At 65.4% G+C, this 56975-nt stretch carries 54 protein-coding genes and 1 pseudogene (2 of these 55 running past the window's edge); 29 read left to right on the top strand and 26 right to left on the bottom strand.

All coding sequences use genetic code 11. From position 1 onward, the window contains the following. The 12 genes from HDG37_RS24765 to HDG37_RS24710 all read left to right on the top strand — a co-directional run. Positions 1–150: the 3' end of an efflux RND transporter periplasmic adaptor subunit gene (locus HDG37_RS24765; protein ID WP_184052119.1), read on the top strand. 1098 nt of this gene lie to the left of the window's left edge; the window shows 150 of its 1248 coding nt (coding positions 1099–1248); its start codon lies off the left edge, out of view; it ends in the stop codon at positions 148–150. A gap of 13 nt (positions 151–163) precedes the next feature. Beyond that, positions 164–3397, top strand: a complete 3234-nt coding sequence (locus HDG37_RS24760; RefSeq protein WP_184052117.1) for an efflux RND transporter permease subunit — start codon at positions 164–166, stop codon at positions 3395–3397. Position 3398: 1 nt separating this feature from the next. Beyond that, entirely contained in the window at positions 3399–4913 is a 1515-nt protein-coding gene (locus HDG37_RS24755; protein WP_184052115.1) for an efflux transporter outer membrane subunit, read from the top strand. Then, complete coding sequence (locus HDG37_RS24750) at positions 4910–6190, top strand: paraquat-inducible protein A (RefSeq protein WP_184052113.1); 1281 nt, start codon at positions 4910–4912, stop codon at positions 6188–6190. Before HDG37_RS24755 ends, HDG37_RS24750 begins: the two co-directional genes overlap by 4 nt. Then, on the top strand, positions 6174–7787 hold the full coding sequence (locus HDG37_RS24745; protein ID WP_184052111.1) for an MlaD family protein: 1614 nt from the start codon (positions 6174–6176) through the stop codon (positions 7785–7787). Before HDG37_RS24750 ends, HDG37_RS24745 begins: the two co-directional genes overlap by 17 nt. Next, complete coding sequence (locus HDG37_RS24740) at positions 7784–8383, top strand: membrane integrity-associated transporter subunit PqiC (protein ID WP_184052109.1); 600 nt, start codon at positions 7784–7786, stop codon at positions 8381–8383. Before HDG37_RS24745 ends, HDG37_RS24740 begins: the two co-directional genes overlap by 4 nt. Positions 8384–8561: 178 nt before the next feature. Beyond that, positions 8562–10898: a DUF3141 domain-containing protein gene (locus HDG37_RS24735; RefSeq protein WP_184052107.1), complete on the top strand. Its 2337-nt coding sequence runs from the start codon at positions 8562–8564 to the stop codon at positions 10896–10898. A gap of 79 nt (positions 10899–10977) precedes the next feature. Continuing rightward, positions 10978–11967 carry a phosphate acetyltransferase gene (locus tag HDG37_RS24730; protein ID WP_184052104.1) on the top strand — a complete coding sequence of 330 codons (990 nt, stop codon included), beginning with the start codon at positions 10978–10980 and terminating at the stop codon, positions 11965–11967. A 4-nt stretch (positions 11968–11971) separates the two neighbouring features. Next, positions 11972–13147: an acetate/propionate family kinase gene (locus HDG37_RS24725; RefSeq protein WP_184052102.1), complete on the top strand. Its 1176-nt coding sequence runs from the start codon at positions 11972–11974 to the stop codon at positions 13145–13147. A gap of 12 nt (positions 13148–13159) precedes the next feature. Then, the gene (fabI, locus tag HDG37_RS24720; RefSeq protein ID WP_184052100.1) at positions 13160–13942 is read left to right on the top strand and encodes an enoyl-ACP reductase FabI; all 783 of its coding nucleotides are present in this window, start codon (positions 13160–13162) and stop codon (positions 13940–13942) included. A 20-nt stretch (positions 13943–13962) separates the two neighbouring features. Further along, complete coding sequence (locus HDG37_RS24715) at positions 13963–14220, top strand: RNA-binding protein (RefSeq protein WP_184052098.1); 258 nt, start codon at positions 13963–13965, stop codon at positions 14218–14220. Between the two features lie 19 nt (positions 14221–14239). Next, entirely contained in the window at positions 14240–15259 is a 1020-nt protein-coding gene (locus HDG37_RS24710; RefSeq protein ID WP_184052096.1) for a hypothetical protein, read from the top strand. 15 nt (positions 15260–15274) lie between these two features. Here the strand turns inward: HDG37_RS24710 and HDG37_RS24705 are convergent, their stop codons facing one another. Further along, complete coding sequence (locus HDG37_RS24705; protein WP_184052094.1) at positions 15275–15862, bottom strand: hypothetical protein; 588 nt, start codon at positions 15860–15862, stop codon at positions 15275–15277. Positions 15863–15880: 18 nt separating this feature from the next. After that, a complete protein-coding gene (locus tag HDG37_RS24700; protein WP_184052092.1) occupies positions 15881–16354 on the bottom strand; it encodes a glycine zipper family protein in 474 nt (157 codons plus the stop codon). 330 nt (positions 16355–16684) lie between these two features. On the opposite strand from HDG37_RS24700, the gene HDG37_RS24695 reads away from it, so the two are divergent. The 8 genes from HDG37_RS24695 to HDG37_RS24660 all read left to right on the top strand — a co-directional run bounded on the left by HDG37_RS24695 (position 16685) and on the right by HDG37_RS24660 (position 25811). Next, positions 16685–18163 (top strand): DUF3300 domain-containing protein, encoded by a 1479-nt coding sequence (locus HDG37_RS24695; RefSeq protein ID WP_260334979.1) that lies wholly within the window; start codon positions 16685–16687, stop codon positions 18161–18163. 9 nt (positions 18164–18172) lie between these two features. After that, the gene (locus HDG37_RS24690) at positions 18173–19132 is read left to right on the top strand and encodes a DUF2950 domain-containing protein (RefSeq protein WP_184052088.1); all 960 of its coding nucleotides are present in this window, start codon (positions 18173–18175) and stop codon (positions 19130–19132) included. Between the two features lie 82 nt (positions 19133–19214). Further along, positions 19215–20966 (top strand): SulP family inorganic anion transporter, encoded by a 1752-nt coding sequence (locus HDG37_RS24685; protein ID WP_184052087.1) that lies wholly within the window; start codon positions 19215–19217, stop codon positions 20964–20966. Between the two features lie 16 nt (positions 20967–20982). After that, positions 20983–21411: an RT0821/Lpp0805 family surface protein gene (locus tag HDG37_RS24680; RefSeq protein ID WP_184052085.1), complete on the top strand. Its 429-nt coding sequence runs from the start codon at positions 20983–20985 to the stop codon at positions 21409–21411. A gap of 135 nt (positions 21412–21546) precedes the next feature. Beyond that, the gene (locus HDG37_RS24675) at positions 21547–22419 is read left to right on the top strand and encodes a VOC family protein (RefSeq protein WP_184052083.1); all 873 of its coding nucleotides are present in this window, start codon (positions 21547–21549) and stop codon (positions 22417–22419) included. A 360-nt stretch (positions 22420–22779) separates the two neighbouring features. Beyond that, positions 22780–24516, top strand: a complete 1737-nt coding sequence (locus HDG37_RS24670) for a PQQ-dependent dehydrogenase, methanol/ethanol family (RefSeq protein WP_184052081.1) — start codon at positions 22780–22782, stop codon at positions 24514–24516. Beyond that, a complete protein-coding gene (locus HDG37_RS24665; RefSeq protein WP_184052079.1) occupies positions 24513–25133 on the top strand; it encodes a cytochrome c in 621 nt (206 codons plus the stop codon). The genes HDG37_RS24670 and HDG37_RS24665 overlap by 4 nt, the downstream gene beginning before the upstream one ends. Positions 25134–25148: 15 nt before the next feature. Beyond that, entirely contained in the window at positions 25149–25811 is a 663-nt protein-coding gene (locus tag HDG37_RS24660) for an ankyrin repeat domain-containing protein (RefSeq protein WP_184052077.1), read from the top strand. Positions 25812–25820: 9 nt separating this feature from the next. On the opposite strand, the gene gph is transcribed toward HDG37_RS24660, so the two are convergent. The 5 genes from gph to HDG37_RS24635 form a co-directional block, all read right to left on the bottom strand. After that, on the bottom strand, positions 25821–26513 hold the full coding sequence (gph, locus tag HDG37_RS24655) for a phosphoglycolate phosphatase (protein ID WP_184052075.1): 693 nt from the start codon (positions 26511–26513) through the stop codon (positions 25821–25823). Further along, positions 26504–27325 carry an HAD family hydrolase gene (locus HDG37_RS24650; RefSeq protein ID WP_184052073.1) on the bottom strand — a complete coding sequence of 274 codons (822 nt, stop codon included), beginning with the start codon at positions 27323–27325 and terminating at the stop codon, positions 26504–26506. Before HDG37_RS24650 ends, gph begins: the two co-directional genes overlap by 10 nt. Before the next feature lie 146 nt (positions 27326–27471). After that, the gene (locus HDG37_RS24645; protein WP_184052071.1) at positions 27472–27894 is read right to left on the bottom strand and encodes a biopolymer transporter ExbD; all 423 of its coding nucleotides are present in this window, start codon (positions 27892–27894) and stop codon (positions 27472–27474) included. Next, entirely contained in the window at positions 27885–28652 is a 768-nt protein-coding gene (locus HDG37_RS24640; protein ID WP_090809011.1) for a MotA/TolQ/ExbB proton channel family protein, read from the bottom strand. Before HDG37_RS24640 ends, HDG37_RS24645 begins: the two co-directional genes overlap by 10 nt. Before the next feature lie 57 nt (positions 28653–28709). Next, positions 28710–29492, bottom strand: a complete 783-nt coding sequence (locus tag HDG37_RS24635) for a TonB family protein (protein ID WP_260334976.1) — start codon at positions 29490–29492, stop codon at positions 28710–28712. Between the two features lie 179 nt (positions 29493–29671). Here HDG37_RS24635 and HDG37_RS24630 point away from each other — a divergent pair, with 179 nt between their 5' ends. Next, the gene (locus tag HDG37_RS24630; RefSeq protein WP_184052067.1) at positions 29672–30784 is read left to right on the top strand and encodes a beta-propeller fold lactonase family protein; all 1113 of its coding nucleotides are present in this window, start codon (positions 29672–29674) and stop codon (positions 30782–30784) included. Positions 30785–31138: 354 nt separating this feature from the next. On the opposite strand, the gene HDG37_RS24625 is transcribed toward HDG37_RS24630, so the two are convergent. The 3 genes and pseudogenes from HDG37_RS24625 to HDG37_RS24615 all read right to left on the bottom strand — a co-directional run. Next, on the bottom strand, positions 31139–32158 hold the full coding sequence (locus HDG37_RS24625) for a phytanoyl-CoA dioxygenase family protein (RefSeq protein WP_184052065.1): 1020 nt from the start codon (positions 32156–32158) through the stop codon (positions 31139–31141). Positions 32159–32461: 303 nt separating this feature from the next. After that, positions 32462–32662 (bottom strand): hypothetical protein, encoded by a 201-nt coding sequence (locus HDG37_RS24620; RefSeq protein ID WP_184052063.1) that lies wholly within the window; start codon positions 32660–32662, stop codon positions 32462–32464. A 258-nt stretch (positions 32663–32920) separates the two neighbouring features. Next, positions 32921–33658: pseudogene (locus HDG37_RS24615) on the bottom strand (filamentous hemagglutinin N-terminal domain-containing protein); the annotation flags it as partial. 400 nt (positions 33659–34058) lie between these two features. Here HDG37_RS24615 and HDG37_RS40065 point away from each other — a divergent pair. The 3 genes from HDG37_RS40065 to HDG37_RS24595 are packed head-to-tail and all read left to right on the top strand — an operon-like array spanning position 34059 to position 35597. After that, a complete protein-coding gene (locus HDG37_RS40065) occupies positions 34059–34598 on the top strand; it encodes a hypothetical protein (RefSeq protein WP_311541563.1) in 540 nt (179 codons plus the stop codon). Then, the gene (locus HDG37_RS24600; RefSeq protein ID WP_090809023.1) at positions 34595–35080 is read left to right on the top strand and encodes a hypothetical protein; all 486 of its coding nucleotides are present in this window, start codon (positions 34595–34597) and stop codon (positions 35078–35080) included. The genes HDG37_RS40065 and HDG37_RS24600 overlap by 4 nt, the downstream gene beginning before the upstream one ends. A 55-nt stretch (positions 35081–35135) precedes the next feature. Beyond that, the gene (locus HDG37_RS24595; protein ID WP_184052059.1) at positions 35136–35597 is read left to right on the top strand and encodes a hypothetical protein; all 462 of its coding nucleotides are present in this window, start codon (positions 35136–35138) and stop codon (positions 35595–35597) included. A gap of 259 nt (positions 35598–35856) precedes the next feature. Here HDG37_RS24595 and HDG37_RS24590 read toward each other — a convergent pair whose 3' ends face one another. After that, on the bottom strand, positions 35857–38232 hold the full coding sequence (locus tag HDG37_RS24590; protein ID WP_184052057.1) for a TonB-dependent receptor: 2376 nt from the start codon (positions 38230–38232) through the stop codon (positions 35857–35859). A gap of 179 nt (positions 38233–38411) precedes the next feature. Here HDG37_RS24590 and HDG37_RS24585 point away from each other — a divergent pair, with 179 nt between their 5' ends. Beyond that, the gene (locus HDG37_RS24585) at positions 38412–39410 is read left to right on the top strand and encodes a histidine kinase (RefSeq protein ID WP_184052055.1); all 999 of its coding nucleotides are present in this window, start codon (positions 38412–38414) and stop codon (positions 39408–39410) included. Here HDG37_RS24585 and HDG37_RS24580 read toward each other — a convergent pair. From HDG37_RS24580 to HDG37_RS24525, 12 genes are all read right to left on the bottom strand, one after another. Continuing rightward, a complete protein-coding gene (locus HDG37_RS24580) occupies positions 39380–40042 on the bottom strand; it encodes a response regulator transcription factor (RefSeq protein ID WP_184052053.1) in 663 nt (220 codons plus the stop codon). The genes HDG37_RS24585 and HDG37_RS24580 overlap by 31 nt on opposite strands. Then, positions 40039–41289 (bottom strand): pyrroloquinoline quinone biosynthesis protein PqqE, encoded by a 1251-nt coding sequence (pqqE, locus tag HDG37_RS24575; protein WP_184052051.1) that lies wholly within the window; start codon positions 41287–41289, stop codon positions 40039–40041. The genes HDG37_RS24580 and pqqE overlap by 4 nt, the downstream gene beginning before the upstream one ends. Before the next feature lie 4 nt (positions 41290–41293). Next, the gene (gene pqqD, locus HDG37_RS24570; protein ID WP_090809033.1) at positions 41294–41572 is read right to left on the bottom strand and encodes a pyrroloquinoline quinone biosynthesis peptide chaperone PqqD; all 279 of its coding nucleotides are present in this window, start codon (positions 41570–41572) and stop codon (positions 41294–41296) included. Further along, on the bottom strand, positions 41569–42327 hold the full coding sequence (pqqC, locus tag HDG37_RS24565; protein WP_184052049.1) for a pyrroloquinoline-quinone synthase PqqC: 759 nt from the start codon (positions 42325–42327) through the stop codon (positions 41569–41571). The genes pqqD and pqqC overlap by 4 nt, the downstream gene beginning before the upstream one ends. A 72-nt stretch (positions 42328–42399) precedes the next feature. Then, positions 42400–43314, bottom strand: a complete 915-nt coding sequence (pqqB, locus tag HDG37_RS24560) for a pyrroloquinoline quinone biosynthesis protein PqqB (protein WP_184052047.1) — start codon at positions 43312–43314, stop codon at positions 42400–42402. Further along, a complete protein-coding gene (locus HDG37_RS24555) occupies positions 43311–44345 on the bottom strand; it encodes an alpha/beta fold hydrolase (protein ID WP_184052045.1) in 1035 nt (344 codons plus the stop codon). Before HDG37_RS24555 ends, pqqB begins: the two co-directional genes overlap by 4 nt. Continuing rightward, complete coding sequence (locus HDG37_RS24550) at positions 44342–44926, bottom strand: cytochrome b (RefSeq protein ID WP_409260242.1); 585 nt, start codon at positions 44924–44926, stop codon at positions 44342–44344. Before HDG37_RS24550 ends, HDG37_RS24555 begins: the two co-directional genes overlap by 4 nt. A 79-nt stretch (positions 44927–45005) precedes the next feature. Then, positions 45006–45842: a formylmethanofuran dehydrogenase subunit C gene (locus HDG37_RS24545; protein WP_184052043.1), complete on the bottom strand. Its 837-nt coding sequence runs from the start codon at positions 45840–45842 to the stop codon at positions 45006–45008. Further along, a complete protein-coding gene (gene fhcD / locus HDG37_RS24540) occupies positions 45839–46810 on the bottom strand; it encodes a formylmethanofuran--tetrahydromethanopterin N-formyltransferase (RefSeq protein WP_184052040.1) in 972 nt (323 codons plus the stop codon). The genes HDG37_RS24545 and fhcD overlap by 4 nt, the downstream gene beginning before the upstream one ends. A 10-nt stretch (positions 46811–46820) precedes the next feature. Further along, positions 46821–48530 (bottom strand): formylmethanofuran dehydrogenase subunit A, encoded by a 1710-nt coding sequence (locus tag HDG37_RS24535; RefSeq protein WP_184052038.1) that lies wholly within the window; start codon positions 48528–48530, stop codon positions 46821–46823. Beyond that, entirely contained in the window at positions 48527–49918 is a 1392-nt protein-coding gene (locus HDG37_RS24530; protein WP_184052036.1) for a formylmethanofuran dehydrogenase, read from the bottom strand. Before HDG37_RS24530 ends, HDG37_RS24535 begins: the two co-directional genes overlap by 4 nt. Positions 49919–50225: 307 nt before the next feature. Further along, complete coding sequence (locus HDG37_RS24525; protein ID WP_184052034.1) at positions 50226–50975, bottom strand: HisA/HisF-related TIM barrel protein; 750 nt, start codon at positions 50973–50975, stop codon at positions 50226–50228. A gap of 14 nt (positions 50976–50989) precedes the next feature. On the opposite strand from HDG37_RS24525, the gene HDG37_RS24520 reads away from it, so the two are divergent. The 3 genes from HDG37_RS24520 (at position 50990) to HDG37_RS24510 (ending at position 53896) form a co-directional block, all read left to right on the top strand. After that, on the top strand, positions 50990–52033 hold the full coding sequence (locus tag HDG37_RS24520; protein WP_184052032.1) for an ATP-grasp domain-containing protein: 1044 nt from the start codon (positions 50990–50992) through the stop codon (positions 52031–52033). Beyond that, complete coding sequence (locus tag HDG37_RS24515) at positions 52030–53139, top strand: hydantoinase/oxoprolinase family protein (RefSeq protein ID WP_184052029.1); 1110 nt, start codon at positions 52030–52032, stop codon at positions 53137–53139. Before HDG37_RS24520 ends, HDG37_RS24515 begins: the two co-directional genes overlap by 4 nt. 166 nt (positions 53140–53305) lie before the next feature. Beyond that, positions 53306–53896 (top strand): aspartate kinase, encoded by a 591-nt coding sequence (locus HDG37_RS24510; protein ID WP_184052028.1) that lies wholly within the window; start codon positions 53306–53308, stop codon positions 53894–53896. A gap of 7 nt (positions 53897–53903) precedes the next feature. On the opposite strand, the gene HDG37_RS24505 is transcribed toward HDG37_RS24510, so the two are convergent. The 3 genes from HDG37_RS24505 to pqqA all read right to left on the bottom strand — a co-directional run bounded on the left by HDG37_RS24505 (position 53904) and on the right by pqqA (position 55454). Further along, entirely contained in the window at positions 53904–54647 is a 744-nt protein-coding gene (locus tag HDG37_RS24505; RefSeq protein WP_184052026.1) for a (5-formylfuran-3-yl)methyl phosphate synthase, read from the bottom strand. A gap of 27 nt (positions 54648–54674) precedes the next feature. Beyond that, positions 54675–55274: a DUF447 domain-containing protein gene (locus tag HDG37_RS24500; protein ID WP_184052024.1), complete on the bottom strand. Its 600-nt coding sequence runs from the start codon at positions 55272–55274 to the stop codon at positions 54675–54677. A 105-nt stretch (positions 55275–55379) separates the two neighbouring features. Beyond that, positions 55380–55454, bottom strand: a complete 75-nt coding sequence (gene pqqA, locus HDG37_RS24495; RefSeq protein ID WP_113062024.1) for a pyrroloquinoline quinone precursor peptide PqqA — start codon at positions 55452–55454, stop codon at positions 55380–55382. 484 nt (positions 55455–55938) lie between these two features. Here pqqA and HDG37_RS24490 point away from each other — a divergent pair, with 484 nt between their 5' ends. Then, positions 55939–56975, top strand: the 5' portion of a protein-coding gene (locus HDG37_RS24490) for a form I ribulose bisphosphate carboxylase large subunit (RefSeq protein ID WP_184052022.1). Its footprint extends 463 nt past the window's final position; 1037 of the gene's 1500 nt are visible here — the first part of the coding sequence; the start codon lies at positions 55939–55941; its stop codon lies beyond the right edge, outside the window.

The following is a 56975-nucleotide window of genomic DNA, read 5'->3' as shown; positions in this document are numbered from 1 at the left end:
GGCGAGCGCATCGTCGTGGACGGCGCACAGCGCGTCACCGCCGATTCGCAGTTGAAGATCATCAAAACCCTGGCGGCCGGCGGGAAAGGCACGGCGGCGGTGGCGACCGCTGCATCGCAAGGCGCCGCGGCAGCGCCCGCCGCCGAGTGACGGGGCGCCCGCGATGAACATCTCGCGCTACTGCATCGATCGGCCGATTTTCGCGTCAGTCATTTCGATCGTCATCACGCTCGGCGGCGCATTGGCGATGTTCTCGCTGCCGATCGCGCAATACCCCGACATCACGCCGCCGCAGATCACGGTGTCCGCCACCTATCCGGGCGCCAGCGCCGAGGTCGTCGCGAACAACGTCGCCGCACCGATCGAGCAGCAGGTGAATGGCGCGGACAACATGATCTACATGAACTCGTCGAGTTCGTCGACCGGCAATATGACGCTCAACGTGTACTTCCAGATCGGCACGAACCCCGAGCTGGCCCAGGTCGACGTGCAGAACCGTGTGAATCTCGCGCTGCCGCAACTGCCGCAATCGGTCCAGTCGCAGGGCATTCAGGTACAGAAAAAGTCGCAGGCGTTCATGATGGTGATCGCGATCTATTCGCCCACCAACCGCTACGATTCGACGTATATCGCGAACTTTACGAACATCTACGTGCTTGACGCGATCAAGCGGATTCCGGGCGCGAACCAGTCGAGTATTTTCGGCAATCCAGACTACGCGATGCGCATCTGGCTGAAGCCCGACCGGATGGCCCAGTTGGGCGTGACGGCCGCCGACGTGCAACGGGTCGTCGCGAACCAGAACCAGCAGTTCGCGGTGGGCAGTATCGGACAGTCGCCGACCAGCGGAGCGGTCCAGCAATCGTTCGCGGTCACGACCACGGGGCGCCTCGCCGAGCCTTCGCAGTTCGACAACATCATCGTGCGCGCCGCGAGCGGCGGCGCGGCGATCGTGCGGCTCAAGGACATCGGCCGCGCCGAGCTCGGCCAGAAAGACTACTCGATTCGCAGCCGCTTCCAGGGCAAGCCGGCCACCGTGCTCGCCGTGTATCAGCAGCCGGGCGCCAATGCGCTCGAGGTGGCGAAGCAGGTGCGCGCGACACTCGCGGAACTGAAGAAGTCGTTTCCGGAAGGCATGACCTACGAAATCGCGATGGACACGACGGAGTTCACGCGAGCGTCGATCTCGGACGTGATCCATACGTTCTTCGAAGCGCTGGTGCTCGTCGTGATCGTCGTGTTCGTATTCCTGCAAAGCCTTCGCGCGACGCTGATTCCGATCATCGCGGTGCCGGTGTCGATCGTCGGCACCTGCATGTTCATGCTGCTGCTGGGCTTTTCGATCAACATGCTGACCTTGTTCGGCATGGTGCTCGCGATCGGTATCGTCGTCGACGATGCGATCGTCGTGATCGAGAACGTCGAGCGCAACATGATGGTGTACAAGCTGTCAGCGAAAGAGGCCTCAAAGAAGGCGATGGACGAAGTCGCCGGCCCGGTCGTGGCGATCGTGCTGGTGTTGTGCGCGGTGTTCGTACCGGTCGCGTTTCTCGGCGGCATCACCGGCCAGATGTACAAGCAGTTCGCGATCACGATTGCGATTTCGGTGGTGCTGTCCGGCATCGTCGCACTGACCTTGTCACCGGCGCTCGCCGCGTTGCTGCTGAAAAGCACGCACCACGAGAAGAAGGGCTTTTTCCGCTGGTTCGACAATCAGTTCGCCCGCATGACGTCGGGCTATACACGCGCGGTCAAGCTCATCATCAAGCGCTTCGTCATGGGGCTCGTGTTCTTCGCGGCGATGATCGTGCTGGCGGTGCTGATGATGCGCTCGATTCCGTCGGCGTTCCTGCCGCCTGAAGACCAGGGTTATCTGCTCGGCGCGGTCATCATGCCGGATGCGGCTAGCCTCGACCGCACCGGCCAGGTGTCGCAAGTCATCACTGACTATTTCATGAAACAGGAGGCGGTCGGCAGCATCACCACGATCGATGGTTTCAGCCTGCTCGACAGCCAGAACAAGAACAATGCCGGCACCTTCTTCGTCGGTCTGAAGAGCTTCGACGAACGCTATACGCGCGCCAACATCAGGACGCAGAACGCGCGCGCGGTGCTGCTCGACGCGTATCGCTACTTCGCGAACGTCCAGGAGGGCATTATTCTGCCGGTCAACCCGCCGTCGATTCCGGGGCTCGGCACGACAGGCGGCACGGAGGTGTGGATTCAGAGCAAGGGGGATGCTTCGATCGCACAGCTCGCGGGCGTGGCCGACCAGTTCGTGCAGAAAGCGCGGGCGCGCAAGGAGCTGACCGGCGTCACGATGACCTTCAATGCGGCGTCGCGGCAACTGTTGGTCGACGTGGATCGCGACAAGTCGGAGACGCTCGGCGTGCCGGTCGAAGACGTCTATAGCTCGATGCAGACGATGTTCGGCTCGCTGTACGTATCGCAGTTCAACCGCTCGAGCCGGCTGTGGCAGGTGATCCTGCAGGCGGACCCGCGCTATCGCCTGAAGCCCACCGACCTCGATCAGATCTTCGTGCGCAGCACGAACGGCACGATGGTGCCGATCAAGTCGGTGGCAAGCTACCGCTTTACGACGGGCCCGGACCTCGTCACGCGATTCAATAATTTCCCGGCCATCAAGGTCACGGCGAATGCCGCGCCGGGCTACAGCTCCGGACAGGTGATCTCGACGCTGGAACAGATCGCCGCGCAGATGCCGGAAGGCTACGACGTGGCATGGAGCGGCGAGGCATTCGAAGAACGGCAGTCGGGCGGCACCTCCGGGCTCGTCTTCGTGTTCGGTCTCGTGATGGTGTTCCTGATCCTCGCCGCGCAGTACGAGAAGTGGTCGCTGCCGGTCGGCGTGCTGATGGCGGTGCCGTTCGCGCTGTTCGGCGCGCTGCTCGCGATCATGCTGCGCGGCCTGTCCAACGACGTCTACTTCCAGATCGGGCTGACGATGCTGGTCGCGCTCGCCGCGAAGAACGCGATCCTGATCTTCGAATTCGCGGTGCTCAATCGCGAGACGGGCGCATCGGTGTTCGACGCGACGATGACCGCGGCGGAAGAACGGCTGCGCCCGATCGTGATGACCTCGCTCGCGTTCATTCTCGGCTGCGTGCCGCTCGCGATCGCGACGGGCGCGTCGGCCAACAGCCGTCATTCGATCGGCACCGGTGTGATCGGCGGCATGTTGGGCGCGACGGCGATCGCCGTATTCTTCATCCCGATGTTCTATTACCTGCTCGAAACCATGTCGTCGCGCTCGAAGGGAGGCAAAAAGCCGACGCCGGGGGTGGAGCCCGGCGGCGGCGCAGGACGCGAACCCTCGGCGGTGCCAGGGCCCGGTGCGTCGAGCGAGGCGCCGTCCGCGCCGCAGGAAGGTGAATGACATGCGCGGCACGGCACCGGCGCGTTTGCTCGCATCCGTCATGCTGCTCGCGCTGAGCGGATGCCTGCTAGGCCCCAACTACCAGCGCCCGGCGGTCGACGTGCCGGCCACTTATCGTTTCGCCCAGGGCGAGGCCGCGGGCATCGCCAACGCCGTGTGGTGGGAGCAGTTTCAGGACCCGGTGCTCGATCAGCTGATCGCCGCCGCGCTGCAGAACAATCGCGACGTGAAGGTCGCGGCCGCGCGGGTCGACGAGTTTCGCGGGCAGTTCGTGACCACGCGCTCCGGGCTGTTCCCGCAGCTTTCGGCAGGCGCCGACGCGTCGCGTCAACGGGTCTCGCAGGACCAAGGCGTGCCGGTGCCGAAGGGCGTGAGCCCCGTCTACAACCAGTTCGACGCGACGCTGGCGGTGTCCTGGGAACTCGATCTGTTCGGCAAGGTGCGCCGGGAAACCGAGGCGGCACGCGCGAATCTGCTCGCAAGCGAAGAGGGCCGCCGCGCCACGATTCTGACGCTGGTGAGCTCGGTCGCGTCGGCCTACATCAATCTGCGCAGTCTGGACCGGCAGCTAGTGATCGCGAAGGAGACCGTGCAAAGCCGCGCGGAATCGGTGCGCGTGTTCGAGGCGCGCTTCCGCTACGGCGAGGTCTCGCAGATGGAACTCGCGCAAAGCCAGTCGGAGTATCAAGCCGCGCAAGTCACGATTCCGCAGCTCGAAGCGCAGATCGCCCAGCAGGAAGACGCGTTGTCGGTGTTGATCGGCAGGAATCCCGGCGCGATACTGCGCGGCCGTGAGCTGTCGCAGATGGGCACGCCGCCGATTCCCGAGGGGCTGCCGTCCGATCTGCTCGAACGTCGTCCCGACCTGCTGGAGGCCGAGCAGACGCTGGTCGCGCAAAACGCGCTGATCGGGGCGGCGCGCGCGCTGTACTTCCCGTCGATTTCGCTGACCGGGCTGTTCGGTTCGGTCAGCGCGCAGTTCTCGAATCTGTTCACCGGCCCGGCGCGCGTGTGGTCGTTTGCCGGTAGCGTCACGCAGCCGATCTTCACGGCGGGCAACATCACCGGCCAGGTGCACCAGGCCGAAGCGCGCCAGCAGGAATCGCTGTACTCGTACGAAAAGGCGATCCAGGTAGCGTTCCAGGAGGTCGAGGACGCGCTCATCTCCGTGCAGAAGACGCATCAGGCACTCGATGCGCAAAACCTCCAGGTCGAGGCGCTGCACACCTATGCGCACCTCGCGCGGCAGCGCTACGAAGGCGGCTATACGAGCTACATCGAAGTGCTCGATGCGGAGCGCAGCCTGTTCAACGCGCAACTGAGCTATGCGCAAACTCAAGGCGCGGTGCTGACCTCGTACGTCACGCTCTACAAGGCGACGGGCGGCGGCTGGGTGGCCGAGGCGGAAAAACTGACGGCGCCGCCGCCCGCGCAGCAAAACTCGCCGGCGATGGCGCCGGTCTCGCAGAACGCGCCCGCGCCGGCTGGAACGTCGGGTGCAGAGGAGGCGAGATGACGGGCAACGAACTGATTGCGTGCGAAGAATGCGACCTGCTTCAGCTCGGCGCGCCGCCGGCCGCCGGCAATGCGTTGCGCTGCCAGCGTTGCCGCGCGGAGCTCAGGCGCGGACGCTCGAACGGGCCGGAGTATGCGCTCGCATTCTCGTGCGCGTCCGCGGTGCTGCTCGTGATCTCGAACGTGTTTCCGATCGTCGGTCTGTCGCTGAACGGCCATGTCGTGCAGACGACGCTCGCGGGTTCGGTGCGCATGCTGTACAGCCACGGCTCGTGGCCGCTCGCCTTGCTGGTCGGCCTGACGACGATCGTCACGCCGGTGCTGCAAACCGCGGCGATGCTGTGGCTGCTGCTGCCGCTGCGCTTCGGGCGCGTGCCGTGGCGGCCGGCCGAGTGCTTTCGTCTGTTTCAGTTCGCGCGGCCGTGGGGCATGACCGAGGTGCTGATCCTCGGCTTGCTGGTCGCGCTGGTCAAGCTCGCGCATATCGCCAAGGTGGTGCCGGGCACTGCGCTGTGGTCGTTCATCGCGCTGATGCTGCTGCTCGCGGCCGCGGCGGCGACCTTCGATCCGCATGAGGTGTGGGCGCGCATCACGGCAGCGCGTGGCGCGCAGGCGTGGCAGTTGCCGCCGATCCGCGTGCGCCGCAACGCCATCACGGCGTCTGCCTACGGGCTCGTGCTGTGCGAAGAATGCGGCCTGCTGCTCAAGCAGCCCAGCGGCGCGGTCAAGCACGTCTGTCCGCGCTGCAAGGCGCCGTTGCACCAGCGCAAGCCCGCGAGCCTGTCGCGCACGTGGGCGTATCTGGTGGCCGCGATGGTGCTCTACATTCCGGCCAACGTGCTGCCCGTGATGGACACGAGTTCGCTGTTCGGCACGCAGAAGGACACGATCCTGAGCGGCGTGGTGTATCTGTGGGTATCGGGCTCGTGGCCGCTCGCAGTGCTCGTATTCATCGCGAGCATCGTCGTGCCGATGCTGAAGATTCTCGGCATCGGGTATCTCGCGCTGTCGACCCAGCTTCGTTGGCAATGGCTGCCCGGGCAGCGCACGCGGATCTATCGCCTGATCGAGCTGATCGGTCGCTGGTCGATGCTCGACATCTACGTGATCACGATGCTGGTCGCGCTGGTGCAGTTCCAGGCGCTGGCGACGATCAAGGCGGGGCCGGCGGCGATCGCGTTCGGCGCGGTCGTCGTGCTGACCTTGCTCGCCGCGATGGCGTTCGATCCGCGCCTGATGTGGGACGCTTTGGAGACCGAACGTGTCCACTCCGACTGAAGAGCCCGAACTGCCCGCCGCGGAGCCGGTGCCGCGCTCGCGCTGGCGGATGCAACTGGTCTGGCTCGTGCCGATCGTGGCGATACTGATCGGCGGTTGGCTCGCGGTGAAGGCGGTGATGGAGCGTGGCGAGCAGATCAGCATCAGCTTCAAGACCGGCGACGGTCTCGAAGCGGGCAAGACCAAGCTCAAGTTCAAGGACGTCGATATCGGCGTGGTCGGAGCGGTCTCGCTGACGCCGGACCACAAGCGCGTGGTGGCCAAGGCCGAGGTGACGCGCGACGTGTCGGACCTGCTCGTCGACAACACGCGCTTCTGGGTCGTGCGTCCGCGCATTTCGGGCGGTACGGTGTCGGGGCTCGGCACGCTGCTGTCGGGCTCGTATATCGACGTTGACGTCGGCAATTCGCCAAAAGCGCGCCGCAGTTTCGTCGGCCTCGAGGAGCCCCCCGTGATCGCGAGCGACGTGCCGGGGCACGAGTACACGTTGCACGGCACGGGACTCGGCTCGCTCGACGTGGGTACGCCCGTGTTTTTCCGCAGAATTCAGGTGGGCCAGGTCGCGTCGTACCAGTTGGACCCGGACGGCCACGGCGTCACGGTGAAGGTGTTCGTCAACGCGCCGTATGACCGCTTCGTCAGAACCGACACGCGCTTCTGGCACGCCAGCGGTGTCGACATGTCGTTCGACAGCAGCGGCTTGCGCGTCGAAACGCAGTCGATCGTGTCGATCATCATCGGCGGGATCGCGTTCGAATCGCCGCCCGATTCACAGGTAGAGACGAGCGCCGATACCAGCACCCGGTTCGAGCTGTACACCACGCGCGCCGACGCGATGAAGATGCACGATCGCATCGTCGTCAAATACGTGGTGAACTTCACGGATTCGGTGCGCGGTCTGACGGTTGGCGCGCCGGTCGATTTCCGCGGCGTCGAAATCGGCGAAGTGACGGCGCTCTACACGCGCTTCGATCCGCACACCCGCCGCTTCAGCAGTCCGGTCGAGATCAATCTCTATCCGGAGCGGTTCACGTCGCGCTATCAGAACGACGGCGCCGGCGGACACCTCACCAACGACCCGCGCGGTCTCGCGAACTATCTGGTCGAGCACGGCTTCCGCTTCCAGTTGAGAACCGGCAATGTGCTGACCGGCCAGCAGTATCTCGCGCTCGACTATTTCCCCGACGCGCCGAAGGCGTCGATCGACTGGAGCAAGACGCCGCCCGAAATGCCCGCGATTCCGCGCGCGCTGCAATCGCTGCAGGAATCGGTCACGCGACTGCTCGCCAAGATCAACAACATACCGTTCGAGGATATCGGCAAGGACGCGCGCTCGACGCTGCGCACCACCAACGCGATGCTCGGGCAGCTCAACACGCAGGTCGTGCCGAAAGCGCGCGACACGCTGCTGTCCGCGCAATCGACGCTCGATTCCGCGAATGCCGCGCTGCAGCCCGATTCGTCGCTGCAGCAATCGACGGAGGACGCAATGCGTGAATTGACTCGCACCGCTGCCTCGTTGCGCACGCTGGCCGACTATCTGGCGCAGCATCCGGAATCGCTCGTGCGCGGCAAGTCCGAGGACAAGAAGCCATGACAGATGCGATGCGCCGCTTCGCGGCCGGCCTGATGCTCGCGCTCGCCGGCGCTCTGCTCGGCGCCTGCAAGTCGCCGGCGACGAACTTCTACACGCTGAGCCCCGACGAGTCGTTGAGCAGCACCGGCGCGAGCCGGCCGATCGCGGCGGTGATTGGTCCGGTGACCATACCCGAGATCGTGGACCGGCCGCAGATCGTCACGCGGATCGCTAACAACGAGGTCGCGGTCAACGAATTCGACCGCTGGGCGCAGCCGCTCGGTGGCGACATCGGTCGCGTGATCGCGGCCGATCTCGGCGCGCTGCTGAACTCGCAGCAGATTTCGGTATTCGATGCGGTACGCGATCCGTCCGTCGTCTGGCGCGTGCGGATCGACGTGATGCGCTTCGAGTCCGTGCCGGGGCGCGACGTCACCGTCGACGTGCTGTGGACCGTGCGGCCGCCCGGCAAGGTCCGCGCCATCACCGGCCGCTCGGTCGCGCGCGAGAGCGTGTCCGGTCCCGGATTCGAGCCGATCGTCGCCGCCCACGATCGCGCGCTCGCCTCGGTGAGCCGCGATATCGCCGCAGCGGTGCAGGCAAAACCTGCTCAATGAGACGTCGCGCTGCGTCACGTCGACACGCGCCGCACCCGAACCCGTGCGCTACACCGGGTCGCGCGCATAATAAGACCTTGGTCCGATTGCTAGAGCTCTGGGTCAACTCCACGATTCAATCGATGCACGGCGCGTGCCTCGGCACCGATCGTGACGCGCACCTTTCAGGAGTCTTCCGATGGACGCTGAAACGCTGTTGTCACAAAGCCAGGACATTGCCTCGAAAATCACCCAGGTACTGCAAAAGCGCACGCAAATCGCCCAGCGGCATCTGAATGAACGGGTCACCGAAACGCTGGGGCTCGATCACGATGGCGCCCCGACCGCAAGCGCGATGCCCGCGCCATTCGATCCGCTCAGTGCGTGGCAATACACGGTAGATGCCGCGCAGCGCTCGCTGCTGTTCTGGGACACGCTGTACCGGCGCGGCAACGAGTTCGTCGAACGCAGCGTCAGCGGTCCCACGCCGGTGCTGCATTTCGAGTACGACACGGTGCTGGACGGCCGCACGTTCGAACGGCCCGTCAACTATGCGCTGCTGCAACTTCGTCCGCTCGAAGGCGTGGGCGTGGACGTGCGCAAGCGTCCGTATCTGATCATCGATCCGCGCGCGGGGCACGGCCCCGGCATCGGCGGCTTCAAGGACGATTCGCAGGCGGGCGTCGCGCTGCGCGCGGGCTACCCCGTCTACTTCGTGGTGTTCTTTCGCGACCCCGAGCCCGGTCAGACCCTGCTCGACGTGTGCAACGCCGAGCAGCTATTCGTGCGCAAGGTGCGCGCGCTGCATCCCGACAGTCCGAAGCCCGCGATCATCGGCAATTGCCAGGGCGGCTGGGCGGCGATGATGCTCGCCAGCTCCGATCCCGAGGAGACCGGCCCGATCGTCATCAACGGTGCGCCGATGTCGTACTGGAGCGCGGCCTGGAGCGAAGGCGAGGGCGACAACCCGATGCGTTACGCGGGCGGCATGCTGGGCGGCGCGTGGCTCGCGTCGTACGCGGCGGATCTTGGCAACGGCAAGTTCGACGGCGCGTATCTGGTGGAGAACTTCGAGAACCTGAACCCCGCCAACACGTTCTGGGACAAGTACTACCACCTGTTCTCGAACGTCGATACCGAGCCGCCACGCTTTCTGGAATTCGAGCGCTGGTGGGGCAGCTACTACCTGATGAATCGCGAGGAGATCGAATGGATCACGCGCAACCTGTTCGTCGGCAACAAGCTGTGGTCGGGCGGAGTGACGAACAGCAGCGGCCAGGCTTTCGATCTGCGTCAAATCCGTTCGCCGATCATCCTGTTCGCGTCGATGGGCGACAACATCACGCCGCCTCAACAGGCGTTCAACTGGGTGGCGGACCTGTACGGCAGCACCGAGGAGATCAAGGCGCGCGGCCAGGTGATCGTCGGTCTGACGCACGAAGACATCGGGCATCTGGGCATCTTCGTGTCCGGGAAAGTCGCGAAGAAGGAGCACAAACAGATCATGTCCGTGCTCGAGACCATCGAAACCTTTCCGCCGGGACTCTACGGCATGACCATCAACGAGGCCAGCAACGCGGCCGGGGAGATCGAATACGAAGTCGAATTTCATGAGCGGCGGCTCGAGGAGATTTCCGCGCATCTCAACCGCTTCGGCCGCATCGACGAAAAGCCATTCGAAGCGGTCGCCGCGGTGTCCAATCTGAATCAGCGCATGTATGAACTGCTCGCGCAGCCGGTCGTGCAGGCGATGTCGAACGAAACGAGCGCCCGCCTGCTGCGCCAGTTTCATCCGCTGCGCTGGCAGCGCTGGGCCGTGTCCGCGATGAACCCGTGGCTTGGCTGGCTGCCGGCGGCCGCGCAGTCGGTTCGTGAGAATCGCCAGCGGACCGCCGCCGATAACCCGTGGAGCAAGCTCGAACACAACGGCTCGCAAATGATCAGCGCGTCGCTGGACTATTACCGCGCGATGCGCGACGCGGGGACCGAGGCAAGCTTCTTCAGCGTGTACGCGAATCTGTATGCGACGTATCTGAGCAAGCCGGGCGCCGATGGCCTGGCCGCGCAAGCCAGCGCGATCGATCCGCGCGAGCTGCCGTTCGTGCGCACGGCGTTGCAGGCGATCGGCGACGGCGGCTACACCGAGGCACTCGCGCGCGCGGCCTTTCTGTTGTCGCGCAAGGGCGGGTCGTTGCCGCTCGCGCGCCTGGAGATGCGCAAGGAGATCGCCGAAAGTTACGCGGAGTACCTGCCCGACATCAGCCCCGATCACTGGCGGCGGATCCGGGGCGAGCAGGAAATCATCGTCAGCTTCGAACCGGACGAGGCGATAGCCACGCTGCCGAAGCTGCTTTCCCGAAGCGAGGACCGCGAGCGCTTTCTACAACTGCTCGACAAGCTGGCGAGCGACGAGCGCGTGTTGAACACCGCGCCCGACGCCGCGCAAAAGGAGGCGTTCGAACGCATCCGCGCGGTGCTGGGTTCGGGCGTGAGCCGCAAGCGCAACGCACGTTTGCCGGACCCCACTCGCACGTGAGCAACTGGCGCGATGCGCGGCAGGACGCAAGCGTGACGGAACCGTGTGCACGGCGCCCGTATGCACGGCTCCCGTCAGCATGGCGTGCCACGCGTCACGAATCCAACGCACCGTACACACGAGGAATACGCCGATGGAAAAGCACGCGAAGTATCAGCGTCTGATCGATTTCTGCCGGACGCTGCCGGCGATGCCGACAGCGGTCGCGCATCCGTGCGACCAGAGTTCGCTCAATGGCGCGGTCGAAGCAGCCGGGATGGGACTGATCGCGCCGCTGCTGGTCGGGCCGCGCGCGCGCATCGAAGCGATTGCCGCCGAACGCGGCATCGACATTTCGAACTTCACGATCGTCGATGCGCCGCATAGCCATGCCGCCGCGGCAGCAGCCGTGCAACTGGTGCGCGAAGGCAAGGCGGAGGCCCTGATGAAAGGCAGCCTGCATACGGACGAGCTGATGGCCGAGGTGATTCGCCGTGACACCGGCCTGCGCACCGAGCGGCGCATCAGCCATTGCTTCGTGATGGACGTGCCCGGGTACGAGAACGCGCTGATCATCACCGACGCCGCGATCAACATCTTGCCGACGCTCGAAGAGAAGGTCGACATCCTGCAGAACGCGATCGATCTCGGGCACGCGCTGAAATTTGACGAAGTCCGCGTGGCGATCCTGTCCGCGACCGAGAGCGTCAATCCGAAAATTCCATCGACGGTGGAAGCGGCGGCGCTGTGCAAGATGGTGGACCGCGGGCAGATCACCGGCGGGCTCGTCGACGGTCCGCTCGCACTCGACAACGCGATCAGCATCGAAGCCATGCGCATCAAGCAGATCGAGTCGCGGGTGGCCGGTCGCGCCAATGTATTGATGGTGCCGGACCTCGAAGCGGGCAACATGCTCGCGAAAAGCCTGTCGTTTCTCGCCGGCGCGGACGCGGCGGGCATCGTGCTCGGCGCGCGCGTGCCGATCATTCTGACGAGCCGCGCGGATTCTCTGTCGACGCGTCTCGCATCGTGCGCGGTCGCCGCGTTGGTGGCCAAGGCACGGCGCGAGGCCGGCAAGGTGGTCGGGTGACGTCATGACGGATGTGATCCTCGTATTGAACGCAGGTTCGTCGAGCCTCAAGTTCAGCGCCTTCGACGCGCAACAAGCGCAACTCGAACTCATTTTGCGCGGTCAGATCGAAGCGCTCTACACGAGCCCGCGTTTTCGCGTGACAGATCGCGACGGCAATACCAGTTCGCACGAATGGGGCGATGGCCATCGGCTCGGCCATCAGGGCGCGATCGAATATCTGGGCGGTTTTTTGCGCGACCACGGCGGCGGCAATCAACTGAAGGCGGTCGGGCATCGCGTCGTGCACGGCGGGCAGCGCTTTGCCGGCCCCGTCCTCGCGACCGCCGAGGTGATCGACCAGCTGGACAGCCTGAGCCCGCTCGCGCCGCTGCATCAGCCGCATAACCTGACCCCGATCCGCATCCTCGCGCAGCTGCGTCCCGACCTTCCACAGGTCGCGTGCTTCGACACCACGTTTCATCGCACGCAGACCGAGACCGCGCAGGCCTATGCGCTGCCCCCCTCGATTACCGACCACGGCGTGCGGCGCTACGGTTTTCACGGGCTCTCGTACGAATACATCGCGAGCGTGCTGCCGGAGATCGCGCCGGCCGCGGCGGCGGGGCGCACCGTCGTCGCGCATCTGGGCAACGGCGCGAGCATGTGCGCGATGGTCGCGGGCAAGAGCGTGGCGAGCACGATGGGCTTCACGGCGGTGGAAGGCCTGCCGATGGGCACGCGTTGCGGCAGCCTCGACCCCGGCGTGATGCTCTATCTGCTCGACGAGCTGAAGATGGATACGCGGTCGATCGCGGACCTCATTTACAAGGGCTCGGGGCTGCTCGGCATGTCGGGCATCTCGGGCGACATGCGCGTGCTGCTCGACAGCGACGACCCGCGTGCCCGCTTTGCGATCGACGTCTACACCTACCGGATCGGGCGCGAACTCGGCAGTCTCGCCGCGGCGATGCAAGGTCTCGACGCACTGGTGCTGACGGCCGGCATCGGCGAGCACGCAGTCGCGATCCGCGAGCGCATCGTGCGCGATGCCGCGTGGCTCGGCGCCGAACTCGACGAAGCGGCCAATCGGGCGGGCGGCCCGCTGATCACCCGCGCCTCGAGCAGGCTGCCGGTCTGGGTCGTGCCCACCAACGAGGAACTGATGATCGCCCGTCATACGCGCGCTGTCGCCCCATAGAGGAGTTTCACCATGTCTGTCGAGCAACCGAGTTTGATTCTGCGAGGAGCGAAGGCCCTCGTGACCGGCGTCGCCAACGAGCATTCGATTGCCTACGGATGCGCAAAGGCGTTTCACGACCTCGGCGCGAGCGTTGCGCTCACCTATGCGAACGACAAGGCGCTTCCTTATGTGGAACCGATCGCCAAAGCACTCGATGCCGAGATCTTCATGCCGCTCGACGTAACGGGCGAGGATGAAATGGAGGCCGTGTTCGACCGGATCGAGAAGACATGGGGAAGCCTCGATATTCTCGTTCACGCCGTTGCATGGGCGCCGAAAGCGGATCTGCAGGGCGGCTTGCTGCAATCGTCGCGCGAGGGCTTCCTGAGCGCGATGGACATCTCCTGCCATTCGTTCGTGCGGATGGCGCGCCTCGCCGCGCCGCTAATGAAAGACGGCGGCACCATGCTGACGATGAGCTACTACGGCGCGAACAAGGTCGTGCCGAACTACAACCTGATGGGCCCCGTCAAGGCGGCGCTCGAAGCCTGCGCGCGCTATCTGGCGTTCGAGCTGGGACCGAAGGGCATCCGCGTGCACGCGATTTCTCCCGGGCCGCTGCAGACCCGCGCCGCTTCGGGCCTGAAGGATTTCGAGCTGCTGCTCAACGAAGCGGTGCAGCGCGCGCCGCTCGGCGAACTCGTCGACATCATGGATGTCGGCTATACCTGTGCGTTTCTGGCCACGCCGTATGCCCGGCGGGTGTCCGGTTCTACCTTGTATATCGACGGCGGATTGAACATCGTGGCCTAGGATCTGGAGGAGTAAGCATCATGGCTGAAATGTTTCTTGGAAACGTCGAGGAAAGCGTCTCCGACGAAGAGATCGGCGAGTTCCTGATTCGCTACGGGTTCCCGCGCTTCAGTTCGATCAAGCGGGTGCCCGGCACGGGCTCGCGGCCAGGCGCGGTGGTCGTCTTCGACGACGTAACCGCGGACGGGCTGCGCATACTGCAAAACCGCGTCCATAACCTGTTCTGGAAGAACCACACAATCGTCGCGCAGTTGCTGCCGGAGCGCGACGAATCGTGACAGGCGACGGGAGCCGGACATGGGTCTGCTGTCGCGGTGGCTGACCAGGCGCAACGCTTCCGAAGAGAGCGACGATCAGCAGACGAAGGAAATCGTCGAGCGGATCGTCGGGCTCTGTCCGTCGTTGCGGCTCGCGCGCAATTATGCGTCGCGCCTGCGGCCCGCCGTGCAGCACACGACCGCCTATCTGCTCCGGCTCGCCGATGAAGTGCCGCCGACGCGCGAAGCGAACGCGGCGGCGTGGGCGACAGACCCGTATATCCACGCCTTTTTCGCCACGCCCGACGACGTCTGTCCGGTCTTCAACCGCTCACACGAGCTGAACACGTTCTTCAGCGACCATCCCGCTGCCGATCAGGTATTCGCGGTGCTCGGCATGGCCATGGACGAGCGGCGTACTTTCGGCGTCGGGCAACACGGCGAAACGACGCAAACCGATCTCGCGCAGACGACCATCAACTTCAGCGATCACCAGGTGCGCGTGTGCGAAGAATCCGAAGCCGCGTTGCGGCGCCAGATCGTGTTGCGGATCGTCGATCAGCTCGTGCTCGAAGCCCTCGGCAAGATCGAGGCCGACGCCTCGCGGCAGGACGAATTGCAACGCGAAAGGGCGCTGCTGAAAACGCGTCTGACGATTCTCGAACGGCAAGGGGCGGGCGTGCGCTCGCTGCTTGGTAGCGACGCGACGTCGAATTACGCGGAAGTGGCGAAGCTGCAGGCGCAGATCGAAGAGAACGATCAGGCTCTGGCGCAGTTGGGCCTGAAGACAGAGGCGCTGGAGCGGCATCTCGACGTGATGTGCGGTGTACTGGGGGCGCCGGATGCGCATTTCTACGTGCGCAGGAGCGTGTACCGGCTCGACCGGATGAACGTCGTCCTTGAAGAGGGAGATACGCGGCCCGCGCACGAAATCGAGTTTCGCCTTGCGCGTCTGCCGGCGAGTCCCAATGCGATACGGGTTTTCTCGACGGTGCGTTTTCGACACGCGGACTTTACGCCGCCCCTCAGCGGCCTCGCGCAAGCGCACCACCTGATCTGACGCGAGCCATGCCCGCTATTTGCCGGCGACCGGCTCCACGGAGATGGCCACGGCCTCGGTATAGACCGCTTGTATCTGGTCGCCTTTTTTGATCCGCTTGAGCTGTTCGGGATCCTGCACGATCAGATCCACCGTGTTGCCTTGCGGGCCTTTCAGCGTGACCGCGCCGCTCTGGTGATTGATCGCGATGACGTTAGCCATGATCGTGACTTCGCGCGAGGCCGAGCCGCCGGGTTTCGCGCCCGCCGGTGTGCGTTCGAGCGTCTGCGTTTCGTTGGCGGTCAGCGGCGCGTTGCCTTTTTTCAGCATGATGGTCAGAGCCTGCGAATACTCGGCCTTGACCACGTCGCCGACCTTGATCTGGTCGAAGTTGCGCGCTCCCTCGCCGACCACGACCTGCACGACCCTGCCCTTCGGGTCCTTGAGCAAGACGGTGCGCGTTGCCGGCTCGATGCCGACGACCGTCGCGGTCGTTTTGACCGTGCCCGACACGGTGACTTTGCCGGGCTCGCTCTTGACCGTGACTGGTGCCTCCGTCTGAGCGAACCCCGTATTCGCGAGACACACGAGCGCCGCTGCGATGATCAGTTTGCGGTTAATCATTTTGCTCTCCTTGCGCGATCAATTGACCGTGTAACCCCGCCCTGACATGCAGGCGGCGAAAGCGCGATTGAACGTGTCCATCGAGCCCTGCGTTTGCGCCTGCGATTGTGCCGCGGTCGCGCGCCGGTTCTGCCGCGCGCGCGACCCGCCGACCATCGTGCCGGTCGCCGCGCCGATCGCCGCGCCCTTGCCGGCGTCGCCCGCAATCGCGCCGATGATCGCGCCGCCCGCCGCGCCGCGCGCGGCGCCCTGCACGCGCTCGCCGCCTCCCACCGCGGGGCCGGAAGGCGGGGGCGGGGCATTGGCGACCATGGTCGGGTCGATGCCGGTATTGCTCTTCGCCCACGAATAGCAGGCGCCTTCGTCCTGCTGCTGTTGCTGCGGGCTTTGCCCTCTGGCCGGATAGGCAATCGGCCTCGATTGCGCCAGGCCTTCCAGCGATAGCGACGCGCTCAACGCGGCGATCACGGCATATTTCGTAGACTTGTTCACGACAGCTCCTTGCGTGGGCACACGCGGGTGCGAGTCGCCGGCTGCCTGTTCGCTCAGGCGTGAGGGCGCAACCGGCACCCGTGAATGGGAATTCTGGTGGGACCGGTTGCCGCGCGGTGGATGCGCAGCAATGGCAGGTTCGCTTTCATCATGGTGTCGCGGGCCTGTCGCGCGCAATCGGACCAAGGTCGTATTTGCAATTTCGTCCATGGTTTCCAAACTGTATTCATGCAACAGGTGCAGGTCGTTTTCATTGCTTCGGACAACTGTCTGTCAAAGATCATGGCCATGCCGCCCGGGGCCGCTGACGAAGCGCAAGGGGAAGCATCGATGGACCGCGATTCGCGTGCTCGTACACGCATCATCCCGTTTGCAACGGCGCTCGACAGGCGCAGGCGCATGCCGGCGCTCGACGACGAGGCGAAGCGCGCGCGACGCATCAGCCATGTACTGGGCGCCGCGCTTCTGGCGTGCTGCGGCGCGTTCTCCACTGCGGTGTCGCTGGCGCAGGCGCCGGCCGCGAACGCCGCGGCGAACGCGGCCCCGAACGCACCCGTTTCCGCGGCGACGCTCGACAAGCTCGTCGGACCGATCGCGCTATATCCGGACGACCTGATCGCGATCATTCTTCCTGCCTCCACCTATCCCGTTGAAATCGTGCAGGCTGATCGCTTTCTCGACCAGTACAAAAACGACAAGTCGCTGAAGCTCAACGACGCGTGGCACGATCCGGTGAAGGCGCTGCTGAATTACCCCAGCATCGTCAAGAACATGAGCACCGATCTCGACTGGACGATCAATCTCGGCGAGGCCGTCGTTGCCGACCAGGGCTCGGTGCTCGAAGCGATTCAGCGCTTCCGGCGGCAAACGCAGTCGGCGGGGCATCTGAAATCCGACGACAAGCAGGTCGTGGTCGTCGAGAAGGAAGTGATCAAGATCCAGCCGGCCGATCCGCAGGTGATCTACGTCCCGCAGTACAACCCGCAGACCGTCGTGGTGGCAAGTGCGCCCGTGACCTACGCCTACTGGCCCACGCCGTATCCGGCCTACTACTATCCGTACGCGCCCGGCGCCGCGCTCGCGACGGGGCTGATCTGGGGCGCGGCGATTACCGCCGCCTGGAACGGCGGACGCTATGAAACGCATTACGGAGGCGGCGGCAACAACAACATCAACATCAACCGCGAAAGAAACGTCGAGCGTGGCGATAGAACCGTCGAGCGCGGCGACAGGAACGTCGAGCGCGGCAATATCAACACGGGCGACATCAACCGCGGCGGTGGTCGCGGGCAGGGAGGGGGCACCTCCGCGTGGACCTCGGACAAGAAGCCGGGCCAGGTCAGCGGTATCTCGGATCGCTCGGCGCGCACGCAACGGGTCGGCGATCCGCCGTCGCGCGGCGGCGGCGCGGGTGCAGGCGCGGGCGGTGGGTTGGCGGGCGGCAACCGCGGCGGCGCGGGCGGCGGCGCAAACTATGCAGGTGGCGGCGCGGGTGGCGGCGCCGGCGCAAACTTCGCGGGCGGCGGTGCTGGCGCGCAAGGGCGGCCGCAGCCGTCCCAGCGTCCGACGGCGTCGGCGGGCACACGCGAGGTGAATCAGCGCGCGGCGCCTGGGGGCGGCGGCGATGCGTTCAGCGGCTACGGCTCGGCGCGCGACGCGCAAGCCAACAGCGCGCGCGGCGCGGCGAGCCGTCAATCGACGCGTGGCGGCGGTGGCGGCGGATTTTCCGGCGGTGGCGGCCGTGGCGGTGGCGGCGGCGGAGTCTCGCCGCGGGGCGGCGGTGGCGGCCGCGGCGGCGGACGGCGATAAGGAGCAGCCATGAGCGGGCAAAGCATCACCGGAAAGCGCGCACGCGACGATTCGCGGCGATGTGTGGCCACATCGCGCCGGCTGTGCGCGATGGTGCTCGCGCTGTCGATTCCGTTGGCCGCGCTCGCCGCGGGGCAGCGCACTTTCGCCACCCCGGAGGACGCGGTCGCCGCGCTGTCCAGCGCACTGAAGACCGACGACGAAGCGTCGCTCGTCGCGATCTTCGGCGAAGCGCACAAGAGCCTCGTGGTATCGCCGGATCAGGCGGAGAACGAGGCGAACTGGGCCAAGGCGAGCAAGGAGCTCGAGGCCTATCACCTGCTCGACGACAGGGGACCGAACCGGCGGATTCTGCTGGTCGGCGACGAGGCGTGGCCGATGCCGATACCGATCGTCAAAGAGGACGGCACCTGGCGCTTCGCCACCGAGCAGGGCGAAGAAGAACTGATCAATCGACGGATCGGCGCCAATGAACTCGAAGCGATCAAGGTGCTGCACGCTTATATCGGCGCGCAGCGTCAATACGCGTCGCGCGACCGCAACCACGACGGCCTGCTCGAATACGCGCAGAAGCTGGCCAGCACACCCGGCAAGCAGGACGGTCTCTACTGGTACACCGACGAAAACAGCGACGAAGAAGAGAGTCCGTTCGGCCCGCTCGTCGCCGTGAGCTCCGAATATCTGAAAGGCCACGCGGCGGGCGATCCTTACCGGGGCTACCATTTCGACATCCTGACGCGGCAGGGCAAGAACGCGCCGGGCGGCGCGTTCAGCTACGTGATCAACGGCCACATGATCGCGGGTTTCGCGATGGTCGCTTATCCGGCGCGGTACGGCAAGAGCGGCGTGATGACCTTCGTGGTCAGCAACAACGGCGTCATCTACCAGAAGGACCGTGGCGCGCACGCGCCGCCTGTGACCGAGTTCAATCCGGATCACACGTGGCAGCGCGTCAAGGATTCGCTCTGAGCCGCTCCGGGTTGGCTGAGGCGATGGCCGTACAGCGCCCCCGTGCTTCCGTCAGGTCCGCTTCCGTACTCGAGGCGCTACGTTGAACCATCCACAGAGCGTCACCGGCCGCGCGTCTTCCACGCCACCCGCGCGCGGGTGGCGCTCCGCGTTTCCTCCCGCGCAGTGGCTGCGAAGCTATCAGCCTCGATGGCTCGCGAAGGACGCGGTCGCCGGCGTGACGCTCGCGGCTTATGGCATTCCGGTATCGCTCGCCTATGCGTCGCTCGCGGGCTTGCCGCCGCAATACGGCATCTACGGCTATCTGGTCGGCGGCCTCTGTTATGCGCTGTTCGGCTCGTCGCGCCAGCTCGCGATCGGCCCGACCTCGGCGATCTCGATGCTCGTCGGCGTGACGCTCGTGCCGATGGCCGGGGGCGACCCGTCGCGCTGGGCTTCGATCGCGGCGCTCACGTCCGTGCTGATCGCGTGCATGTGCGTGATCGGCTGGCTGCTGCGCTTGAGTTCGCTCGTCAGCTTCATCAGCGAGACGATCCTGCTCGGCTTCAAGGCGGGCGCCGCGCTGACGATCGCGATGACCCAGCTGCCGAAGCTGTTCGGCGTGAAAGGCGGCGGCGAATTCTTCTTCGAACGGATCGCCGTGCTGTGGGGGCAGCTTCCGCTGACCAACCTCGGCGTGCTCGGTTTCGGCCTCGTTTGCATCGCGTTGCTGCTGTTCGGCGAAAAGTTTTTGCCGGGGCGTCCGGTGGCGCTCGCCGTCGTCGCTGCCTCGATCGTCGTGTTGTCCGTCACGCCGCTGGCCAGCCGCGGCTTCACGCTGGTGGGCGCGCTGCCGCAGAGCTTGCCTGAATTCCGTCTGCCCGGGCTGCGGCTGCGCGATGTCGACGGCATCGTTCCGCTGGCGTTCGCGTGCCTGTTGCTGGCATACGTCGAGAGCGTTTCGGCCGCGCGCGCGCTCGCGCAGGCACATGGTTACGAGATCGACGCCCGCCAGGAATTGCTGGGTCTTGGCGCAGCCAATCTGGCCGCGGGATTGTTCCAGGCCTTCCCGGTTGCGGGAGGGCTTTCGCAATCGTCGGTGAACGACAAGGCCGGCGCGAAAAGCGCGCTTGCGCTGGTATTCGCGTCGCTCGCGATCGGCTTCTGTCTGATGTTCCTCACCGGACTGCTCGCGAATCTGCCCAACGTCGTGCTGGCGGCGATCGTGCTCGTGGCCGTGAAGGGCCTCGTCGACGTCGGCGAACTGCGTCATGTGTGGCGCGTGAGCCGCTTCGAATTCGCGATTTCGATGGCGGCGTTCGCGGCGGTGCTGTTGTTGGGCATCCTGAAGGGCGTCATCGTCGCGGTGCTCGTGTCGATGCTGCTGATCATCCACCGCGCCGCGCATCCGCATGTCGCGATGCTCGGGCGTATTCCCGGCACGCGCTATTTCTCGGATCTCGAACGTCATGCCGAGAACGAGACGATTGCGCATGTGCTGGCGGTGCGTGTCGAAGCGTCGTTGCTGTACTTCAACGTCGAGCACGTGCGCGAGACGATCTGGCGCATGATCCACGCCGCACCCGAACCGGTCCGGCTCGTGATTTGCGATCTGTCCGCATCGGCGGTCGTCGATCTGGCGGGCGCGCGCATGCTCGAAGCGATGCACGGCGCGCTGGAGGCCGCGGGCGCCGCGATGAAGGTCGTCGGCGCGCACGCGGACGTGCGCGACATGCTGCGCGCCGAGGGGCTCGAAGCTCGTGTCGGCCACATCGGCCGACGCGGCTCGGTGGCCGACGTCGTCGACGCATTCCAGCAAAACGGCGATTTCGCGGACGACGCGGATCGCGGATGAACTCGAGGAGAAACCCATGTCACGTCAATTTCGTCCTGGCGCGGGCGCGCCCGCACTCGACGCCGCGTGCGCCCGCACGATCACGCAGTGGCTTGCGGCAGCGGCGCTGCTCGCCAGCCCAATGTTGTGTTACGCAGCGAACCTGAACTTTCTGAAAGACACGCCCATTACCTACATGCGCGAGGCCGACCGTAAAGCGCTCAACGACGCGGCGCAAAAGGCGCTCGATACAAAAAAGGATGGCGAATCGTACGAGTGGAGCAATGCGGGCACCGGCAATTCCGTGTCGATCAAGGGCACGGTGACGCCGCAGGACACGACGAAGGACGGCGATCGAACCTGCCGGACCGCGACGCTGACCGCGGTCGCGAAAGGACAGACCCAAACGTGGACGCCGATCGTCTGCAAAACCGGCAATGGGCCGTGGAAGATTCTGAAGCAGTAAGCACATGCGTGTCGCTTCATACGCCTCTGAACATGGCGGCGCCGCCGCGCCGCCCGAGTTGCACGAGCACGTACCATTTGCCCTGTTGATGCATAATTTGTCCAGCGTTTCGCGGCTCATGCACAAGGCAAACACATGGAACACTCTTACGCCAACGACGATACCGGCAATCTGGTCCTGCTCGAACACGTCAACCTGAAAATCCCCAACCAGATTCTCGCGACCGCCTTCTACGTCACCGGCCTTGGGCTCACGCGCGATCCGTTCGTGATGACCGGGGTCGAGAATATGTGGATCAACGTCGGCCGGTCGCAGATTCACTTGCCGCACGGGGCGGCACAACGTCTGCGCGGCAGTGTCGGTCTCGTGGTCGGCGAGCTCGAAGCGCTGGTGAGGCGGCTGCGCTCGGTTGAACCGCTGCTCGCCGGCACCGCGTTCGGCTGGACGGAGCGCGCAGGCAGTGTCGAAGTGACGTGTCCGTGGGGCAACCGCTACGAGTGCCTCGATCCTCTCAATCGATCCGCGCCGGCTCCGTGGTCGGACATCGATCTGGGCATCGCGTTCGTGAAGATGGATGTGCCGGTCGGCAGCGCGTTGCCTATCGCGCGCTTCTACCGCGATATGTTCGATGCGACCGTCGACATCGAAGAGAAGCATGGATTGCACCGCGCGGTGATCGATATCGGCACGCATCAGCAACTGCTGTACGCGGAAACGACCCGGCCCATTTCTGAATACGACGGACACCACATCGCCATTTACACCGCTGCTTTTTCGGGGCCGTTCACACGGCTCGCCGAAAAAGGTCTGGTATATGGAGAAGAGCCGCATCAATACCGGTTTGCCGACCTGCTCGATCTGTCATCCGGAGAGCGTTGCTTCCGGCTCGAACACGAAGTACGGAGCCTGCATCACCCACTTTACGCGCGCCCGCTGGTGAACCGGAATCCGGAACAGACCAACTGGAACTATCAGCAGGGGGCCGATTCGCGCGGCGGCCGGTTCTGATCGGCTCAACGAGCGGCGGCAACGCGCAGCGACCCAGCTGAAAACGCCACGACCAGGGCGGCGGTCAGCGACCACAACGGTGCACGCTGATCGCTCGCCACTCCTTAACGATTTAATCTAGAAAATCCACAACACATCGCCTACCCTTAAACGAGCCGGTATTCCGCGGACCCGTGCATCACTTCTCCCCTCTCTGCGAAGCCGACCCGTCCTGACAAAGCTAACAACGATTCGAAGTCGTACGCTTTTGTTGTCTGCGAGGGTTGCGCCATCGTGCTCTTTCACGCTGTCGTCCGCGTGGATCCATGTCGCACTCCTGCGCTGCAATTCATAGGAACAATAAAAAGCTAGGAGACGCTCATGCCATTCAACCGTATTCAGGGAATTGTCGGCCTGCCACTGCTCGCCATCGCGTTCGGCTTGCCTGCGGCTCATGCCGCCGACGAAGTACAGAACAGCTCGACCACCACCACCGCCGCGCCGGTGCCCTCGAGGCTTCAGCCCGTGACCCAGGATCAGCTCGATCGCGCCGGCAGCATGACGGCGGTCTGGCTCCATCCGAACGGCTCGTACGCGCAGACGCGCTATTACCCCGGCGCGCAGATCAACCGGACGAACGTCGCGAAGCTCAGGCCGGCGTTCATCTTCCAGACGGCCGTCAACGAGTCGATGGAAACGGCGCCGATCGTGAAGGACGGCGTGATGTTCCTGACCACGTCGTTCAATCACGTATACGCGATCGATGCGACGACGGGCAAAGAGTTCTGGCATTACAAGCACAAGATGGGTCCGGTCACGACGTTCTGTTGCGGGCCGAACAATCGTGGCGTCGCGATTTCGGGTGACCGGCTCTATATGGGCACGCTCGACTCCAAGCTCGTCGCGCTCGACGCCAAAACCGGCAACGTGCTGTGGCAAAGCCAGATCGCCAATCCCGACGAGGGCTACTCGGAAACGATGGCGCCGACGGTCGTCGACGGCAAGGTGCTGATCGGCACGAACGGCGGCGAGTACGGCATTCGCGGCTTCGTGAAGGCGTACGACGCGAATTCCGGCCAGTTGCTGTGGACCTTCTACACGATTCCGGAAACCGGCCAGGAAGGCGTGTGGGCCACCAAAGACGCGACCGGCCGCGACGAGAAGCGCGACATCGACGCGGAGAAGAAGCAGTTGGCCGACAAGGGCGGCGACTTCTACAAGATGCTCGGCGGCGGTGTGTGGATGACGCCGGCGGTCGACCGGAAAACGCACACGGTGTATTTCGTGGTCGGCAACCCGTCGCCGGACCTGTATGGCGCGATCCGGCCGGGAGACAACCTCTATACGGATTCGCTCGTCGCGATCGATCTCGACACCGGCAAGTACAAATGGCACTACCAGTACGTGCCGCACGACGTCTGGGACCTCGACGCAGTGAGCCCGCCGGTGCTGATCGACGTGCGCGACAACGACGGCAAGATGATCCCCGGCATCGTGCATGCGGGCAAGACCGGCCACGTGTACGTGCATGATCGTGCGACCGGCCGTCTGATCCGCTTCTCGCAGGCGATGATTCCGCAGGAAAACATGTGGACCCTGCCGACAGCAGCCGGCGCGCGCATGCTGCCGGGCGCGAACGGCGGCGTCGAGTGGTCGCCGATCGCGTTCGATCCGCAAACGCGCCTCGTCTACGCGGCCAACCTGAATCAGCCGATGACGTACCAGGTCGAGGACGCCGCCTATCCGGGCGGCAGCAAGCTGTGGCTCGGCGGCGCCTTCAAGGTGATTCCGTCCGAGGCGCAATGGGGCAAGCTGTCGGCCGTGAACGTCGACACCGGCAAGATCGCGTGGGACTACAAGACCGACCAGCCGCTGATCGGCGGCGTACTTGCAACGGCGGGCGGTCTTGTGTTCAACGGCGAGGGCAACGGCCTGTTCCGCGCGTTCGATGCCGCCACCGGCAAGAAGCTGTGGGAGTTCCAGTGCGGCGCGGGCGTCAACGCGCCGGCCGTGTCGTACACGGTCAACGGCAAGCAGTACATCGCGGTCGCGGCGGGCGGCAATACGCAGATCGACTTCAAGCGCGGCAATAGCGTCGTCGTGTTCGCAGTGCCATGAGGCGGCCGGCGCCGCGGGGAGCGCCGGGTGGGGCGCGCGCTGCATGGGTGGCGCTGCTGTCCGGCGGACTGATCGCCGCATGGCTGCCGTCGGGCGCGCGCGCCGACGCCGAGGCGGGCAAGGCGAAAGCGCAGGTGTGCGTGGCCTGTCATGGGCCGATGGGCAATTCGACCAATCCGGACTATCCGATTCTGGCCGGGCAAACCGCGCGCTACCTGTATCTGGAGCTGAAGGACTTCAAGCAGGGAAGGCGCAGCGATCCGCGCATGTCGCCGATGGCGGCGAACCTGTCGAGCGAGGACATGCAGGACCTCGCCGACTACTTCGCCGCGCAGAAGCCCGTATCGGTGCCGTTCAACGCGGATGGCGCGAGCATCCAGGCGGGCAGCAAGAAGGCCGCCGAGGTGCTGTGCACGATGTGCCACCTGGGTGGCTTTTCCGGGCAGAACGAGATTCCGCGCGTCGCGGGCCAGCAGTATCAGTACATCGTCAAGCAATTGCAGGACTTCCGCTCGCACACACGCACCAACGATGCGGGCAACATGACCAGCGTGACGCGTAATCTGACCGACGACGACATCCATCATCTGGCCGCTTATATCAACAATCTGCAGTAGCACGGGGAAGACACCATGAAAGACATGCTCACTCGACCGCTTGCGGCCGCCGTTCTGCTCGCCAGCGCATTCGGCGCATGGATGCCGGCGCTCGCGCAGGACCAGGGGGAAATCAACCGCCAACTGCTCGCGGCCGCGAAGGACGACGATCAGCAGTCGGTCGTCGCGGCGCTGCAGCGCGGCGCGTCGGTCGATGCGATGAACCGGATCGGCGACACCGCGCTCGTCACCGCGTGCAAGAAGGGCGATACGGCGATGGCGCGCACGCTGATCGAGCGCGGCGCGAACGTGCAGCATGCGAACGCGCCGGGCGATACACCGCTGATGGCCGCTGCCTACGGCGGCTTCGACGAGATCGTCGCGCTGCTGCTCGCGCATGGCGCCGAGCCGCTCGCGACCGATCGCGTCGGCAAGACCGCGATGGAATACGCAGCGGGCCAGGGGCAAACGAAGGTCGTCGGTCAGTTGCTCGATGCGGGCGTCGACGTGAACCGGACCTACAAGAACGATCTGACCGCGCTGATGTGGGCGGCGGGATACGATCGCGCGGAAACCGCCCAGCTGTTGCTCGCGCGCGGCGCGAACCGGTCGTTGAAGGACAATCGCGGGATGACGGCGAAAGATATCGCGGTGCAGACGAAGTCGGAGCGCGTCGCGGGGTTGTTGTCGGCGGGTTAGCGGCTCGAATCACACGGGCAATGCCGGCCGCGCTTGCGCCAGAATCGCCGGCAATGCCTCGAACGAATCGATCAGCGCGTCGCAGAGCGGCAGGTCGGCGCCGCTCGCGCTGCCATAGCCGTAGCTGACGATGAACACCGGCATCTCGGCCGCGCGCGCCGCCGCGACATCGACCGATGAATCGCCGACCAGCACGCAACGTTCGGGCTCGACATCGAGCAGCCGGCACGCGTGCCAAAGCGGCTCGGGCGACGGCTTCATGCTCGCCACGGTGTCGCCCGCGACCAGCCCGTCCAGATAAGCGGCAAGCCCCGTTTTGTCGAGCAGCGCCGCCGCCAGCGCCTGCGGCTTGTTGGTCACGCACGCGCAGCGGTACCCGTGCTGCCGCAACGCGCGCAGCCCGGCCATCACGCCAGGAAAAACCCGACCCAGCTTTGCGTTGGTCACCGCGTAATGCCGCTCGAACACGGCCTGCGCGTGGTCCAGTTCGACGCGCTCGCCGAGGCCCGCCGCATCCAGCGAGCGTTGCACGAGCTTGCGCACGCCGTTGCCGATGAAGCCGGTCACCCTGTCGTACGGCAGCGGCGTGGCGCCGAAGTCCGTCAGCATCAGGCCGGCGGCCGCGACGATGTCCGGCGCGGTATCGACCATCGTACCGTCGAGATCGATCAGGACAGCGTGGTAGTCGCGGTTCATTGCCATGACGCGCTCGCGCTCGCCTGGTCCGCGTTCAGTGCGCCGTGCGCGGCCGAATCGAAACGACGCGTGGCGTCTTGATGCCAGCGGCGCAGTGTCGCCAGATCCACCCCGCGATGCCATTCGCCGCGCACCATCGGCACGATCGGCGCGTGCGGATCGCCAAGATGAGGCAGCACGGCCAGCGCGCCGTCGAAGTCCTCGCGCGCGGTAAAAGCGCTCGGCGTGACGACGACGGGCACGCGCGCGGCGCGCGCTGCCAGCAGGCCGTTGCGCGAGTCCTCGAAGGCGAGACAGGCCGCGGGCTGCAAGCCGAGCTGTTCGAGCACGTGGCGATAGACGTCGGGGGCGGGCTTTTTCGCCGGCGTGGTGCCGGCGTCGCCGATTGCCGCGAAGCGATGGCGCCAACTGGCGCCGAAATGCGCTTGCAGCAGCGCGTCGAGGTTGGCGGGCGTCGTAGTCGTCGCGATCGCCACGCGTAGACCGGCCTCGTTCGCCTCGTCGATCAGACGCGCGATGCCGGGTCGTAGCGGCACGCCGCGCTCGCGCATGCGCTCGGTGTAGTGGCGCGTCTTCAGCGCGTGCAGCGCGTCGACGGCCTCTCGCGCTCGCGGGCCCCCGGCTTCCTCGCACTCGACCGTGCGCCAGTAATGCAGCAGACGCTCCTTGCCGCCGGCCACTTTCAGCAAGCTGGAATAGAGCGCTTCGTCCCAGAACCAGTCGAGGCCCGCTTCCGCGAACGCGGCGTTGAATGCGTGCAGATGAGCAGTCTCGGTGTCGGCGAGCGTGCCGTCGACGTCGAAGATGAGGGCTTGCATCGTGCGGTCCTCGCAAGGGTGGGGTGCCGTTCAGACACGCACCACGATAGCCGAGCCGTCCGCCGATTCAAATTCAGAGATTCTTTCGCCGCCGATAAGCGGGACTTTATGTGCCGGCACGCACCGAACACGCACGCCGCGCCACGTCATTTGCCCAACTGCGGGTCGGTCACGAAGCCCAGTTTCGTCAGCCCGCCACGCTGCGCCGCCGACATCACGATCGCCACCCGCTCGTACGGCACCTTGCGATCGGCGCGCAAATGCAGCTCCGGCTGCGGCGTCGCGAGCGCGGTTTGCGCGATGCGCGCGCGCAAGGCGTCGTCGGTCACGGGCTGACCGTCCCACAGCACCGTGCCGTCCGCCTGCACCGCGACGTCCACGTGCGCGGGCTTGAGCGCTTCCGGCTGACTGCTTGCGTGCGGCAGATCGATCCTGACCGCGTGTTGCAGCGCCGGAATGGTGACGAGAAAAATGATCAGCAGCACCAGCATCACGTCGACGAGCGGCGTCATGTTGATCTCGTTCATCAAACCTTGATCGTCGTCGTCGGAGAAAGGGCTCATTGCCATTCGAGGTCTCCGTCGCGGTTTGCGTTCGTCGCGTTGGTGCCGCGCGGCACCACGCGCATCTGCGGCCCGGCGCTCGACGGCAACTGCGAGCCGGTCACGAAGTACGCGTGCAAGCCGTGCGCGAAGCGCTTCAGACGCGCGACGATCGAGCGGTTCGCGCGCGTCAGGCCGTTGTAGCCGAGCACGGCGGGAATTGCGACGAAGAGCCCGAACGCCGTCATGATCAGCGACTCGCCGACCGGGCCGGCGACATGATCGATCGAGGTCTGACCGGTCTCGCCGATCACGATCAGCGCGTGGTAGATACCCCAAACCGTGCCGAACAGCCCGACGAAAGGCGCGGTGCTGCCGATCGACGCGAGAATCGCGAGGCCGCTTTGCAGGCGCGCGATCGTCTCGTCCATCGTGTCCTGCAGACGCCGGGTGATCCAGTCGGACACGTCGATGCGGTCGTGCAGATGCTGCTGCGTCTGCCGATGATGCGTCGCGGCCTCATGGCCCGCCAGCGCGAGCGCGAGCAGCGGGTTGTCGTGCGCGCCCGATTCCGGATGGCCGAGGCTGCGCAGCCCGTCGTCGAAGCGGTCCGCGCTCCAGAAGCGCGCGTCGCTCCGGGTTGCGCGCCTGAGGCGGATCAGTTGCCACAGCTTCACGATGATCACCGTCCACGACAGCACCGACATGATCACGAGCACGCTCAGAATGCCGCGCGTGACGATATCACCTGAATCCCAGACGTTTGCGAGTCCGTAGTGTTGCATGGCGAGTTCCTTCGTTTGGTGTCCCTGGTCTGATGGCGGTGCGCTCACCCTGTCGCGTCACTCGGTCAGTCCGAACACGAACGACTGCGAGTACGCGGCGCGCACCGGCGTGCCGTTTTCGGTGTACGGCTGGCAGGCGCCCGCATGAACGGCGGCGAGCGCCGCGTCGTCGAGCCGCGCGGAGCCGCTGCTGGTTTGCAGCTGCGCCGTTTCGATATGGCCGCTCAGCCCGACGACGAAACGCACGATCGCCGTGCCATGCTCGCCGCGCCGCTTCGCGATGTCGGGATAGTCGGGCTTCGGAATCGAGCAGTCGACGTGCGACACGTTGCGCGGCTCGGTCGACGCGGGCACCGCCGGATGGACGGCGGGAGCCGATGCCGCCGACGGCGCGGCGGCTGTTGGCACGGCGGCCTGCGGTGCCGCCGATGGCGCGGCGGCTTGCGTGACGGGCTGCGCGGTGCTTTCGCGTGTCGGAGACGGTGTCGGCAGAGGCTTTTCCACACTGCGCGGCACCTGCGCGCGAGACTGCGGCGCCGGTTTGACGCGCACGGCGGGGTGCGTGACCGGCGGCGTTGGCGCCGTCGGAACGACAGCGGCGGGTGGGGGCGGCGCGGGAGGTGAAACAACCGGAGCGGGAGGCTCGGGGCTCAGCAGCGACGCGGTGATCGTGCGCGGCTCGACCGGACGCTCGACGATCCGGTTACGCGCGCTCAACGCGATGGCGAGCAGCACCAGATGCGCGACGATCACGGCGCCCAGCACGATGGCCGCGCGACGGTAACCGGCCGCGGCATTCGTAGGACTTCCTGGGTTCACCATGGCAACTTGCAGCATCATCGCCACCTCCGCGCTCATTGTCCCCCGCCGACCCCGCTTTTCAAACCCGCGACGGCCGGCGCGAAGCAATTCGGGAAAATCTCCCGCCGATCCGCGTTGTCAAACAATCGTCCGGTGGGCTACCTTGAAACGATGACGCGAACCATCGCGGCGCCGCCATATCAACCCGGAGTACAACGATGCTGGAGACACGGATTTCCCCCCGACCACCACGCCGTTCCCTCGCGCTGGCCTGCGCGCTCTTGCTGGCCGCGAGCGCCGCGCATGCCGCGGCCGCGCCGCTCGCCTACGTGACGAGCGAGAAGGCCGGCGTCGGCGTGATCGATATCGACAAGATGACGCTGGCGCAGACCTTTCCGGTCGGCGCGGACGGCCCGCGCGGCCTGAGCCTGAACGCCGACGGCACGCGTCTGCTGGTCGCCAACAAGAACACGAACGATCTCGCGGTGATCGACACCGCCACGGGCAAGGTCGTCCAGCGCGTCAAGATCGGCAAAAACCCTGAATATGTGCGGGTGCGCAACGGCTACGCGTACGTGACCTACGAGCCCGGCGAGGACGGCGGGCCGCCGGGAGCCAAACCCGAGGCGAAGGGGGACAATAAGCCCGCAGCGAACGCGGGCAACAAGCCCGGCGCGGACGACGACGCGAACAAGCCGCCCGCCGAAATCGCGATCATCGATATGAAAAACTGGCACGTGATCCGTTCGGTCACGAGCGGCCACGAAACCGAAGGCATCGAATTCTCGCGCGACGGCCAGATGATGCTGGTCACCAACGAAGGCGACGATACGGTGTCGATCTATCACGCTCGAACCGGCGCGCCGATCCGAACCGTGAAGCTCGCGGCGGGCGGCCGGCCGCGCGGCATCCGGCTGTCGCCTGACGGCAAGCATTATGTTGTCACGCTGGAGTCGCTCAGCAAGTTCGTCGTGATCGACGCGCACACGTTCGAGGTAGTCAAGACCGTCGACACCAAACTCGGGCCCTATGGCGTCGCGTTCGGTCCCAACGGTCAGCGGCTTTTCGTGGCCGCCGCGCGCGACAAGGTGGTGCAGGTGTTCGACGGCCACACGTACGAACATGTCGCCGACGTGCCGGTCGGCCAGCGCTGCTGGCATTTCAGCTTCACGCCGGACGGCTCGAAGCTGATGGTCGCTTGTGGTCGCTCCGACGCGGTCTACGTGCTCGACGCGAAGAGCTATCAGCCGCTCAAGCAGATCGGTGAGCTGCCGCTCGCGTGGGGCATCGTCACGTATCCGCACAGCGACGGCTCGATCGAATCGCATTGAGCGAGGCGGGCGAATGAGCTGTTATCGGGTCCTGCCATACCAGTACGTTCGCGCGCGGCACCGCCGCCGCGAGCTGTTCGCGGGTGAGGATCATTGCGCGTCTCCAAAAACGAAACAGCCCCGTCGAAGCGGGGCTGTGTTGATGAAACAGGCGGGGAAATCAGGAAGTGCGACGCGTCGCGAGTGCCCGGTCGATGAACCAGAAGGTCACCATCCCGCTAAAAATTTCCATGTCACTTGACGTCCAGATGAGATTCGTCGCATCCGCAAGCGATGCAACGAGCTCGTTCAAGAAGAAGGACTCCCTAAGTCAGCAACCTATATAAGAGAGCAGGCGACCCGCCGCGCAACCGACTACCTTTTGATGAGCCGCCTGACGGCGAGTCGGACAGACTGCGGGAGCCTGGAAAAAGCCCCGCGGGAGAGGCGATACAAAACATATCTCGTCATCACGCGGATAATCTTCTTGTCGAGGGGCAAGGAGTTCAGCGTGGTTTTTGGAAAGACCTCATAGTCGGACGGTTGCCCAAAGCCCAAAAACATCGAGATCTGGTCATTCAACCGGGTGATGAATTCGGTGTTGACGATAATCGGCTCGGACCTTTGGATTTCGCTGTCTACCTGGAGGAAGACGCTTTTCCTGACGAAAGTCTTGTTGTTGACGGGCCTCGCTCTGTGTATGCCGTATGTGTTGTAGATCAGCAAGGAGCCACTGGGCATCTTGAAGCTTCTGATCGCGGACTCGTAGTTCGCTTCGATAAACTCGTCGGTATAGTCGCTATATGCCTTTTCGCCCGACCAAAGATGAGAGCCTTCGATATATTGAAACTCGCCATCCTCGACCTCCGAGACATAAAAAATAAAGATGATTCCCGGAATATGAGCGAATGCTTTGTCAGTCTTGTTGTCGGTGTGCCACTGCATATGGTGTCCACCATATGTTTCATAATAACGCAGCGCTTTCAGCCGGAATTCGTTGCCCAGATATCGCTCGCAGATTTTGAGCACTAACGACGAGGTGGCAAAGTCGTAGAAGGTCTTCGAAACTGCGAGAAGATTGGTCAGGTAGTACTGTTTCTCGGAGTAGACGCCGCTGATGGAGTTTTCATTCAGCCCAATTCTCGTTTGTGTCGCGTCGCGCTCGATGGCTTTCAGCGTGCATTGCGATATCGCCGAGGGGAAGGCGTAATATCCTTTTTCATTTAGATCGCTGACGATCTGATCGATGTCGACAGAGAGAAACTCACTGCAAAATAATGCTGCTTCATTTTGCTTGTCACCGGCCCGGACACGACGTGAGCTTGCCGGTGTCTCGTCGACGCTGATTTCAAGGCTGCAGCCCGAATCGTCAATATTGAGGGGCGCGCTTGCCATTGCTTTCTCCCATGGTTTTTTCGACCTCTCACTGCCCGTTTGTCGAATCGAAATGGACAAATGGATGTTAGTTGCAGGGACGTAGTCGAAATCGCGGAGTCGGAAGACGACAAGATTTTGGCCAGCCGAGACCCGAGGCTGCGCCAGTTAGCGAAAAGATCACGAGCCGTGATCTCTGATCGTCTCCCGTTTGTGTGACGAGAACCGCGCCTGGCGCCGCGAAGCCGAAACCGGAGCCGCGGCAGCTGAAGAGGCACCGGCGCCTCTGTTTCATTTGCAACACTCCCGCCGCTCATGCGACGTTCATTGGGTTGCATCGACCGGTTGAATCCGCCCGGTCTCCGCTTCGCGAAAAAGCGCGACGTTTGCTTCCGGGCAAGCGGTTCCGAGCATGAAGTACGTCATATAGAGCATCCGCAGCAGACTCACCATCGTCTCTGCCGTCCCGTGCCCGGATCGAAAGACCGCCAGAGCAAGATGGCCTTCCAGAGAAAGATCGCTCAAGAAAGCCACACGCACCATAAAGCCCTCGATTGAAGAGTTCCTGCATAGGGACCGGCAGGTTTTGCGTCAGGAATACAAATGCGGTGCCGTCGACAACCCAGTACCGTACGAGCCATCTGCCGCCACAGCCGGTCCCTGCTGATCGAGGATTGTTCAATCAGTGCCGTATTGAGGTGACCGTGGCCCGTAAAGCAGCCCGTTCGGCGGCCCGGCGTGCAGAAGCCGATAGCTCGTCACTCCGGCAATATCGTGCCCCCTGGCCGCGTTAGCCTCCACCGCGCGGGAGATCAGGTCCGCCTGATCAATATTGGTCGCGTCCAGGCCCGCGCCCTGGACGGTAATCATGCCGCCAGTGACGTTGAAACCGCTCAGGTTGCCGCCCGCATCGAGCATCGGCGTACCGGTGGTGAGAATGCCGCGCGTGGTATTGATGAAGCCGCCGCCATCGACCACGATCCCCGAACCGTTTGCCACGACGACTTCGGCCCTGTTGCCCGCCACTTCGAGATAGCCGCGCAACTTGCTGGGCGAATTGCTGTTGACCTGGTTGAGAATGATCCGCGCGGATTGGCCTGGCGAAAGATTCGGGTTACCACTCACCTGTCCTGCGAGTTGCGTGTTCGTGATAACGGGCGAGTTGTTCAGGATCGCGCCGTTCTTCTGCACATCGAACTGCGAATACGTATTAACCGAAACACCCGCATTCGACGCCTTGTTGATATCGACCTGCGGCAGGCCATTGCGCGTCTGGATGACATTCGGCGCGTGCGCGCCCGAGGGCACGATCTGCGCATCCGCGAGAACAGGTGCGAGTCCGCACAGCACCAGCGCGGCGAAAGCTGCGTGACGCATGGCGAACAGTGTGATCGGGCGCCGTGAGGCCGATGAATGGGTCGCGCCCTGACTTGCGTTGCCGTGGGCAATGGCGGTTTCCGCAACAGCGACGAGCATACTCCGGCACCGGCTGAAAACCAGCCTGAACATGTTCTTGTTCATTCTGCATAGCGTATTTTTTAACCTGCCGAAAAATACCTCATACCACCGCTCGGGTAAGTTAACAATTGTCAATGCAGTGCGAAGCAACAACAGAAATCAAAAACAGGAATTGTCTGATGGACGCAAAGCGCCAATATGCGCAGACGAGATATGCAAACGAATAAACGTCTGCTTCTCGCCGTGTAATTGAAAAAGGCGCCATCAAGCCACCTTCATTGGAATGCCGACAGAACCGGTTAGTGTTTTGCCGTGGTAAAGCCAGGAGTCACAGGTCTGCCGTTTTTTGACGTTTATTGTCAATGTTTGTCAAAACGGATCTATCCTAAATTAAAACTGTTGACTGTGATTCCTTTAGATGGTTAGTTCGTCGGGTGTTTTCTGGAAAATCAGAAGAGGTCAAATGGAACAACAGAAACAGGACGGCACTGGGGACGAGGAAGAATGCCTGCTTTGCCGTATCACCTATTCGATCTACTCAAACTTTCCGCCAATGCCATCCGCAATGGCGCTGAACATCGAAACCGGCGAATGGTTTCCGTTCGATAGGCTGAAGTCGTATTCAAACGGTTACGAGATGGCCGTAGCCCTGGGCACCGCATGGGCGTGCGATTGTCGCGGGCGCTCACGACAAGCGGACGACGCGAGCATGGCAAGCTCGCTCTATGGCAGCAGCCCGCGCGTGCCGGAGAATCTCGGCAATGCTCAGTCGTTCGTCTATCAGCCCGACATGCCGGACGGCGACGCTGTGCAACTCGCCGGCGCCGATGGTCGGCCCGGTAACAATCAGGCGCAGAACAAGCAATTTAAGGCGGTGGTCAAAGCACTTGGACTAAGCAAGAATCAAGCACGCCGCCTTCACTACGATATTCAGATGGACGATCTTGAGTATCACGGCATGATGGAGCGCGCCCTGGACCTGTTTGGAGACAAATTGGAATGATCGATACGAAAGAGCAGGTAGGACTTCACCTTTCCGCCTTGATCGGGCTTAACGTTAGCGGAGTGGCGCACGCGGCCGACATGCTTACGTTACAGTTCGGTCCGCTTCGGGAGGTAAAGACCGGCAGAGGAACCATCAAGTATCTGGGCGATTGGGCGCTCCATATTCAGTGCGACTGGCGCATCGAGCAGGGACACGTGATCGTTGCGTCTTATTCGGACTTCGCAGCGTCTGAAGAGAGAACGAGAGTGACAACGGAACGAATCCGTGATCTCCTTGTGACACATGGCCCAACGGCTGTTTTGAATATCGAGGCGGGCGAGAACGGTGATGCCGTCATTTTGCTGGCGAGAGATATGCGACTAGTCATTCTTGCGGATGCGATACCTGATGATGAGGACTGGCGCCTATTCCCCTCGAATCCCGACGCGAAGCATTTCGTGATCGAGGGTGGCAAGGTCGATCCCTGGTCCTTGTCGTAAGGAGAGACTGGACATTGAGCGTCCCCTCATTACCGGTATTCCTGGTAATCGTCAGATGACGCTCGACATGGCAGAGGTATCGACATTGAATAAATTTTGGAGGTGCTTCTTGCTGGTCATGGCGCTTTGCAGCTTTCGGCCGATATTTGCCGATGAGGTGATCAACGATTCGAATTGCATGCAGTACCTGGGCGGTGGCGGATTTGGAGATTTTGATTGCTATGAGCATCATGCAAGATCCCTTGAAGTCGACAACAAGAAACTGGCGAATTCAATTAAATCCGCACGAGGCATCAAAGGCGCGAGCAAGGCTGAGCTCGATCGGTACATGCGCGCACAAGATGAATCGGCAAAGGCTTGCGATCTAGCCCCTAAACTAGCTTATGATTGGAATATTGAAGAACCGCCAAAAACACACGTGGATATGTACGATGTCACGGGAGCGCGCTGCCATTATTCAATTCGCAAGCAGCAAAACGAAATCCTGCGCGACCTCTATTCGATAAAAACGGGTTGAACGACCCGTTTCGGCGGGGCCATTTAAAGGCGGGTCACGCAGGCAAGCGGCACCACCACGACTGAGCATCGGCCACGTCGCTTATCAACTCGATCCCGCGAGCACGAAGTCGTTAGGCATCAGACCTCGGGCTTACGGGTGCCGCGACGAGGCGTACATATTCCTCAAAATCCGCGCCGCGTTCCCCGGCATTGCGCTCGTGACGAAGCCTCAGGCGGCGGAAGGAGCGAAGCCATGCGATCCGCCCCGCCAAGCACCACTACTTCCACGCATACCTCATCCCCACCCAGAACCCCCTCGGCGCACCCGGCCCGACGAACTGCTCGTTGACCGGCGCCGTGCCGTTGAACGTATTGCCCGGTCCGGTAAAGAAGTTCTCCCCGAGCGCGCCGAAGCTCGCATAGCGCTTGTCGAGCAGGTTCGACACCGACGCGAACACCTGCAACTGCTTCGTCACCTGATACGAGGTGTCCATATCGATCAACAGATAGCCGGAGATCTTGCCGTTCACGTCCTGGTTGTTCTCGTCGCCCTGCGCGTAGATGCTGCCGCGCCACGTCAGATTCGTGCCGATTCGCCATTTCGCGGTGGCCGCGTAATCGAGCCGCAGCTTGACGGTCGTCGCCGGAATGCTCGGGATGTGATCGCCGGGATGCACGGTGATGTTGCCGTTCGCGTCGGCGCTCGAGTTGCTGGGGCTGCTTTCGACCCATGTCGACTGGTAGGTCGCATTGACGTAGCTATAGCTGCCGGTCACCGTGAACGGACCGTACTTCGTCTGCCCAGCCAGTTCGACGCCTTGCCGGCGCGTGCGCCCGACGTTCTGGAAAAACCCCTGCGAACTGCCCGCGCCGTTGCTGCTGATGAACTCGATGTCGTTGTCGAGCGTCGTGCTGTAGGCAGCCGCGCTCCATGTCGTGTTGCCGCCGATCCTGCCGCGCGCGCCGACTTCATAGGTCTTCGAAATGACCGGCTGCAACGACGGATCGGAGATGAAGTCGTTCGGCAGCGAACACGGCGCGTTCGGATCTGCGCAGGCCAGCTCGATCGCGGTCGGCGAGCGCATGCCCTCGTTGTAGGTCGCATAGGCGGTGAGCGCCGGCGTCGGATTCCAGTTGATGCCGACCGCCGGATTGAAGCGCGAGAACGTATGGTGGCCGTCGAGCTGCGGCTGCGTGCCGGATTCGTCGCCGATCGTCGCATCGGCCCAGTTGTAGCGGCCCGACAGCGTCAGCGACCACTGCGGCGTCAGCGACAGCGTGTCCGTCAGGTAGATGCCGTAGTTCGTGTTGTGCGTGTTCGCGTTGGTCTGCTGTGCGAAATTCCCGATGCCGACCGTCGCGCGCGAATCGGTAAACGCCGCGTCCTGCGACGACTGCGTGAAGCGCGAGTCGGCGGCATCGACGGCCATGCCCGCGATGAACTGGTTCTGCATGCCGCCGAGCTTGCCGAGCAGCGTCAGTTGCAGGCTCGCGCCGTAGCTGTCGGTCGTCACGGTGGACTGTACGTTGGTCGCCTGCAACGTATCGACGGTGCCGTCGGGATTGATCGTGCCGTAGTCGTTGTTGACGTTGCTGCTGGTGTTGGCATTGCGAAAGTGCCGGTAGTACGCGTTGCCGCTCAGTTCGACGTTGTCGTTGAAGTAATGATCGCCCGACAGCGTCAGGTAGCCGGCGCTGTTCTGATTCTGATCGGGATACGTGTACGGTTGCCTGGGGTTACCGAGGAACGAGCGCGGAATGGTTTGCGCGCCGTGCAGATCGTTGTCCGCGCCGCCGGCCGATAACGACAGCGTCGTGTCGGCGTCGGTATAGCGCAGCTTGCCGAACGCCTGGCGGATGCGGCTCTCGTTCTGCTCGGCCCAGCCGTTGTCGTTCGCGGCGTTGGCGGTGAAGTAGTAGTCGAGGTTCTGGCCGATCGTGCCGCCCTGTTCGATCTGCGCGGCCTTGCGTCCCCACGAGCCGCCCTGAATTTCGGCCTCGCCGACCGGGTTGTCCTTGCCGTTTTTCGTCGTGATCGACAGCGCGCCGCCGAGCGTATTGAAGCCGAAAGTCGGATTGGAGCCGGGGATCAGCTGCATCGTGTCGATCGCCTGTTGCGGCAGCAGGTCCCAGTTCACGACGTCGCCGAACGGTTCGTTCACGCGCACGCCGTCGACGAATACCGACAAACCTTGCGGCGTGCCCAGCAGCGGCGACGCGGTGAAGCCGCGATAGAACAGGTTCATCTGATACGGGTTGCCCTGCGCGTCGGAGATCGTGACGCTAGGCAGATTCGCCGCGAGATAGTCGCTGAGCGTCTGGCGGCCCTGCCGTTGGATATCGGCCGCGTGGACCGTCTGCACGTTGGCCGGCACCAGCGTGAGCGGCGTGCCGATGCCGAGCAGCGGCGTGGTGCCTACGACGACGATCGGCGCGAGGGTCGTGGTGGGTGTCGTGTTGCTGTTGGCGTTGTCGTCGGCCGTGCCGGAAGAGGCAGCGGAAGACGCCGAGGCCGGCGCCGACGCCGCGACTGGCGCCTCCGCCTGCGCCCATACGCTCGTGGACAGACCGGCGAGCGCGCCGCCGACGCAGAAGGTGATGCCGGCACGCCGCTGAAGCCGGCGTTTGCGGCGTGCTTGTGATCGCATGCTCATCGTTATTGTCTCCTGCCGGCTTGATAGGTGCGCGTGTCGCGCATTGTTCGACGTTGGTGTAAAGCTTCGCATACGCGTCTGTAAGACGCGCGGGAGCTTTTCCCGATCTGCCGGGGAAGCGTTCCCAAACTCGCGCAAAACCCGCTGCGTGTGCCGGCGCTGAGTAGAATGCAAGCGTCATGTCAAGCGAACCGATCCACTCCTCTTCCGCTGACCGAGCGCCGCCAGCGTCGCCGATATGGCGCGACCTCGGCTGGGTCGTCGCCGTGACCGTGCTCGCGGCGGTGCTCGGCGCCGCCTTCGATCTCAGCGAGAAGGTCTACCGGTTCACACGTGGCATGGAGCGCTTCCAGCTCGACGAGTTGCCGGGCGCGCTGTTCGTGCTGTCGATCGCGCTCGCGTGGTTCGCGTGGCGCCGCTATCGCGATGCGCGCCGCGAACTGCGCCATCGCCGCATGCTCGAGGAACAGGCCGAACGACTGCTCGCCGACAACCGGCGCCTTGCCAGTCAGGCGCTGCAGGCGCAGGAACTGGAGCGCCGCCATCTGGCGCGCGAGCTGCACGACGAACTGGGTCAATACCTGAACGCGATCTCGCTCGACGCGGCGCGCATCCGCGATCTATCGGGCGAGCGCGAGCCGGAAATTCATCGCATCGCGCTCGGGCTGATGCAGAGCGCGACGCATGTGTACCGCGAGATCGGCGGCATGATCCGCCGCCTGCGGCCGATCGGTCTCGACGAATTCGGCTTGCCGAGCGCGCTCGAACATTGCGTCGACGGCTGGCGCGAGCGCTTGCCCGAGGCGTCGTTCTCGATGACGATCGAAGGGGATTTCAGCGGCCTCAGCGATGCGTTGACGATCACGCTGTACCGGCTCGTGCAGGAAGGACTGACGAATGTATCGAAGTTCGCGCGCCGCTCGCGCGTCGAACTGTTCATGGTGCGCGCGCCGCGCGAACAGAACGGCACGCAGATCGACGAGATCGTCGTCACGATGGCCGACGACGGCCCCGGCACCGATCTGACCAGGCCGCGCAGCGGGCTCGGGCTGATCGGCATGCGCGAACGCGTCGAGGCGCTCGGCGGCGAATTTCACATCGCGAGCGAGCCGCAGCGCGGTTTTCTGTTCTGCGCGCGCGTGCCCGCTCAGGCGGGGCTGGCCGAGCCCGTGAACTGAAGCCCGAGGCGGCTTGCCATCTGCGCGAGCTGTACGCCGTTGTCGGCGCCGAACTTCTGCCGGATCACCGATTGGTGGTTGGCCACCGTTTTCTGACTCAAGCCCAGCTTTTCGGCGATGCTCGGCAGCGTATAGCCCTGCACGAGCAGCCGCAGCACCTCGAACTCGCGCGCCGACAACTGACGCCCCGGTGGCCCTTCGTTGAACGCGGTGCGCAGCGCGAGCGCCTGCGAGATGTCCGGGCTCAGGTAGCCGGCGCGCCGCGCAATCGAGCGCACCGCTTCGACCAGCACGTCGGGCGCGCTCGCCTTGGTCACGTAGCCGAGCGCGCCCGCGTCGAGCGCGCGCCGCACGAAGATCGATTCCTCGTGCACGCTGAAGATCAGCACGCGCGCGTCCGGTTCGCGCGCGAGCATGCGCCGCATCGCTTCGATGCCGCTTGCGCCCGGCAACGCCACATCCATCACGACCACGTCGGGCCGCAGCGCGCAAAAACGCTGGTAGGCCTGCGCGGCGTCGCCCGCTTCGCCGCACACCTCGACGTCGGCATTCAGTTCGAGCAGACGGCGGTAGCCTTCGCGCACGACCGCATGGTCGTCGACGAGCAGAACGGCGATGGTGTCGGCACTCATGATTGGTCTCCGGGTGACGCCCGGTTATCGCCGCCGGCGTCGGGCTCGCGGGCAGCGGCCGCGAACTTGCGTGAGTTGGCGTCGTTGCGGAACAGGATCGGCTGTTCGCGGGCCGCTGCTGTCGCTTCGGTTTCCGATGCAGATCCCGATGCTGCACGCCGCACGATCTTGACCACGGTGTCGTGAAACGGCGACTTGTCGCAGACCGGGTCGGCGTTGGCCGGGTCGCCGGTCAGCAGGAAGGCCTGGCAGCGGCAGCCGCCGAGATCATGTTCCTTTTCATCGCAGCTGCGGCACGGCTCCTTCATCCATTGCAAGCCGCGAAAGCGGTTGAACGCGTCGCTGTCGTACCAGATCTCGCGCAACGGCATGTCCTTCACGTTCGGCAGCGTCAGGCCGGGCAGGCCGCGCGCCGCGTGACACGGCAGCGCGGCGCCGTCGGGCGCGACGCCGAGGAACACCGCGCCCCAGCCGTTCATGCAGCGCTTCGGGCGGCGCTCGAAGTAGTCGGGCACGACGAAGAAGATCTTGCAGCGCTCGCCATGCGTGCGGCGATAGCGCGCGACCACCGCTTCGGCTTCTTCGAGCTGCTGTTGCGTCGGCATCAGTTGCGCCTGGTTCTCGCGCGCCCAGCCGTAGAACTGCGTGTTCGCCAGCTCCAGATATTCGGCGCCGAGAGCCAATGCCATCTCGATGATCTTGTCGACATGCGGCAGGTTGTAGCGATGCAGCACGCAGTTCATCACCATCGGAAAGCCGTGCCGTTTGAGCGCGACGGCGACGCGCTGCTTGAGCTCGAAGGTGCGCGTGCTGCTCAGGAAGTCATTCAACTGCTGCGTCGAATCCTGGAAGGACAACTGGATGTGATCGAGCCCGGCGGCCTTCAGATCGCCGAGGCGCTGATCGGTGAGACCGACGCCCGACGTGATCAGGTTCGTGTAGAAGCCGAGCCTGTGCGCTTCTTCGACGAGTACTTCGACGTCCTCGCGCACCAGCGGCTCGCCGCCCGAAAAGCCGAGCTGCACCGCGCCGAGCGCGCGCGCCTCGCGCAGCACGTCGAGCCATTGCCCGGTGGTCAGTTCGCGGTTGTGATCGGTGTAGTCGAGCGGGTTGTAGCAGAACGCGCAATGCAGCGGACAGCGATAGGTCAGCTCCGCGAGCAGCCACAGCGGCGGCGGCACGACGGCGGCCGCGCTGCTTTGCACTTGCGCGCCGGGTTGAGAGCCAGGTTGAGAAAGATCGGTCATCGCGCTACTCCAGCCAGCCGCGCCCATGCGCGTCGGCGATGAAGGCCCGCACCTCGCTGCCGATGCCGGTCGTGTTGAACGCCTGTTCGAGGTCGGCGATCAGCGTATCGATGTCGCGTGTGCCGTCGCAGCGCTTGAGGATTTCTCCCGCGCTTTGATTGAGCTTCACCATGCCCTCGGGGTACAGCAGCACGTGCGCGTTCTGCGCGGGCTCCCATTGCAGGCGGAATGGCTTCGCGATCGCGAGCGGCGTGGCGGGGTCGGCGCGTGTCGAGTCGTTCATTGCGGAAACGCCTTCTCGATCGCGTCGAGCATGGTCCACAGAATGTCGAGCTTGAACTGCAGGATGTCGAGCGCCCGTTCCTGCTGATCGCGTCGCGTGAAATGGGCAAGCGTGACCTCGAGTCCGTGCTGCACATCGCGCTGCGCGAGTGAGATGCGCGAACGGAAATACGCGAGGCCCTCCGCTTCGATCCACGGATAGTGCTCGGGCCAGCTCGCGAGCCGGTCGCGATGCACCTGCGGCGCGAACATTTCGGTCAGCGACGAGCACACCGCTTCCTGCCACGGCGCGCGGCGCGCGAAATTCACATACGCGTCGACGGCGAAGCGCACGCCCGGCGTCACGTGTTCGAGCGACCATAGTTCGTCGCGCGTGAGGCCGACCGCGTCCGCGAGACGCGCCCAGGTTTCGATGCCGCCTTCCGCGCCATCGTATCCGTCGTGATCGAGAATGCGCAGTACCCAGCGGCGGCGCGTCTCGCGGTCCGGACAGTTCGACAGCACGGCCGCATCCTTCAGCGGAATATTGATCTGGTAGTAGAAGCGGTTCGCGACCCAGCCGCGAATCTGCTCGCGCGAGCAGCCGCCGCTATTCATCTTCACGTTGAACGGATGGTGGATGTGATAGGCGGTGCCCTTCGCGCGCAACTGCGCCTCGAATTCTTCACGGCTCCAGGCGGGTCGGTCGATGCCTTGAGTTCCCGTGGTACTCACGTCGCGTGTTGGTGTCGTGTCCTGAATGTCTTTCGCGTTCATGCCGTCTCCGTTTTATCGTCGTTCACAGCCGCGCCTCGTTACCGCATCGCTGCGTACTCTTCACTGCGCGCCTCAAAGCTCGAAGCTCATTGCGTCGTACGCGACCTCGATGCCATGCTCGCCCAGCATGCGCCGCTCGGGGCCGTCTTCGATCAGGATCGGATTCGTGTTGTTGATATGGATCAGCACTTTGCGTTTCGCGCCGAGCGAATCGAGCGTTTCGATCATGCCGCCCGCGCCGCTCTGCGGCAGATGGCCCATATCCGCCGAGGTCTTCTTCGACAGGCCGAGGCGGATCATTTCGTCGCCGGTCCACAGCGTGCCGTCGACGAGTAGCAGATCGGCCTCGCGCATCGCCGCCAGCACGTGCGGCTCGATCGCGCCGAGCCCCGGCGCGTAGAACACGCGCCGGCCCGATTGCAGGTTCGTCAGCACGAGTCCGATGTTGTCGCCGCGCTCCGGCGCATCGCGATGCGGCGAGTACGGCGGCGCCTTGCTCGACAGCGGCAGCGCGTCGATGCGGATGCCGGGCAGCGCGTCGACGGCGAGCGGCGCGCCGTCGAGCGCGATACGGCGGTGCTCGACTCCGCAGTAGTGCGACAGGATCGGCGCGACCGGAAAGCCGGAGCGGAGGTCTTGCCAGACCGCGTCGGTCGCGTATAGCGGCAGCGGGGTGTCGCGTTCGCGCAGCATCAAGAGGCCGGTCACGTGGTCGATCTGCGCGTCGATCACGAGCACCGCGGCGATGCCGCTGTCGCGCGCGCGCCGCGCGGGTTGAAGTTCGGGATGCGCGGCGATCTGCGCGAGCAGATCGGGCGATGCATTGACGAGCAGCCAGTCCTCGCCGTTCGCGCTGACCGCGATCGACGACTGCGTGCGGCGCGTCGCCTTCACCGTGCCGCGACGCACTCCGTCGCAATTGCGGCAATTGCAGTTCCACTGCGGAAAGCCGCCGCCCGCCGACGAGCCGAGTACCTTGATCTTCATGCCGCGCGACGCATGCTGCTGCGCCCCTCTTCGACGGTGGGAGTGAACATCGCGGTGAGCGCCTGCGCGACGCATGCATGCAGCGCGGGGTCGCTCGCCAGATGACCCGCCGCGCTCACAGACTCGACGCGCGCCGACGGAACCGCGCGCGACAGACGTCGCAGATTGCCGCGCGGACACACCGGATCGCGCCCGCCATGCACGGCCGCAATCGATACCCCGGCCGCCGCCGCGCGGCGCGCGAGCGACAGCAAACGCGTCTCGCCGAGCCAGCAGCGATGCGCGAGGTAGTGCGCCTGAATCCGGTATTTGCCGATCAGCTTGCGCGCGTGGCGTCGGGATTCGCGTGGGTTTCGCAGGTTCGCACCTCGTCGTGCGGCGCCTCCCGGCGATGCGCTCGCGAGCACCGCGTTTTCATAGCCGCGCCAGGCCAGCGCGAGCGCGCGTTGCCGCGCTTCATTCGCGCCGTATTGCAAGGTGTCGCCGCAACGCGCGGCCAGGGTCGCGGGCTGCTCGCAGCGAGCAGCGGCACGCAGTCTCGACCACGCACGCGGCGCACGCTTGCGTGACCCGATGAACAAACCGCGCACTTCGCGCGCGGACGTCAGGAACAGGCCGCGCAGCACGACGCCCGTCACCGACCGCGGACACCGCCCCGCATACGCGAGCGCGAGCGCCGCGCCCCACGATCCGCCGAGCACGCCCCAGCGCGCGAAGCCGAGCCGCGCGCGAATCGCTTCGAGATCGGCGATCAGATAGTCGGTGCGGTTGTGGCGCACGCTGCCGTGCGGCGTCGAGGCACCGGTGCCGCGCTGGTCGATCAGCACGACGCGAAAGCGCTGCAGATCGAACAGCCGCAGCACGCCGGGCTGACTGCCGCTGCCTGGACCGCCGTGCAGCACCGCGACCGGCACGCCGTCGCGCGCGCCGGCCAGCGCATACCACACGCGATGGCCATCGCGCGTGCGCAGCGTATGGACTTCGAGCGCGGCGGCCGCCTGCGTGTGGCGCGATAAGCTTCGCATCGTCATGGCAGCATCCTCGCGAGCAGGTTGTCGCGATCGATCCACTGATGCTTGAACGCGCCCGCCACGTGCAGCACGATCAGCACGATCAGCGCGAAGCCGATGGCGTGATGAAGGCCGAAGAACAGTGCGCGCAGATGCGCGTCGTCCCAGCCCCACTTCGGCAGCAGGATGCCCCAGAAGCGGGTGCCGTAGGTGTTGAACGACGAGCCGAGATACCCGGCAAGCGGCATCGCCACCATGCCGACATATAAAAGACCCTGCGTAGTGCGCGCGGCGGCGCGTTGCCACGGTGGCATCGGCGGTAGCGGAGGCCGGTGAAGGACCAGCCGCGCGACGATGCGCAAAAGCACCAGCAGGAAAACCGTCAGTCCGAGCGACTTGTGCAGATTGATCAGCGTCGCCTTGACAGGCAAGCCCTTCGGCAAGCCGACCATATAAAGCCCGAGCGCGAGCAGCCCGACGATGCCGAGCGCGATCAGCCAGTGCAGCGCGATCAGCAGCCCGGCATAGCGCGGGCCGCCGGCGCTGGCATTTGCGTTGACGTTGATATCAGGCTTCGCGTTTGCGGAATCCGCTGTCGTCATGCCCTGTCTCCATGCAACATCGTTGCGGGACGTTTCTTTTTCGCCGAACACCGTTTCAGTCGCGGCTGACATAGCTGGCTCAGCCGGCGATCAGTATTTCGCCGCGGCCGTCGACCGCGAGGTCGCCCGTGAAGCGGACCGGCAGACGGTCCGCGCGCCACTGCGAAAACGGCGCGATTTCGGCCGCGAGACTGCGTATGAGCAATGACCAGAATACGTCGAAACCGTGTCCGCCGCCGGTGAAAGTAGGGGGCGGCAGTGGCTCTGGCCGTTGCGCGAGCAGCAGCGTGCCGCGCCTCATTGCATAGGCATAATGCGCGCCCAGTTGCCCCGCCACGCCGACGGTCCCCGCGACCAGCCGCGACGCCGCGAAATCGCCCGCGTTGCCGCCGACCAGCACGAGGCCGCGGCGCATCCGGTCGGCGAGCCGCGCGCCCGCGTTGCCGTGGATCGTCAGCGTGCCGCCGCTCATGCCTTCCATATCGCCCGTCAGTGCGCCGGCGGCGAAGTCGCCGCTGTCGCCGCGCACCGTCACGCGTCCGCCGCGCATTTCGCAGCCGGTGAAATGCCCTGCGTCGCCGTCGATTTCAAGCAAGCCGCCGCTCATTCTGAAGCCGCTGTAGTCGCCGACGGAGCCGCGCGCGACGAGCCGTCCGCCGTCCATCTGCGCGCCGAGCCGGTCGAGCCACCGCGCGGCGCCCTCGATCCGCAGCGTGGCCATGTCGTCGCCGGACGCAGGCGCGTCGTCGCGCGAAACCTCGAAGACGTCGCCGACCACGCAGCGCTCGTTGCCGGCCGGCAGCACGATGCGCTCGATCTCGGCCACGCTCATGCTGGCCAGCGCCGCGGGTGACAGCGCTGCGGCATCGACGCGAAAGCCGGGTGGTGTCTTCACGCGCAACGTGGTCGTGCTCATGCGTGACTCCCGTTGAGCCCCGCCGCCAGTTCGTGCAGATGAAAGTGGTACGGCCCGAGCTTGCCGCCGTAGTTGCCCGCCGAAATGCGCAGCACGCCGGCCGCGCGGCCGAGTCCGGCGGCCGCGCCGATCCCGGCCGTCATCGCCGCGCCGACGTCGGCGTCGGTCAGACCGTCGATGACGATCTCCAGCACGCAGCCAACGTCCGCGCTCAACTCGCTGCGCCGCGCGAGGCCGATCAGGCTCGGGCAGAACGCGTCGTTGGTCGACGCGGTCGCGCCCGCGTACTTCGAGCCGATCTTCGAGCCCGAGCGCACGATGCCGCCGGGAAACGGCATGATCACGTTCGGCAGCCGGCGCATCGCGTCGACCGCGGCTTCGGCCGCCGCGAGCGCGGCGCCCAGGTCGCGCGCGAGCAGCAGCAGGTTGCCGCCGCCGACGGCCTTGACCGTCGCCGCCATGTCTTCGCAGACGAACTCGCCGTCCATCACCGGCACGCGCCAGTAACGCGTGGGTCCGTTCCCCGCGTCGATCATCTTCGCGATCTGCCAGCCGTCGCCGAAAAAGCGCAGTCCGCTGCCGAGCGGCGCCGGGTCGGACAGCGGCGCGCGGCTCGTGGCCGGATCGATGCCGCCGTAGACGGCCGTGCTCGGGCAGGTGAGCACGCACTGGCCGACGCGCCGCCCGATCTGCTTCGCGAGCTCCTTCGACGACACCGCGAACAACAGCACCGCGACGCCGGGCCGGCCGTCGGGCGTGGCAGCGGGCGCGAGCGCACGCTCGACGCCCGCCTCGCAGCCGCAACCGATCACCGAGGTCGCGAAGCCCGCCAGCGAGTTCGCCGCGTGCATCGCCCACGTCGGCGTGTGCGCGGTGATCACGAGCCGGGTCGCCTTCATCGGAAAGGCTTCGGCGAAGGTCGCGTCGATCGCGGTGCCGTTGATGTCGAGCGGGGCGGGAGCGTTCATCGTGGCCGCGTCAGGTTAGACATTCGACGGGCAATAGCCGTCCGCCGCGGCAGCAGCGGCAGGCTTCGTCGTCGCTGATCGCGGCGTGCGCGAAGTTGCTCGCGAGGTTCGAGTCGCTATACGCGCGCAGCGTTGTCTCGATGCCGCGATCGAATTGCGGCGCGACGAAATGGATACCGCCCGTCGGCGTCGCGACCAGCGTGCCGTCGCGCGCAACCAGCTCGCCGTCCTTGAACACATAGGCCGGCGACGTGAACATCCGCTCGCGGTCCGGCTCGTCGCGATACACGGCGATGTCCGCCGCCGCGCCCGCGCCGAGATGGCCGCGATCGCGCAGGCCCAGCAGCCGCGCGGGACCGGCGCGCGTGATGATCGCGATCTCGTACAGCGAGAATTCGCGCTTGAGCTCCGGCAGCGCACTGGCGACCTGCGCTTCGGGATGCAGCTTCGCCAGTTGCTCATCGCGAAACGGCTTGTCCATCAGCAGGCGGATCAGATGCGGGTAGCTGGTGAACGGTCCGCCGTTCGGATGATCGGTGGTCATCGCGACGCGCCACGGGTCGTCGACGAGCAGGAAGATTTCGAGGCCGATGATCCATTGCAGCGCGTTCACGTAGCTCTGTTCGCGATAACGGAACGGCAGCACGCCGCAACCCGCGTCGCACTCGATATCGCCCACCACCCACTTGTGCGGCCGCGCGAGCGGCGCGTTGCGGAACTGCATCATCGTGTCGCCGGAGGCCGTGACGGTCTGTCCGAAGATGATCTGGCCGACGTCGATCGACACGTTCGGCCGCGCGTTCACGGCCTCGGCAATCTGCCGCGCGCCCGACGAAAACTTGCGCGAACCCTCGGTGCCATAGCTGTGAAACTGGATATGCGTCAGATGGATCGGCAGGCCGTCGGCGGCGTCCATCGTCGCGATGGTCGAGGCGAGGTTGCCGGGCACGCCGAGGTTGCTCGTGTGCACGTGCAGCGGATGCGGCACGCGCAGCTCGGTCAGCGCGCGCGTCAGCGTGCGCAGCACGTCGCGCGGCGTGATGCCGTAGTGCGCGTGCGGCTCGTCGACGTTTAGCGAGCGCTGGTTGAACTTGAACGCCGAGATGCCGCCGGGGTTGACCACCTTGACGCCGAGCGCCTTGCTCGCGTCGATCGTCCAGCCGACGTAATCGCGCAGACGTTCGAAGTCGTCGCGCGCGGCGAGCATCCGCAGGAACAGCTCGTCGTTGCCGAGCATCACGTACGCGCCATGATCGATGATCGGCGTGTCGCCCATTTCGAGGTGCGTGTGGCGCGCGTTGGACGGCATCATCGCCGGCTCGAACGCGGCCGTGTAGCCCATTTCGGCGTAGCGGTAGCCGGTCGCGAGCGTGCCCGGCGTGCAGACGCCGCACGACGGCAGGCGCAGGTAGCGGCCGTTGTCGTCGCGCGCGGCTTCGTAGGCGGCCTCGCGCGGCGCATGGGCGCCCCGCGCATCGGCGCGATGGTCCTCGGGCAGCAGCAGGCGCGACAGATTGGTCTTGCCGCCGCCGATATGCGAATGCAGGTCGATCCCGCCCGCCATCACGATCATGCCGGTCGCGTCGTATTCACGATCGACGGGCGTGGTGGCGGGCATGTCGACGATGCGACCGTCGCGGAACGTCAGGTCGCGGCGCTCGCCGTTGACGTTGTGGATCGGGTCGAACAACGTGCCGCCCTTGAGCCGGACGAGAGTCATGACTGATCCTCGCGCGTACCCGAGCGCTCGCTCAATTGCCCGCTCAATCGCCCGCTCAACTTCGCGGCAATCGACGCCACCGACTCCAGCGCGGCACCACGCGCGGCGGTGAGCGGCATCACGACCGTGCCGTCGATGCGAAACAGATGCCCGCCGCTATCGACGCCCGGTGTCGCGACCGGCACGAACACGGTGTTCGCGCCGCGTGCCCTGGCGGCATCGGCGAGCGCCGGATGACCGAGCACGATCAGGGCAAGCGCGGGATCGAGCGACTCGGGCCACGCGTGCGGCGCGAAGCCCGCGATCCACAGCAGCGCATCGACTTCGCGTTCGGCGAGCAGCCGAGCCGTCCGATAGCGGTACGGATCGTGATCGAGCGGTGGGGTGCCCGCGGCGTGAGCCGGCATCGACACGCGCGTGCGCAGCGGCAAGCCGGACAGCCACGTGACGGTCTGATTGACCGTCAACGCGCCGTCGTCGCCGCCGAGCGCGAGACAGGCCGCGCGCGTCGTGCGATTCACGGCCTTCACGATCCGGTTCAGCGCTTCGATCAACAGCGCCGCGTGCGGCGCGGGCAGTGCGGCCGGTTCGTAGACGACCACCGTATAGCGCGCGCCGGCGATGCGTGCGTGCAACGACGCGAGCGCGGTTGCCACGTTGGCTGCGCTGCCATCGCCGTGGCTCAGCGCGGCGGCGTCGCGTCCTTCCGCGAGCGCTGACCACAGCGCGAGCGTGTCGTACGGATCGGTGTCCGGCAGCAGCGTGTCGATGCGCGTTTGCGCGAAGCCGGCCGCGGCCGGGTCCGCTTCGCAGCCGACGAAGACCAGCTCGCGCGCGAGTTCGGTGCCCGCCAGCGCGCGCGTGAAAAAGCGCGGATAGCGCCGCGACGGCTGACAGCCGAAGAACACCAGCAGGTCGGCGCGCGCGCGCACTTCGGAGAGCGTCGTAAAGAACGAGCCACGGTCTTGCAAAGCGAGCGTCGCGGGCGTCAGCGCATCGCCGTGCAGATGATCGAGGATCGCGCCGCAGGCGGCGGCAAGCGGATACAGCGCGCGGATGCCGGCGACCTCGGTGGCGAGGCCGCCGAATAGCGGGCGGCGCGCGTTCGCGAGCAACTGCGCGGCGCTCGCCAGCGCGGCATCCTTGTCCACTTCGTTGCCATCGACGGTGCAAGCGCATTGCGCGTCCGTTGCGCCGTACTGCGTGAGCGCGTGAGCGAGCCGCGGACATTCGGTGTCCGGCACATCGAGCGTGCCGTCGTCATGGGCAGCGGCGGCCAGGTCGTCGCACAGCAAAGGGCAGAACGGACAGATCCAGTCGCGTGTGAGCGCCGCGGCACGCGTTGCGCTCGGGCTGGGGGGCGATGGATCGATGGAGGGGCTATGCATGGGGCAGGTTTTAGCAAGCTCCATGCCGATTTTTTCGACACGCCTCGGCGGCCGAGCGCCGCGTTGAAGCGAGCCCCGTCTACGGTCGTACTGCTTTGCATTCAGCGGATAAACAAACGCGGGGTCCTTGCGGTAAGCGTGCCTGATCCAGCGTCGGCGCGCGCGTCAAAGGCCCGCTGCGCCATACAAAATGTGTGCCGTTCTGGAGCAGAGTGTCAAGCAGAGTGTCACACGCGAACAGTCCGGCTTGTGTTGCGTTTACCGACAGCGCTGTCAGAACGCGTGGCATGGAAATTGTATGGAAGGCCTACGCGGAATCGGAATGCGCGTAGTCGATCTGTCGATCGTGCAGCGCGGACGCCACCAGCCAGGCGCTTGCGCCGGTGCCGGTCGCGGCGGCCAGATCGTCGCGATTGCGGATGCCGCCCGCGCCGATCAGCGTGGTGTGCGCGGCGGCTTGCGCGCGCACGCGCTCGAACGTCGCGAGATCGGGGCCGGCGTAGCTGCCGACCTGGTCGAGTGTCATCGCGATCACGCGCGGCGGCCACCACCCCGACGAGCGGTCGAGCGCGGCCGCGGCGAGCAGTTCGCCCGCCCGCTGATCGAGCGACAGGATCGGCGCAAGGCCGGCGCGCTGAGCCGCGTGCAGCGCGTGGATATCGCGCAGCGTCTCCGAGCCGAACACAGGCACGAGAGTCGCGAGGTGGGAAGCGGCAGCAGGGCTGTCGTGTTGATCGATGGCGTCGTCGATGCGCTCGAATAGCGCGCGCATCGACGCGTAGTCCGCGAAACCCGCGTCGAGCCACAGTTCGATGCCGGGCAGCGCGGCCCGCAATGCGGCGAGCGTCGAAGCATGCGCGCCGCGCTGCAGGATGGCGCCGAGATCGGCGATATAGAGCGTGCGCGCGCCGCTGGCTTCGAGCAGCGCGCGGGCGGTGGCAAGTGGGTCGCTCGTCGCGACGAGGCGGGACTGGATGGGCCGATAGGCGCTCCGCTCGCCGCGCACCGCGCGTACGACCTGGCCGTCGAGCAGATCGAGAACAGGTATCACCTGCATAGGGGCGCTTTCCTTTGACCAGAATCTTTGTCTACGAGTATCTCACCGGCGGCGGCATCGACCCCCAGCTCGCCGGCCCGGGCAGTCTCGCCGATTTGAGCGCGCTGATCGTCGAAGGACGCGTGATGCGCGACGCGCTGGTCGGCGCTCTGCGTGAACTCGACGGCGTGCAGGTCACGTTCGCGACCTCGCGCTTCGAAACGCCAGGGGCGGGCGAGGCCCATTGTATGGCCGCGCCCGGCGAATCGATGACGGCATTCGTCGCGCGCGCGGCGCGTGAGCACGATTACGCGTGGGTCGTCGCGCCGGAATGCGACGGGCTGCTGCTGCGCTTTCACGATGTGGTCGGCACTGCGCGCTGGCTCGGCTGCGCGAAGGAAGCGATCCGCGTCGCGTCGAGCAAGAGCGCGACCGCGGCGCGTCTTGCCGCGCATGGCATTGCGACGACGCCGGCGTTAGAACCCGGCGACCCAGCCGCGCAGCACGACGGCCGCTGGGTGGTCAAACCGGACGACGGCGCGGGCGGCCTCGACACCATCGTGTACGAGCGCTTCGCCGATGCCTGCGCCGAGTACGAGGCGCGCGCGGCGGCGGCGCGCAATCCGGTGCTGCAGGCGTGGGTCGATGGCGAGCCGTTGAGCCTGTCGCTGATCTGCCGCGGCGACGCTACCAAGCTCCTCAGCATCAACCGTCAGCAGATCGGGCTGAGCGGCGGCGACGCGTCGGGTGATGTTGCGCGGATCGTCGAGTTCGACGGCGTGCTGGTCGATCAGATCGACCAGCACAGCGACATGGGCCGCGCGCTCGACACGCTCGCGCATCGCGTCGCGCGGGCCATCCCGGGTTTGCGCGGCTTCGTCGGCATCGATGTCGTGTGGCATCCGCAACTCGGGCCGGTCGTGATCGAAGTGAATCCGCGTTTGACGGTCGCTTATGCGGGGCTGTCGGCGGCGCGCGGCAGTGGCCTGACGCGCGCGCTGCTGGCCGCGCATGGCGTGCGCATCGAGCGCTGCGGCGCGGCGCGCGCCAATTCGCCGACGTACGAGGTGCGCCCTTGAGCTCCGCCCGTTCGAACCCGGCGGCGCGGTTCGGCTGGGACGTCGGCGGCGCGCACGTGAAGGTGTCGCTCGTCGACGGCAGCGACGCCGTGCTGGACGTCGTGCAATGGCCGTGTCCGCTTTGGCAGGGGCTCGACCATCTGCACCGCACGATCGACCTCGTTTTCGAGCGCTGGCCGCAGGCCCGCACGGACGCCGCGCAGCATGCGGTGACGATGACCGGCGAGATGGTCGACCTGTTCGCGGATCGCGCCGAAGGCGTGCGCGCGATCGTGGCCGCGCTCGCGCAGCGGCTCGGTCCATCACTGCGTTTCTACGCCGGCGACGCCGGCTGGCTCGCCGCCGCCGACTGCGCGGCCGGCTGGCGCCACGTCGCGTCGGCGAACTGGCTCGCGACCGCGAGCTGGGTCGCTACCTGCATGACGAACGCGCTGCTGATCGACATCGGCAGCACCACCACCGACATCATTCCGATCGTCGACGGCCGCGTCGTCGCGCGTGCCGCGACCGATGCGGGCCGGCTCGCGACCGGCGAACTCGTGTATCACGGCGTCGTGCGCACGCCGTTGTGCGGCGTCGCGCAGCGGATCGAATTCGGCGGCGCCATGCTGAATGTGATGAACGAATGGTTTGCCACGACCGCCGACGTCTACCGGCTGACCGGCGAACTGGACCCGCTGCACGACGTGCAGCCGAGCGCCGACCAGGGGCCGAAAACGCAGGCGGCGAGCCGCGCGCGGCTCGCGCGCATGATCGGGCACGACGCGCACGACGCGTCGGAGGTCGAATGGCTGCACTTTGCGCGGCGCTGGCGCGCGCTGCAGGTGCGCGAAATCGGCGCGAACCTGATGCGGGTGGTCGCCGCTCAGCCGGCGCTCGCGGCCGCGCCGCTGGTGGGCGCCGGCTGCGGCCGTTTCCTCGTCGCCGCATTGGCGCGCGACGAAGCGCGCGGCTATATCGATTTCGGTGCGTTGGCGGGCGTGCCCGATGCTTGCGCGGCATGGGCGGCGACCTGCGCGCCGAGCGTTGCGGTCGCGCTGCTCGCGGCGCGCGAGCCGGGCGCCCAACGGCGCGGCGCGCGTGGTATCGCGGCGCGCGCGGCATGAGTGGAGAGGCGCGGCGCGCAATCCGGGGACGCGGCGCGCCGGCGCACGAGTAGCGCAAAGAGGGGCAGGGGACGCGATATGCCGAGCGGGACAAGTTCGGTGATGAACGAGGTTGCGAAACGACGCGACCCGGCCGGGCACTCAACTGGACACGAGGGCAACAGTCATGTGGGTGGTCAAGATCGGAGGCAGCCTGAGTCACGACCCGGCACTGCGCCACTGGCTCAGTGAGCTATGCGAAGTCGGCGGCGGACGGGTCGTGATCGTGCCCGGCGGCGGCGATTTCGCGGACAAGGTCCGCCAGTACCAGGGCGAGTGGAACTTCGACGATCTGGCCGCGCACAACATGTGTCTGCTCGCGATGACGCAATATGCGCTGCTGATGCAGGGCGTTTCGCCCGAACTGGTGATCGCGTCGAGCGAGGCGAAGATTCGCCGCACCCTGCGTGACGGTCACGTCGCCGTGTGGGCGCCGACCGCGCTGATGCGCGACACGCCCGACGCGATGAGCAACTGGGACACGACCTCGGACAGCCTCGCCGCGTGGCTATCGACGATGCTCAACGCGGAGCGGCTGGTCGTCGTCAAATCCTGTCCGATCGCCGTCGACGATCCGCTCGAAACGCTGGCCGCGGCGGGGGTGATCGACCGCAAGTTCGTCGACTACGTGAACGATGCGAACTATGTGGTCGAATTGCTCGACAAGAGCAACGTCGCGCTGATGCGCGACCGCTTGCTGAATATTCCGGTGATGTGAGCGGCTGCTACAGCCGCGTCGCGTTGGTCGAGCCCGGCAACGGCGCCGCGCCATCGACGCGAATCTCTCCAGCCGGCCGATGCAACGCGCTCGCCCATTGCGCGACGCGCTCGGGGTCGAGCCGCGAGCGGCGCCCGTCGGCGCACAGCGCGGTGCGAAAACCGGCCACGTCGGGCGCCAGCGCGCGGATCTGCGGCAGTTGCGCCCAGCCGAGCGCACCGGCGATGCCCGCCATCGCGCCGCGCTGACGCGCGAGCCGCAACCAGCGCGCGAGCGAGTCGACATCGACGTGATCGAACAGCGTGCCGCCGTCCTTGCTCGCGGTATCGAACATCAGGCCGGCGAAGCCGAGCGCCGCGGTGTGGCTGACCAGTTCGTCGTCCATGCCGCCGTCGCATAGCAGCACCGGCACGACGCTAGCCGGCAGATTCGCGAGCTGCTCGATGCAGCGGCGCGCGGCCGGTCCGCGCGCGACGCCGACTTTCACATAGTCGACGCCGGCATCGCTGACGTCGATCACGCGCGCGGCGATCTCGTCGAACGCATCGGCCGGCACGTCGCCGATCGCCGCGCTGATCGGCTTGACCGGGTAGCGCGCGCGAAGTTGTTGCGCGATGGTCGTGATGGCGCCGATCGACAGGCCGCCGAGCGCGCCGTCGTCCGGCTCTTTCAGGTCGATCAGCTCGGCGCCGGCGCGGGCGGCGTCGAATGCTTCGTCAGCCGAGCGGACGCTCGCGAGCAATGCGGTCATCGGGGTTCTCCGCGGAAGGAAGGGTTTTCAGTGATGGGCCGAAGCGGCGGCCTGATGCGCCGCGTCTTCGAGGCTCGCGCGATATCGCGCGATCGCGGCGACGAGCCAGCTCCATGCGGTGCGCTCGTTGTCGCCGGCGGTTTTGTCGATCGCGATCTGCAGGTACGCCATTTCTCGATCGACCTTGTCGGCCGGCAGCATGAAGAGCCGGCTCACCAGAATCGCGCCTTCCACGACCGCCGACTGCGCGCGATTGAAGCCCGCGAACGGCGCGTGGTTTTCACGGTGCACGCATTTCATCACCAGCACCGGGCGCTCGGCGTCGTCGCGCAGCTCGTCGAGTTCGAGCTCGGCGTGGGCCAGCGACTCGGCCAGACGTACGCTCGGCACGCGGCTCGCGGCCAGGGTCGGCCAATCGGTCGCGCAGTGTGTGACGCAGCCCGCGAAGATCCGCACGTCGGTGGTGAAGTTCAGCACCGCCGCGCGCGTCGCGATCACGTTGTCGAGCGTGACCGACGGACGGAACGGCGCAAGGATGATGCGCTCACCCTCGTAGCGCGCGCCCATCGGCGCGATGTGTGGACGGCCATCGCACGCTGCCGTAGTGACGATCGTTTCGTGGATCATGGCTGGGAACGTGTGTCCCGACAGCGCCGGAAGGCCGGCCGTCAGCAGAGGTCGAACACAAACGGGAACCGCAAAGGGGCCGCGGCGTGCGGCCCGGTTGCGGGCTTAACGCGTAGCGACATACATCACGATTTCAAAACCGAGGCGTACGTCGGTATAGCTCGGAGTCGTCCATTGCATACGTGCTTTCTCCTTTGGTTGAAACACCGGGTGGAACAGCGTTGCGCCGCCGGCCCGGCGTGATGCCCGGTGTCGACGGCAGCCGACATCACGCAAGCTCCGTGCCCATGCGCGTACCGGCCGGCCAGGCGCGCATGCATTCGACGGCCAATACAGCACCCGGCGAATTGCGCCACGCCGTGGCGCTCGCGCGGGTTGCCAGACGCAAAGAGCCGCGCGGTGTGGCGAAAACGAAGCAAAGTGTGCCATCGCGATTCGCTGATTCGATTGCGCTGTCACGCCGCGCCCGCCTCGCTCACCAACACATTCTGCTCCCATTCGCGTCGCACGGCTCGAAAAAGAACCCCACGATGTGGTAGCGATAACCGATCCGTTAAGTCTGCCAAATGAAATCGTGAATTCACCTTGGGCGTGTCCGTGCCTACAGTGCAACTCAAGCGCTTCGTTCTTCCGGCAGTGCGCTTGCCACCTTCGAGGACACGTCATGAACGATTTCAGTCAACCGCCGATCCAGCCCGGACCTCAAGCGCGCGATCCGCACAATCCGCGCGAACGGTACGCGGCGGGCGTGATGAAATACCGCGAGATGGGGTACTGGCAACCGGACTACGAACCGAAAGACACCGACGTGATCGCGCTGTTTCGCATCACGCCGCAACCCGGTGTCGAACCCGAGGAAGCGGCGGCCGCGGTGGCCGGTGAATCGTCGACCGCGACGTGGACGGTGGTGTGGACCGACCGCCTGACCGCCTGCGACATGTATCGCGCGAAAGCGTATCGCGTCGAGCCGGTGCCGGTGTCTCGCGCCGACGAGCCGCAGTACTTCGCGTATATCGCTTATGAACTCGATCTTTTCGAAGAGGGCTCGGTCGCGAACCTGACCGCGTCGATCATCGGCAACGTGTTCGGCTTCAAGCCGCTGAAGGCCTTGCGGCTCGAAGACATGCGCATTCCCGTCGCGTATCTGAAGACGTTTCAGGGGCCGCCGACCGGCATCGTCGTCGAGCGCGAACGGCTCGACAAGTATGGTCGGCCGCTGCTCGGCGCCACGGTCAAGCCGAAGCTCGGTCTGTCGGGCAAAAACTATGGACGGGTGGTCTACGAAGGCCTGCGCGGCGGCCTCGATTTTCTGAAGGACGACGAGAACATCAACTCGCAGGCGTTCATGCACTGGCGCGACCGCTTCCTGTTCGCGATGGAGGCGGTGAACCGCGCCCAGGCGGAGACGGGCGAGCTCAAAGGGCACTACCTGAACGTGACGGCCGGCACGATGGAGGACATGTACGAGCGCGCCGAATTCGCGAAGGAGCTCGGCTCGTGCATCGTGATGATCGACCTCGTGATCGGCTGGACCGCGATCCAGTCGATGTCGCGCTGGGCCCGCAGGCACGACATGATCCTGCATCTGCATCGCGCGGGGCATGGCACCTACACGCGGCAACGCAACCACGGCATCTCGTTTCGCGTGATCGCCAAATGGCTGCGCATGGCGGGCGTCGATCATGCGCATGCGGGCACCGC

The sequence above is a fragment of the Paraburkholderia sp. MM5384-R2 genome, assembly GCF_014201025.1.
Taxonomy (GTDB): Bacteria; Pseudomonadota; Gammaproteobacteria; order Burkholderiales; family Burkholderiaceae; genus Paraburkholderia; species Paraburkholderia tuberum.
The sequence above is the reverse complement of the archived record's forward strand: the minus strand, read 5'-3'. Positions and strand labels throughout refer to the sequence as shown.

Coding starts and splice junctions, on each gene's coding strand:
- HDG37_RS24735 (WP_184052107.1), top strand. CDS start 8,562: ATGGACGCTGAAACGCTGTTGTCACAAAGCCAGGACATTGCCTCGAAA.
- fhcD (WP_184052040.1), bottom strand. CDS start 46,810: ATGAACGCTCCCGCCCCGCTCGACATCAACGGCACCGCGATCGACGCG.
- pqqD (WP_090809033.1), bottom strand. CDS start 41,572: ATGAACGACTCGACACGCGCCGACCCCGCCACGCCGCTCGCGATCGCG.
- HDG37_RS24600 (WP_090809023.1), top strand. CDS start 34,595: ATGATCGATACGAAAGAGCAGGTAGGACTTCACCTTTCCGCCTTGATC.
- HDG37_RS24665 (WP_184052079.1), top strand. CDS start 24,513: ATGAGGCGGCCGGCGCCGCGGGGAGCGCCGGGTGGGGCGCGCGCTGCA.
- fabI (WP_184052100.1), top strand. CDS start 13,160: ATGTCTGTCGAGCAACCGAGTTTGATTCTGCGAGGAGCGAAGGCCCTC.
- gph (WP_184052075.1), bottom strand. CDS start 26,513: ATGGCAATGAACCGCGACTACCACGCTGTCCTGATCGATCTCGACGGT.
- HDG37_RS24525 (WP_184052034.1), bottom strand. CDS start 50,975: ATGCAGGTGATACCTGTTCTCGATCTGCTCGACGGCCAGGTCGTACGC.
- pqqE (WP_184052051.1), bottom strand. CDS start 41,289: ATGACCGATCTTTCTCAACCTGGCTCTCAACCCGGCGCGCAAGTGCAA.
- HDG37_RS24630 (WP_184052067.1), top strand. CDS start 29,672: ATGCTGGAGACACGGATTTCCCCCCGACCACCACGCCGTTCCCTCGCG.
- HDG37_RS24635 (WP_260334976.1), bottom strand. CDS start 29,492: ATGATGCTGCAAGTTGCCATGGTGAACCCAGGAAGTCCTACGAATGCC.
- HDG37_RS24650 (WP_184052073.1), bottom strand. CDS start 27,325: ATGCAAGCCCTCATCTTCGACGTCGACGGCACGCTCGCCGACACCGAG.
- HDG37_RS24535 (WP_184052038.1), bottom strand. CDS start 48,530: ATGACTCTCGTCCGGCTCAAGGGCGGCACGTTGTTCGACCCGATCCAC.
- HDG37_RS24590 (WP_184052057.1), bottom strand. CDS start 38,232: ATGAGCATGCGATCACAAGCACGCCGCAAACGCCGGCTTCAGCGGCGT.
- HDG37_RS24580 (WP_184052053.1), bottom strand. CDS start 40,042: ATGAGTGCCGACACCATCGCCGTTCTGCTCGTCGACGACCATGCGGTC.
- HDG37_RS24595 (WP_184052059.1), top strand. CDS start 35,136: ATGACGCTCGACATGGCAGAGGTATCGACATTGAATAAATTTTGGAGG.
- HDG37_RS24730 (WP_184052104.1), top strand. CDS start 10,978: ATGGCGTGCCACGCGTCACGAATCCAACGCACCGTACACACGAGGAAT.
- HDG37_RS24500 (WP_184052024.1), bottom strand. CDS start 55,274: ATGATCCACGAAACGATCGTCACTACGGCAGCGTGCGATGGCCGTCCA.
- HDG37_RS24710 (WP_184052096.1), top strand. CDS start 14,240: ATGGGTCTGCTGTCGCGGTGGCTGACCAGGCGCAACGCTTCCGAAGAG.
- HDG37_RS24750 (WP_184052113.1), top strand. CDS start 4,910: ATGACGGGCAACGAACTGATTGCGTGCGAAGAATGCGACCTGCTTCAG.
- HDG37_RS24675 (WP_184052083.1), top strand. CDS start 21,547: ATGGAACACTCTTACGCCAACGACGATACCGGCAATCTGGTCCTGCTC.
- HDG37_RS24695 (WP_260334979.1), top strand. CDS start 16,685: ATGGACCGCGATTCGCGTGCTCGTACACGCATCATCCCGTTTGCAACG.
- HDG37_RS24585 (WP_184052055.1), top strand. CDS start 38,412: ATGTCAAGCGAACCGATCCACTCCTCTTCCGCTGACCGAGCGCCGCCA.
- HDG37_RS24680 (WP_184052085.1), top strand. CDS start 20,983: ATGTCACGTCAATTTCGTCCTGGCGCGGGCGCGCCCGCACTCGACGCC.
- HDG37_RS24690 (WP_184052088.1), top strand. CDS start 18,173: ATGAGCGGGCAAAGCATCACCGGAAAGCGCGCACGCGACGATTCGCGG.
- HDG37_RS24670 (WP_184052081.1), top strand. CDS start 22,780: ATGCCATTCAACCGTATTCAGGGAATTGTCGGCCTGCCACTGCTCGCC.
- HDG37_RS24545 (WP_184052043.1), bottom strand. CDS start 45,842: ATGAGCACGACCACGTTGCGCGTGAAGACACCACCCGGCTTTCGCGTC.
- HDG37_RS24530 (WP_184052036.1), bottom strand. CDS start 49,918: ATGCATAGCCCCTCCATCGATCCATCGCCCCCCAGCCCGAGCGCAACG.
- HDG37_RS24755 (WP_184052115.1), top strand. CDS start 3,399: ATGCGCGGCACGGCACCGGCGCGTTTGCTCGCATCCGTCATGCTGCTC.
- HDG37_RS24715 (WP_184052098.1), top strand. CDS start 13,963: ATGGCTGAAATGTTTCTTGGAAACGTCGAGGAAAGCGTCTCCGACGAA.
- HDG37_RS24550 (WP_409260242.1), bottom strand. CDS start 44,926: ATGACGACAGCGGATTCCGCAAACGCGAAGCCTGATATCAACGTCAAC.
- HDG37_RS24640 (WP_090809011.1), bottom strand. CDS start 28,652: ATGCAACACTACGGACTCGCAAACGTCTGGGATTCAGGTGATATCGTC.
- HDG37_RS40065 (WP_311541563.1), top strand. CDS start 34,059: ATGGAACAACAGAAACAGGACGGCACTGGGGACGAGGAAGAATGCCTG.
- HDG37_RS24645 (WP_184052071.1), bottom strand. CDS start 27,894: ATGGCAATGAGCCCTTTCTCCGACGACGACGATCAAGGTTTGATGAAC.
- HDG37_RS24705 (WP_184052094.1), bottom strand. CDS start 15,862: ATGATTAACCGCAAACTGATCATCGCAGCGGCGCTCGTGTGTCTCGCG.
- HDG37_RS24725 (WP_184052102.1), top strand. CDS start 11,972: ATGACGGATGTGATCCTCGTATTGAACGCAGGTTCGTCGAGCCTCAAG.
- HDG37_RS24740 (WP_184052109.1), top strand. CDS start 7,784: ATGACAGATGCGATGCGCCGCTTCGCGGCCGGCCTGATGCTCGCGCTC.
- pqqC (WP_184052049.1), bottom strand. CDS start 42,327: ATGAACGCGAAAGACATTCAGGACACGACACCAACACGCGACGTGAGT.
- HDG37_RS24660 (WP_184052077.1), top strand. CDS start 25,149: ATGAAAGACATGCTCACTCGACCGCTTGCGGCCGCCGTTCTGCTCGCC.
- HDG37_RS24625 (WP_184052065.1), bottom strand. CDS start 32,158: ATGGCAAGCGCGCCCCTCAATATTGACGATTCGGGCTGCAGCCTTGAA.
- HDG37_RS24760 (WP_184052117.1), top strand. CDS start 164: ATGAACATCTCGCGCTACTGCATCGATCGGCCGATTTTCGCGTCAGTC.
- HDG37_RS24510 (WP_184052028.1), top strand. CDS start 53,306: ATGTGGGTGGTCAAGATCGGAGGCAGCCTGAGTCACGACCCGGCACTG.
- HDG37_RS24555 (WP_184052045.1), bottom strand. CDS start 44,345: ATGACGATGCGAAGCTTATCGCGCCACACGCAGGCGGCCGCCGCGCTC.
- pqqB (WP_184052047.1), bottom strand. CDS start 43,314: ATGAAGATCAAGGTACTCGGCTCGTCGGCGGGCGGCGGCTTTCCGCAG.
- HDG37_RS24505 (WP_184052026.1), bottom strand. CDS start 54,647: ATGACCGCATTGCTCGCGAGCGTCCGCTCGGCTGACGAAGCATTCGAC.